Origin of the sequence: Nitrosomonas sp. GH22, assembly GCF_009833115.1 — a bacterium.
GTDB classification, from domain to species: Bacteria; Pseudomonadota; Gammaproteobacteria; order Burkholderiales; family Nitrosomonadaceae; genus Nitrosomonas; species Nitrosomonas eutropha.
The window spans coordinates 1-57,671 of the sequence record NZ_QRCA01000021.1 but is presented as its reverse complement, the minus strand read 5'-3'; the positions used below and the strand labels follow the sequence as shown (position 1 = coordinate 57,671).

The window sequence follows — 57,671 nt, the reverse complement described above, 5'->3', positions numbered from 1 at the left end:
ACAAACCTTGAAAAATGCGGAACGCTATAGCATCCCCGAGTTGCAGGCATTTGAGAACAAGACACTAACTGCGCGTGAACAGGCATTGGCACAGGAAAAGAAACTGTACGAGCAGTTACTGGAACAACTGGCAGATTTCATCATTCCCTTACAGGAAATTGCCCGCTCTGTTGCTGAACTGGATGTTCTGTGTGCTTTTGCTGAACGTGCAGATTTGTTTGGTTATACCAAACCGGTATTTACTGATGATCCTGCTTTGGATATCGAAGCTGGGCGGCATCCGGTAGTGGAAAATCAAATAGAACAATACATTGCCAATGATATACAGCTGGGTGCTGTCACGCGGGAAGGACGGCAGATGCTGATCATCACCGGCCCAAACATGGGCGGGAAATCTACCTACATGCGACAAACAGCGCTAATTATTCTGCTGGCGCATTGCGGTAGCTTTGTTCCAGCCGGGAGCGCCCGTATTGGCCCCATTGATCAGATTTTTACCCGGATTGGTGCAGCTGACGATCTGGCAGGGGGACGTTCCACCTTCATGGTAGAAATGACGGAAGCCGCCAGTATTTTACGCAATGCAACCGCACAAAGCCTGGTGTTGGTGGATGAAATTGGCCGGGGAACTTCAACTTTTGACGGGCTTGCATTGGCTTTTGCCATCGCCCGCCACTTGCTGACTCAGAATCAGAGCTATACCTTGTTTGCCACGCACTACTTTGAACTGACCCGACTAGCAGAAGAATTTCCGCAGGCAATTAATGTACATGTCACCGCAGTGGAGCACAAGAGACGTATTGTCTTTCTTCACCGGATAGAGGAAGGATCTGCCAGCCGGAGTTATGGGCTGCATGTTGCCGCACTGGCAGGTGTACCGGATAAAGTTATCCGAAATGCCGGAAAGATTCTGGCACAACTGGAGCAGGAAGCACTCAGCAAGAGTCCTCAGCAGACATTATTTGAAACAATTGAGGAAAACGAGGAAGCTGCTCCTGCTTCCGTGCATCCGGTACTCGATTACCTTGAGCAACTTCACCCGGATGAGCTGACTCCCCGGGAGGCACTGGAACAGCTTTACCTCATTAAATCAATGGCCAATCGGATAAAATAATTAACAGGATGGTGAAAAATGCTGGTGAGATCGTCTAATGTTCATGGCCGTGCGGCCCGTGTACATGCCCGTGAGATAATTCTTCTTCCGTTGCCGGGCGTACTTCCGTAACTGTGCATTCAAACTGAAATGCCATACCAGCGTAGGGATGATTACCATCCACTACCACGACATCATCAGTGATCTCTCTCACTGTATAGATATAAAAATCATCAGAATCTTCCTCACCCCCCTCAAACTGCATCCCGACCGTGATTTCTTCCGGGAACGCACTACGTGGCTCAACGCGCATCAGTTCCTCATCATATTCTCCAAAAGCATCATCCGGTTCCATTTGCAGGGATAAGGTCACCCCGGTTTCTTTTTCATGCAGCGCTTCTTCCACTACTGGAAATATTCCATCATAACCACCATGCAAGTAGCTGATGGGTTCATCAGTTTCTTCCATCAGATTTCCTTCCTGATCGGTCATTTTATAGTGGAGTGATACCACCGTATTTTTTACTATGCGCATGCTTCCTCTGCCTGAATCAGGCTTCCTTGTAGTTGGTTACCTCGAAAAACCTATAAATTCTGAAGAGATTTGTATGTAACACATTGAGTTTACGATCAATGGATTTTCAAAAACAGGGTTTTTCGAGGTAACCAGTTGATAAAATTTGTTTAAAATCACACCGTTGATTTCTCGGCACACGGCGCGAAACTTTTGCGATGAGTAGCTGTTATTCCATGCAAACGAATTGCGTCCAAGTGCACTCTGGTGGGATAGCCTTTATGTCGATCAAAACCATAAATCGGGTAAATCTCGTGTAGCCGTAACATTTCTGCATCCCTCGCAGTTTTGGCAAGAATTGAGGCTGCCGAAATCTCAGCTACCAGACTATCTCCTCTAATAACTGCCTGCACTTCATAATCCAGTTGTGGTACATGGGTGCCATCTACCAGAATTAGTGCATTAGACACCGGCATTAATTCAATGACTGCTCTTCGCATTGCGAGCATGCTGGCTTGTAAAATATTCAGCCGATCAATCTCCTCCACTGAGGCTGAAGCAATTGCCCATGCGCGAGCATGCTGTTTTATTTGTTCGGCCAAACTGGCCCGCCGTTTTTCACTTAACCGTTTGGAATCCGCCAGTCCATTGATAACGTAACAAGAATCCAGCACAACACACGCAGCATAGACCGGACCAGCTAGCGGCCCCCTACCAGCTTCATCCACCCCGTAGATAGCTTTTCCTTCCGGATGGATCCATTCTCGAACGACGACACCAGAAGTCTTGATTTCTAACCTCCCTGCTAACCGAATCAGATGGCCCGAGCAGTACACATCAGCTGAGCTTCGGTGACAAGCTGGCCATCCACTTCTGCACAGGCTGAATATTTCCAAATTCCTTTCAGCTGACGGGTGATTTCAACCTTTAATACCAGCTGATCACCCGCGATAACCGGCTTTTTGAATCGTACTCCGTCGATACCCACGAAGTAATACACCTGTCCGGCATCTTTTTCCATATTTTCTGATCGAATCGTCAGCAAGGCAGCTGCCTGCGCCAGTGCTTCAACAATCAATACTCCCGGCATCACCGGATGATGCGGAAAATGTCCGGAAAAATAAGGTTCATTGATAGAAACATTCTTGTATGCGTGAATCCGCTTGCCCAACTCAAGTGAAACCACCCGATCAACCAGAATCAGTGGATAACGATGCGGCAAGTATTTCAGTATTTCATGGATATCCATCACAGCCATTCTATCTCTCTGTTATACAAATTTTTATATATTTATTGTTTCCTGGAAGTCGGTTCCTGTGCGTTTAATGCCTTGATCACCTGGTCAGTAATATCAATACGCGCACTTCGGTAGACTGAATCTTGCAGCTGCAGGATCAGATCATAATCCTGTTGCTCCGCGAGCTCTTTGATCACCTTGTTGGTACGTTCCAGAATCAGGCTGTACTCTTCATTTTGGCGCAAACTCAAATCTTCCCGCATCTGCTGCTGTGTACGTTGGTAACGTCGGCTGAGTCCAGCCAGTTCCCGCTCCTTCAAGCGCCGTTCCTCTTCATTGACAAAGTCAATATTTTTTTCCAGCTCCTGCTGTAAAGCTCTGATCTGCACGGAAAGCTCCCTGATACGTGCATCACGCGCCTGAAATTCATTTTCTATCTTTTTCTGCGCAGCTACGGCGGGCATTGATTCCCGCAACACTCTCTCGGTATTGACAACGCCGATCTTGATCTCCCCAGCAAACAGATAAGGTGACAAAATCAGCACTGCCAAAAAAATGAATATTTTTACAAACCGAACAGCAGTTATCTGGCTGTATCTATTCAATGAATCTTTCATTTTCTTTCAATACAATTTTTCAGATTCAGAAAGTCTGTCCAAACTGGAACTGGAAACGTTGCAATTTGTCGCCTGGTTTATCATTAAGTGGCTGGGCGACACTGAACTTCAGCGGCCCCATGGGAGAAATCCAGGTTGCAGCTAACCCGGCAGAATAACGAAAATCATCAAACCCCAGTCCGGAAAATGAATTAATAATTGTACCGCCATCGGCAAATGCACTCAGGCGAACTGATTTGTCATCCTTCATAAATGGTACCGGGAATAATACCTCAACGTTACCGACTATACGTTTGCTGCCACCCAGAGCCAGATTATTATTGTCACGAGGCCCCAACGTATTGATGTTGTACCCTCTAACCGAATTAAAGCCGCCTGCAAAAAAATTCTTGAAGAAAGGTAGCGGTTTACCGGAATATCCATCGCCCACTCCCACTTCACCATTCAGCATCAGGGTAAATAGCCTGGAAACGGGAAAAAACCATCTCTGCTCATAACTGACCTTGTAGTAATTCAGGTCTCCGAACGGCATACCAAATTCGCCAAATAATCGCTGCATCAATCCGGAGGTTGTCCAAATCGCACTGTCACGACGATCACGTGCCCAACTCAAGGTAAGCGGGAGATTATTGGAAGTCTTGCCAAACTGATCGACGAAATCCCTGAAACGTTGCGGGCTGTCATTGCGCAAATCAATTTTGGTGTGTTCATAACCCAGTCCCAATGAAACCATGTCATTTTCCGCGACGGGGATACCAAAGCGAATGTTGGCACCAGTCGTATCGGTATTGAACACCCCCACACTGCTCAGAGAGCGGGTATTGATGTCACGTCTGAACGCTTCCAGACCGAGACTGACTCCATTAATCGTATAATACGGATTACTGAATGAAGCCGAGATGATCTTGTTAACGCTCCCGGTATTCACCTGCAGACTAAGAAAATTACCCGTCCCCAGAATATTGTTCTGGGCAATTGATCCATTCAGGATAATCCCTTCGCGATCAGAATAGCCGGCGCCAAACATGATTGCTCCAGTTGGCTTCTCAACTACATTGACATTGATATCCACCTGATCCGGTACATCGGCAACCGGGGGAGTTTCAACGTTAACGCTAGTAAAAAAATCCAGCCTGTCCACCCGTTGGCGGGAGCGATTGATCTGTTCAGTAGAATGCCAGCCCCCTTCCATTTGTCGGAATTCACGCCGTATCACTTCATCCCGGGTACGTTCATTACCGCTGATATTGATGCGTCTGACATAAACCCGGCGCCCTGGGTCGATAAAAAAAGTAAAGGCTGTCTTGCGAGTTTCCTTGTCCAGCTCCGGTGATGCATTGACATTGGCAAAGGCGTAACCATCATTCCCCAGCCTGTCACTGATTAGCTTGATAGATTCAGTCAGCTTCTCGCGGGCGAATACTCCACCCGGTTCAAGCTTGATCAACTTGCGTAACTCTTCTTCCGGCACAAGCAACTCGCCGGCCAGCTTTATATCGGACACCGTATATTGAGGACCTTCCGTTACATTGACCGTAATGTAAATATCTTTCATATCCGGCGTAATCGAAACTTGCGTAGATTCGATATTAAACTCCAGATACCCCCGATCAAGATAATAGGAACGTAGTGTTTCAAGATCAGCCGATAATTTTTGCTTTGAATACTGATCATCCTTCGTAAACCATGTCATAAAACCCGGTGTTTTGAGACTGAACAGACCGGTCAGATCATCTTCAGGAAAAACATGATTGCCGACGATGTTGATTTGCTTGATCCGAGCTGTTTTTCCTTCCTTGATATCAAAATTGATACCGATACGGTTTCGTTCCAGCGGCGTGGTTGTGGTCGTAATTTTGACGGCATACTTACCCCGGCTGATGTACTGACGCTTCAATTCCTGTTCAGCCTTTTCAAGCAGCGAACGACTGAAAATACGAGATTCTGATAAGCCTGCCTGCTTCAGCCCTTCCTTGAGTTTATCCTTGTCAAATTCCTTTGCGCCATTGATTGTGATCTGCGCGATTGCAGGGCGTTCCTGAACCTGCACAATCAACAGCTCTCCTTCGGATTTCAGTTTGACATCACTGAAAAAACCGGTTGCATACAATGCTTTGATCGCCGCACTGGCTTTTTTACTGTCGAGTACATCGCCGACTTTAACAGGCAGATAACTGAATATTGTTCCAGCCTCGGTACGCTGAATACCCTCCACCCGGATATCCTTGACCACGAATGAATCATTTGCCGCACAGCCTATTGAATACAGGAAAAAAAATAATGCATAAAACCTGAATTTCATGTCTATTCAGAAGCCAGGCGAAGTAGATCGTTATATATTGCAAACAGCATCAGTGTAATTAGCAAAGCCATACCAATCTGATTACCGATAGACATTACTCTTTCAGATAATGGTATACCTCGCACCACCTCGATCAAGTAATACATCAAGTGTCCGCCATCCAGAACCGGAATCGGCAGAAGATTCAACACACCAAGACTGATACTGATCAGGGCCAGGAATCCCAGGTAGGCAGTAAACCCTATTTGTGCCGACTGGCCGGCATAGTTTGCAATGGTAATCGGCCCGCTGATATTCTTCAGAGAAACATCACCAGTGACCATTTTCCCAAGCATGCGCACGGTAAAATAAGACATTTCCCAAGTCTTGGTAGCTGCTTTAACCAAAGCTGCCATCGGAGGATAGCTGGTTTTCACCAGCAGATTTTCCAGTATCTCATGATGGATTTCAGGCGTAATTCCAGCCTTGCCAATTTCAGCGTGACCCTCGGATACGGTTTCCGGTTGTAATGACATAGCAAGCTCCCGGTCATCCCGCATCACCTCAACCGAGAGTGTGTGCCCGGGATTTGAACGCACCATATCGACAACATCTTCCCAGGCGGAGACTTCCTTTCCATTAATCGCCACAACTCTGTCGCCAGTCTTGAGACCCGCGCGTTCTGCCGCCCCGCCAACCATCACCTGATCAATAACTGGGGCAACAATTGGCCGATAAACACTCAAACCCAGTCGATTCAGAAAATCACTTTCAAGATCTTCTGCGCCAAGACTGCTCATATCGAGTTTAAGCTGACGAGAAATTCCACTTTCGCCTGTTACTGTTATCCTGACATCAGGATTCTTGTCTACTGCATTGTCCAGCAGTAGCAGTCGGGCTTCCTGCCAGGTGGTAATTGCCTGGTCGCCGATCCCGGTAATGGTATCCCCGTTTCTGAAACCTGCTGAAGCCGCAAGTGTCGCGGGTTCAATTTCCCCCAGGATTGGCTTTACACCACTGACACCGAGTATAAAAAGTAACCAGTACAGCAGAATAGCCAATAAGAAGTTCGCCACAGGGCCTGCAACCACGATAGCGAAACGCTTGGAAACAGGTTGTCGGTTAAATGCACGTGGAAGTTCGTCAGCGGGAACCCGCCCTTCCCGTTCATCCAGCATCTTGACATATCCCCCCAGAGGGATCGCAGCGACCACCCATTCCGTCTGATCATTACCAAGGCGTTTTTTAAACAAGGGCTGGCCAAATCCGAGAGAAAAGCGCAGCACCTTGACTCCACACCAACGAGCGACCAGATAATGGCCAAATTCGTGAAAAGTGATCAGTAGACCCAGTGCAATTACGAATGCAAAAATAGTTGAGAGCAGTGTCATATTAAAGATCTGCAAAAATTATCCATTCCACTGCTCGGCACGAAATAACGGAGCTCCGGACTGTCCTCTTTGCCAAGCCTGAGTATCCAACCACTTGCGAGCTGTCTCACGCGCCCGTAAATCAGCAGCAAGCACATCTTCCAGGTCTGTAATTTCCTGCCTGTCTATTGATTCCATTACATGCTCGATGATCGCAGGGATTACCGTGAAAGGTATTTTACCAGCCAGAAAAACTTCAACCGCAACTTCATTGGCGGCATTCAGTACGGCGGGCATATTACCTCCCTTTGAAAGGGCTTCATATGCAAGCCTGAGACAGGGGAATCGCTCGAAATCCGGAGCCTCAAAATTCAATTGTGCAATTTTGAAAATATCCATGGATTGCACACCACTTTCTATTCTCTCGGGATAACCCAACGCATGCGCTATCGGTGTGCGCATATCCGGATTACCGAGTTGGGCAAGCACCGAGCCATCAATATATTCAACCATAGAATGAATGACGCTTTGCGGATGAACAACCACCTGGATTTTTTCGGGTTCCACATTAAACAGCCAGTGCGCCTCAATGACTTCCAGCCCTTTATTCATCATGGTAGCTGAATCAACCGATATTTTTCTGCCCATTACCCAATTGGGATGAGCACAAGCTTGCTCCGGCGTAACGGTTGACAGGGTCTGCAAATCTGCTTTATGGAAAGGTCCTCCCGAGGCAGTAAGCAATATCCGGCGCACCCCAGAACTAATCAGATCTCCATTGTAATGTTGTGGCAATGACTGAAAAATCGCATTGTGTTCGCTGTCTATCGGTAATAACGTTGCATGATATTGTCTGATCGTATCCATAAAGATACGTCCAGCCATCACCAGCGTCTCCTTGTTAGCCAGAAGAATATGTTTGCCCGCCTGCGCAGCCGAGAGTGTCGGACGAATACCTGCCGCGCCAACAATCGCTGCCATAACCGTATCGATTTCTGGTAAAGATGCTACTTTTTCCAGTGATTCGATACCTGAAAGCACCATGGTACCCAAGCCTGCCACACGCAATTTAGCTTCCAGTTGCTCGGCACTCTGAGCGTTGAGCATCACAGCGTACGACGGGTAAAATCGTTTGCACTGCTCAAACATTTTTTCAACATTCTTGTCGGCAGTCAGGGCAACCGCCTGAAACCGGTCGGGATGTCTGGCTACCACGTCCAATGTGCTTTCCCCAATGCTGCCGGTCGAGCCCAAGATGGTCAGATGACGGATTGGAGTCATAATTCAGTCGAATAAAATAAGATGGCCGATAGCGCAGCAACAGGTAAAACTGGGATCAACGCATCAATACGATCCAGTATACCGCCGTGACCTGGCAGAATATTGCCACTATCCTTAACGCCTGCCTGCCGTTTCAACAGTGATTCAAACAGATCACCCACTATTCCCAGCACCGCGAGCACAAGCAATAAAGGAACCAGCAAGCTAATCAGCTTGTTTTCTCTATCTACTATGCAAAACCAGATCAATGCATAGATCAATACGCCAACTAGCGCAGCAGCCACTCCCTCCCACGTCTTTCCAGGACTGATCTGCGGGGCAAGTTTATGCTTGCCATAGGTACGCCCGATAAAATAAGCAACGCTGTCAGATACCCACACTACTCCCATGAATCCAAGTAACAATAATGGATCCATCGCACGAAGCTGATATAGTGACAGACACGCCGGCAGCAATACCAGCCAGCCGGTTAACATGAATACCCACACATTGCGGATGGGTTGGATTGTTACCAATTGGTAAGGTACCGCTAACAGCCAGAAGATGGCAGATGCAATATAAAACCAGATCATCGATGAATCTGCCGGATTTCTGGCTACCGCCATGCTGGTCAGGAATAATAGCTCCCCTCCCAGCAAGGTGGTAAAAATCATATAAAGAACAGTCTGGCCAATTGAGAAACGCCCCAGACGGCACCACTCTCTGGCTGCTGTAACAGTCAATCCCAGGAGTAATACTGCCCAGAAAATATCCGGTAGATAAAATAATGCCGCCAGAAAGGCGGTCAATAATATGAGTGCGGTAAAGAGTCGGGTGCTAAGCATGAACGGGTGAGTCCCGTTAATTGAACAATGATGGTTAAACTTTATTTTCGTTCAAGATCGTATCCTTGATTTCCTGCCGACTTGCAAGCTGCTCACTTGTTTGACCAAATCTGCGCTCACGTTTCTGATAGGAAAGGATAGCCTTGTCAAGAGTTGATACATTGAAATCTGGCCACAAGGTATCGGTAAAATATAGTTCGGTATACGCAAGTTGCCAGAGCAGAAAATTACTGATCCGACATTCTCCTCCGGTGCGAATGAATAAATCTGGCTCGGGAGCATCCGCCATAGTCAGGTATCTAGAAAGATCAGATTCATTAAAATCCATAGTTGAATCAGAGCGTTGGGCGATCATTTTGCGTACAGCTTGCATGATATCCCAGCGTCCTCCGTAATTTGCAGCCACCGTAAAATGCAAACGAGTATTTCCGGCAGTAAGCATCTCACCATGCCGAACACATTCGATTACTCTGGGATCAAATTTCGAAAGATCACCAATCACCCGGAATCGGACTCCATTTTCATGCAAGCTGGTAACCTCCCGTTCAAGCGCAGCGAGAAACAGTTGCATCAGCAGCTTGACCTCTTCCGCAGGTCTTCGCCAGTTTTCACTACTGAACGCAAAAACTGTCAGATACGGAACGCCTCTTTCAATGCAGGCTTTAATCGTACCTCGTACCGCCTCAACACCCTGAGTATGTCCTGCTATTCGTGGCAGATAACGCTGCTTTGCCCACCGGCCATTACCATCCATGATAATAGCGATATGCTTGGGTATCATCCCGGTTTCCGGGATTCCACGAGTTGAACTCAATATTGAAGGCATATATCAGACAGCCATCAATTCTGCTTCTTTGGCTTGCAGCAGCTTGTCTACCTCGGCAATATATCGGTCTGTCAGTTTCTGGATATCATCCTGCGCACGGCGATCTTCATCTTCCGCGATCAACTTGTCCTTCAACAATTCTTTCAACTGGGTATTAGCATCACGCCGAATATTCCTCATCGCGATACGAGCTGTTTCCGCTTCCGTTCTAACAATCTTGGTCAAGTCCTTGCGTCTTTCTTCTGTCAAGGGAGGCATAGGCACCCTCACCATTTCACCCGCAGTCATCGGATTCAAGCCCATATCAGAATCTCGTATCGCTTTTTCAATGGCTGAAAATGCTTTTTTATCCCATGGAATAACGCCTATAGTCCGCGCATCAGCCAGAGTTACATTCGCAAGCTGTCTGATCGGTGTAGGTGTTCCATAGTAGTCAACTGTTATATGATCCAGCAGCCCTGTATGTGGACGTCCACTTCTTACTTTGCTGAAATCAACTTTAAGTGCATCCAGGCTTTTTTGCATTTTCTGCTCAGTAGCCTTTTTTATATCAGCAATCATATTTAAGTAGATATTGACATTAAAAAGCGATTACAACAATGCACATGTGCTCTGCCATATACCGCGAGGAATAACGATATTTTAGATAATGTCCAAAAATTCAAATAATTACCAAAGTCCCTTCATCTTCACCCATGATAACTCGTTTGAGTGCTCCGGTCTTAAAAATACTGAATACATTGATGGGAAGTTTCTGATCACGGCACAAGGTCAGTGCAGTAGCATCCATTACCTGAAGGTTTTTATTAATTGCCTCATCAAAAGTCAGGTTACGAAAACGTTGTGCATCTTTATTTTCAAAAGGGTCACTGGTATAAATCCCATCAACTTTGGTCGCCTTGAGAACTATGTTGGCATTCATTTCCATACCACGCAAGGCAGCTGCTGTATCCGTAGTAAAAAAAGGATTACCAGTCCCCGCAGCAAATATGACCACTTTACGTTCATTTAAATAACGTAAAGCCTTGCCACGAATATAAGGTTCCACGACCTGATCTATCCGCAAAGCTGATTGTACCCGTGAGACGACGCCATTCCGCCTCATCGCATCGTGTAATGCTAAAGCATTCATGGTGGTAGCAAGCATTCCCATATAGTCAGCTGTTACGCGATCCATGCCATCTCCCGCGGATTTCATGCCACGAAAAATATTACCCCCACCTACCACAATCGCAACCTCAACGCCTAACTGCAACACTCCGGCAATCTCGACAACGATACGCTCAACCACTGTACGATCAATGCCATACTGCGCATCACCCATAAGAGCCTCGCCCGACAACTTCAATAAAATACGTTTATAGACGGCTGGCATATATGCTCGTGTAATGGAGATTTATCGTAAAGTCTTCCTGAAAATTGATCACGCCGCTATTCATACACCATCAACAGCCACTCCAGATTCTGTTGAGATTCACCTGAAATGATGACAGTAGATAGGGAAATGGCTGACAAGAAGTTGCGGTCGGTCTTGTTATTGCACAAAATACGCCTGAAAGAAAGATCGTGTTCCATTTGCTAAATTCGACTGACAAATCGCGCCAGGAACTGCCTGTGCGTATTATCCATACACGGTCTCTACCAACTGACGATTGTTCGTATCGCCGCGTCCGGATCGTCTGCCTGGCCTAAACAACAGGGGTCCATCTTTACTCACTGCGCCTCTGTTCATACGTGAATTGAGCCCCAATAATCCATTAGAAACCTATAGAAAATATACAGAATTTACGCCTGATGAACAGGCTCAGGTTGTAGCACAACCCACCTACACCAGATACTGAATCTCAACAGATCCTAGCTTATAGTGATAAGTTATCATTTACCTCTGCCACATGCCCGGTCAAACCAATCGCTGGAAAACATTCTTATTTTGACTGACTTACCTGCGCCATAACCTCAGCTGCAAAATCATCAGATTTCCTTTCGATTCCCTCACCTACAACGTACAGTGTAAAATTGCTGACTTCAGCAGATTTTGTTTTTAACAGCTTCTCAACAGTCTGCTCGGGATCTTTAACAAAAGGCTGGCCTAACAATGTAACTTCTGCCAAATATTTGGTAACTCGCCCTTCCACCATTTTCTCAATTATATTAGCCGGTTTGCCACTTTCTGCTGCCTGGGCAGTAAATATCTGACGCTCATGCTCAAGTAAATCAACGGGGACTTGTGCACTTGATACGCAAACAGGCTTGCTGGCCGCAATATGCATGGCTATATCTTTACCCAAGGCTTCGTCTCCCCCCGAATAATCAACCATTACACCGATCCTGCTCCCGTGTAGATACATCGCGAGACGACCTTCGGCATGGTAACTGATCCCACGACGAATACTAATATTTTCGCCCAGCTTCATAATCAAAGCCTTGCGAACAGATTCAACCGTTTCTCCACCAGCCAGAGGCATTTCAGCCAATAATGCTGTATCTGAAACACTTTGACTCACCATCAGCTTCGCCAGATCGCCGGCAAAATTGATGAAATCTTCATTCTTGGCAACAAAGTCGGTTTCACAGTTAACCTCTATCAGCGCTCCCTGTTTGCCATCAACGGTAATAAATCCGCTAATAACTCCTTCTGCAGCAATACGAGCAGCCGCTTTACTCGCTTTGGCTCCACTTCTGATCCGCAATAAATCCTCAGCGGCTTTCATATCTCCACCAGCCTCGGATAAGGCTTTTTTACATTCCATCATGCCCAAGCCGGTAAGCTCGCGCAATTCTTTAACCATGCTTGCAGTAATCTCTGCCATACTGACTCCGGATCCGGTTAATACAAAAACTTTGAATAATCTATTTCAATAAGAGGTGGTAACGGAGATCATTTATGCATCTGCAGACAGATCTTGACCAGACAGAACTTCACTATCAGTTTTACCCATCTCGACAATTTCCTGGATGGCTTGGTTGCGCCCCTCCAGAATGGCATCCGCCATGGCGCGCGCATAAAGTCGTATCGCTTGGCTGGAGTCATCATTTCCCGGTATCACATATTGAATACCGGCCGGGTTATGATTGGTATCTACTACACCCACGACCGGAATACCCAGTTTATTCGCCTCGATAATCGTGCCTTTCTGATACCCCACATCAATCACAAACATGGCATCCGGCAGCCCTTTCATCTCCTTGATGCCGCCAAGACTGGCGTTCAATTTTTCTAATTCACGCTGAAAATCAAGAGCCTCTTTCTTTACCAGCTTGTTTAATGTTCCGTCTTGCACCATTTTTTCCATATCTTGCAAACGCTTGATCGATTGCCTGATCGTCTTGAAATTGGTCAGCATCCCTCCCAACCAGCGCTGATTAACATAAGGAGCGCCACACCGGATTGCTTCTTCTTTAACAATATCACGTGCCTGACGCTTGGTTCCCACGAAAAGAATTGTTTCTTTGTTCGCTGCTAACCTGCGGGCATAATCCAGCGCATCTCTGAACATGACAAGCGTATGCTCAAGATTAACGATATGAATTTTATTACGCTGGCCAAAAATATATGGCGCCATTTTCGGGTTCCAGAAACGGGTTTGATGACCAAAATGAACACCCGCTTCCAACATTTGCCGCATAGTAACTGACATGCATTCTCCCTAGGGTTAACCGCTACTTATCGACGTACTTCCTTAATGAAGGCACCCTATTTTGATAAGTGCGAATTGTAAATTATGTTATAAAAAGTTAATAAAACAAGAAATTTCCTCGGCGCAGAAAATCACCTCTGGCACCGCACGCCATTATAACATGGCAGATCCTGTGCTCAAGAAAACTCATTTTTCAAATCGGATGAAACCGAAATCAGTCCGCTGAATTACCAATTCTGAGGTTCAACTTATCAACGTCATGTAATGTGATATGTTTGATATTAACCGTGATAAGCCCTTCCTCCTGCAGCTTGGAGAATGATCGGCTGACTGTTTCCAGCTTGAGCCCCAGATAACTGCCAATATCTTCCCTTGTTGCTCTCAAAATAAAATCCGTTGGCGAATACCCCCGTCTGGCCAGGCGGGTAGATAGGTTAAGCAAAAAAGCAGCCAGCCGTTCTTCTGCCCGCATGCTGCCCAGTAGCATCATAACCCCTCTGTCCTGCACAATTTCACGGCTCATAATCTTGTGAAGCTGACTCATCAATGAAGGAATATTTTGCCCGATTTCCTCAAGTTTTTTGAAAGGCACTTCACAGACTTCACTATCAACCAGCGCAACCGTGTCACAAGTATGCTTCTCCGGACTGATCGCATCCAGTCCCAGCAGCTCGCCTGTCATATAAAAGCCAGTCACCTGCTGGCGCCCATCCACCTTCAGCACACAAGTTTTAAAGGAGCCGTTTTTTACTGCGTAGAGTGACTTGAAATCAGATCCGGCATGCGACAAATACTCGCCTCTCCGCACCTTGAATTTATAATTAATCAGATTACCAAGATACTCTATTTCCTCATCAGTCAACCCCACCGGCAGACACAACTCTCGAAAACTGCAAGTCATACAGTCGGATTTTTGCTGCAGGACAGTGGAATTACCAGGCATTGCGCAGTTATACAAAACGACTCCCACCTTAATTTAGAGAGGAATAAAAACCAGCACTGATTTATCTAGTCACACTATTTATCAGCACATACTCCGCCAGACTCTGCGCAGAATCCCCTGTCAAATTTGGAAAAGCGGGCATCCCGATTCCTTTGCCATTCTTCACTCTTTCCATGATAGCATCCGCATTAGCCATCTCGGGCCTCAATATCATTACGTTGCCGCTTACAGGCGTATGACACTGCACACAGGCTTCCTTAAAAATCTTTTCACCTGTCGCGCCTGATAATGGCATGTAGTCATTATTTCTAGTGCAACCACCCAACGCAAACAACACAAAACCAAGCAGCATCACAGGCAAAATAGTTTTCATTTTTCCAGTATCTATCAATAATAATATTTCTAAAAACAGTCAAGCTTACAGGCAACCGGTCAAGTCTAGCATACTTACCATTCCATCGGATTAATTCCTATAAAAACATATTAAAATCAATTGATTATCTCGAATATATCAAATATGAAAACAGCATAATCGTTGCGAACAAAAAGCTTGCAATGAATCAATGAATTTCAGCCACCCCGGAAGCCTGAGTTCATCATAGTATTCATCCTAAAAATTCACACGCACTCCCGCAAGACCAGAACGCCCGGGCAATGGCGCGCGATCCTTTAAAAAGGAGGTATGTCGCCGCGCCTCTTCATTTAACAAGTTGGAGCCTCGCACGAACAGGCTGCAATTCATCTCTCCCCAGTCAAACCCGTAATCCAGCTGAATATTCAGCATCGTATAGCCGGCAGTAGCTGTTTCCAGTGAAGCGGTATCAGTCTGTTTGTATACTTGCATCACATCAACCTTCCCTCGCCAGGGGCCATAGACATAATCGAGCGCCCCACCAAAACGAAGTGGCGTTATCCGTGGCAAATATCCCCCTGTGGACAGCCGCCCACGCACGTAGTCAGTCCACAATCGCAAATCCAGTTTGCCGTGACGATCGTTTAGCAGATGAATATTCGTCTCGAATTCCGCTCCTATGAAATTTGCATTACTCTGATCGTAATTCAGTAATAACAAGCCATCCTTATCCAACGCACCCTTGATATCAACACGATCCGGCAATCTGTCACCTGTCAAATCTGATTCCCGTAAAAATATAAAATCATTGATCCGTTTAGCAAACAGGTTAAGTGTCCAGTTTAAATTCCCGTTCTGTTTGCTCAGAGACAGATCAATACTACTGGTCTTTTCCGGCGAGAGCGTAGTTTTGCCCACTTCAAATGTATTTGTGGCCAGATGCGGCCCGTTGGAATACAGCTCTTCCAATGCCGGGGCGCGCAGCGCGTAGGAAAGACTCCCGCCCAGCGAATAATCCTCCTGAAATTTCCACGTTGCACCACTCGAAATACTGAATATGTTATGACTGACTGCGACAGCGTCATTTTTACGCTCTGTCCATTGATGTTCAAAGCGCCCACCCACTTCAACAATCCAGCGTCCGACATCCAGTTTTTCCAGCAAAAACATTCCCAGTGAATCCAAGCGAGAATCGGGAACAAAGGCTTCTTCACCAGCAGTAGCAAGATTGCGGTTCTGGTATTGTAATCCCAGCACGCCCTTCCAATTGTTTAAGGGCTGGTGCAGCATCTCAAGCCGACCATCCCACTCACGATTTAACAGCAATGTTCCGCTCCCATCATCTCCCGATTCCCGATGCGCATGATCGTTATAACCCCAGCGCAGTTTTATTTTCTGCAACCCGGGCAAAGGTCGATTTAATGCTCCCTTCATATCAAAACGCGTCTGTTTTTGTCTGATTCGCGCCCCTTCTTCATGGCCCGGCGCAACATCGTCATCATGCAAATCTTCGTCATGCCCGTGATCATGTCCGGGCACACCATAGTGATTAATAAAGCGACTAACCGCAATCCCTAAAAACCCCCGTTCATCAATATAAGACAAACCACTGGAAAAATTTTCTGTCCGGACATCACTGTTCTCAAGCACACCTTTTCTCGCACTGGGCTCTGGCTCAATCTGCGCGAAACCGGGTATCGAATAATTCCCGGTGTGCCGCTTCATTCCATCCAGATGCCAGGCAAAATGTCCGCCCCCCGTATTAAGTCGGAATGCTCCCGTAAAATCATCAGCAACCGAACTGTAATGCCCATACAGATCTCCCTCCGTTTTATCAGGAATATGATCTGGTATTCGTTGATTCACGACATTCACCACCCCACCACTGGCTCCGGAGCCATAAAGCAAAGCCGAAGGCCCGCGAAAAATTTCAACCTGATCGGCAAACAATGCCTCTACTGCCACGGCATGATCAGGGCTGACCGTGGAAACATCCATCGTACCGACACCATCCTCCAGCACCCGCACCCGCGCGCCACCCAGGCCGCGGATTATCGGGCGACCGACTGCCGGCCCGAAATCACTGCTGGACACACCCAACTCCTGAGAAACTGCCTCACCAATGTTACGTAAATCATGTGTTTGAATACGTTCTCGTTGCAAAATTGATACAGGCTTGGGTATATCTGCCTGAGTTCCACTTAAAGGATCAGCCGTCACCACGATAGGTTTAAGTGATATGGACTCAGTTGCTGCAGACCCAAATACCATACCATTGGACACCTCCGATACATCCCGGGCGCAAGCACAAAACGAAATCAACAGCCCTGCAAACATTATCAGAGCGGTTAAAGCCTTCGGCTTTCCTGAATCAAATTTGAATAAACGGAAAAGTTCGATTATGCTAGTACTCGTAAACAAAACGATGAACATAGGAGGTTTAAATGTTTAGATTTTCATTTTTAGCAATCGCATGCGCAGCCATCTTGGCGTTAAGTGCCTGCGAAGAGAAAAAAAGCCTTGACGGGCACTCAATGGAGAAACCACCTCCCTCAGCTTTCATGGAGCGTGATTCCGCCCCAGATCTCGATGCTATAGAGGAACCTGAAGGAATGGCTACCAGCTCATCTTCAGCCAAAGAAGAAAAGAGTCAACCTTAAAACTTCATAATTACAAACAGCTTACCAGCACTGTCAGCGTGGCCTGTATCATGTCATGCATAGCCTTCTTGTTTGAAAGATATGTCGCAAAATACAATGAAGGCTATGCAGGCAAAATAAAATCAGAACAAACAGCCTCTCTTGCAGGCATGCAAGATTAATCAGCCTTACCATCTATACATATACGCCATATTCTGACTCTGGCGCATATTTACCCGCCATCACAAGAAACAGCTCAATTATTTACTGGCAGCAACAAATGCTGTCCAAAAAGCACTCGTAAAAACAAGTTGCAACGCAGCCGTTAGTTCATCTGTGAGATGTATATACATAAAAGCTCCCAGTAAAAACACGACAATAGTTGCTACCCACAACACCTGTGCCCGTTAAGTAAGCTATTTTTATTATGGCTGTTTTGCTATGATGAGGAACCTTGTGATCACATATTCTTCGATGCTAAACATTGACTTGCACAGCCACTCAACCATATCCGATGGGATGTTATCACCCTCCCGATTATTGGCGCACGCTGCCTCGCGCGGTGTAAATATACTGGCATTAACAGATCATGACGATATTGCCGGGTTGAGTGAAGCCCGCCACTGTGCCCTGCAGGAAAATATCACATTAATCAACGGCGTTGAGATCTCTGTCACGTGGCACAGCCGAACTTTACACATCATAGGACTTGGAATCAACCCCGAGCATCCACCCCTGGCAGATGGACTAGAAGAAATCCGGGATGGCCGTATGGATCGGGCACAAGCAATTGCTGCACAACTGGATAAATACGGTATTCATGGCAGCCTTGAGGGGGCTCGCGCCCAGGCTGGTGAAAGCAGATTGATCGGTCGCACACACTTCGCCCGCTTCCTGGCTAGCCAGGGATACGCCAAGGACGTCAAATCCGTATTCAAGAAATTCCTGGTTAAAGGCAAGCCCGGTTATGTCTCACACGTATGGACCAGCCTGAGCGAAGCCATAGACTGGATCCGTGGCAGTGGAGGTCAGGCTGTTATTGCCCATCCAGCTCGCTACAAGCTGGGTAATAACTTGCTCGAACAATTACTCAGCGAATTTTGTGAGCTGGGAGGCACAGGAATAGAGGTTGTCTCTTCCAGCCATACGCCCGAACAAACTCGGCAATTTGCACAACTGGCTTCTCACATGAATCTATATGCGTCGTGCGGATCCGACTACCACGGCCCGGGAGAAAGTTACTTTGATCTGGGCCGGTTACCTGCATTACCGCCCGAATGTACCCCAATATGGTCAGAATGGAAAATTCCAGACATTCAGGAAAGTTAATACAGTAACCACAAATATAAGCAAGCCGGATAAACCAGATTATTATTCTCTGGAAAATTATCCTATTTCACTCGATCATGAAGCTGCTGTAATTTCCTTATATAACCGCTTAAAAAATAGCCATGGCTCAATTTTTTTCCATACACCCACAAACACCTCACTTAAGACTTATCCGCCAGGCAGCTGATATCGTTCGCGAAGGCGGCATAATTGTTTATCCGACCGATTCCTGTTATGCACTGGGTTGCCAGATCGGCAACAAGGAGGCAATGGATCGTATACGCACCATCCGAAAAGTGGGTCAGGATCATAATTTCACACTGGTGTGCCGGGATCTGGCGGAAATAGCAACGTATGCCAAAGTAGATAATGCGCAATATCGTCTGCTTAAAGCTACCACACCCGGCAGTTATACTTTTATTCTGACTGCGAGCCGCGAAGTCCCGCGCCGGCTTCAACATCCCAAGCGACATACAATCGGGCTACGCATCCCTGAGCACCCTGTCACACAGGCATTATTAGCCGAATTAAATGAACCTCTGCTGAGTTCAACACTTATCCTCCCAGAGGACGAGCTGCCACTAAATGATGCCGAAGAAATACGCCAGCGCCTGGAACATCAGGTCGAGTTAATCATGGATGCCGGCTCATGTGGCACCAACATGACTACGGTAATTGACCTGACGGAAGCAACCCCGAGAATCGCCCGCCTTGGAAAAGGAGATCTCTCACCCTTCGGAATCACAAATGGATGACATCATTCAAGGTATCGCTATTTACGCACTGCCTGTTATTTTTGCCATCACATTGCATGAGGCCGCCCACGGCTACGTTGCCCGGCATTTTGGTGATCTGACCGCAGAAAAAGCCGGGCGTATCAGCCTGAATCCGCTCAGGCACATCGATCCCTTTGGCACTATCCTGCTTCCCTTAATGATGTTCCTGGCCAGCAAACTGGTAATGGGTAACGGCCTGCTTTTTGGCTGGGCCAAACCGGTTCCTGTTAATTTCAACCAGTTACGACAGCCCAAAAAAAACATGCTGTGGGTAGCTGCCGCCGGCCCGGGCGCCAACCTGTTGATGGCTTTCTTCTGGGCAGCCATCATCAAATTCGGAATCAACGCACCTGACGGCATTTATGTCAAACCCATGATACTAATGGGTATTGCTGGTATCGAAATCAATGTGGTTTTGATGGTACTGAACCTCTTACCTCTGCCACCGCTTGATGGTGGGCGTATTGCAGTAAGTCTGCTGCCCAACAAGCTTGCCTGGAAATTTGCCCAAATTGAACCTTATGGTTTCGTAATTTTGCTGGTGCTACTCGTCAGCGGTGTCCTGGGTGTGGTGCTGTGGCCTCTAATTACAATCACCAAGCAGATGATCGTCATACTTTTTGGTCTTTATGTATAAATAGTATTTTTCTACGTTTCACCAGACACCCTTATATTTTTTCTTCGATTCCATGCTATCCGGAGCTCTGTAAAAATGTTTGTTGATCGCGTTCTCTCAGGCATGCGCCCTACAGGAAATCTACATCTGGGACATTACCATGGTGTATTGAAAAACTGGCTGGCCCTGCAACAGAAATATGAATGCCTCTTTTTTGTAGCTGATTGGCATGCATTGACGACTCATTACGACTCCCCTGAAATCATTGAGCAGCATAGCTGGAACATGGTGGTCGATTGGCTGGCAGCAGGGGTAGATCCTGCACAAGCAACCTTGTTCATTCAGTCGAAAGTCCCCGCACACGCCGAGTTATACTTATTATTATCAATGATTACCCCGCTTGGCTGGCTGGAACGTGTCCCTACTTACAAGGATCAGCAGGAAAAACTTGTTGCGAAGGATCTCAGCACCTACGGTTTTCTCGGGTATCCCCTCCTACAAAGCGCTGACATACTGGTTTACCGGGCCAATCTTGTTCCTGTAGGAGAAGACCAGGCGCCTCATTTGGAGTTTACGCGTGAGGTATCCCGCCGGTTTAACCATATCTTTGGTAAAGAACCGGATTTCGAGAACAAAGTAACGCAAGCCATCAAAAGAATGGGCTCTAAAAAAGGAAAGCTTTATGGTGAACTGCGTAACCGCTATCAGGAACAAGGTGACGAAAATGCGCTATCCGAAGCCAGATTACTGCTGAAGGGACAACAAAATCTCAGCATGGATGATCGCGAGCGGCTATCCGGCTATCTGGAAGGAAGAAGCAAGGTCATTTTGCCTGAGCCACAAACGCTATTGACCAAAGCGTCCAAAATGCCTGGTCTGGATGGCCAGAAGATGTCCAAATCGTATGGCAACACAATTGGTTTGCGCGAAGATGTGGACAGTATTGCTCGAAAAATTCGCACCATGCCGACTGATCCAGCACGCGTCCGCCGCAACGACCCTGGTAACCCGGAGAAATGCCCGGTATGGCAATTCCACCAGCTTTATTCATCAGAAGATGCCCGGAAATGGGTATGGCAAGGCTGCACAACCGCAGGGATCGGGTGCCTGGAATGTAAACAACCGATCATTCAATCAATACGGGAAGAACAGGCGCCTATTCTGGAACGTGCCAAAATGTATCAGGAAGACCCTGCTCAAGTAAAAAAAATTGTCGCCGAAGGATGTGAAAAAGCCAATCAACTGGCAGAAGAAACCATGCGGGATGTCAGAGCGGCACTGGGGATCGGGTATCCGTGATGAATGACATATCCAGACAAACCCTTGCAGACACCGGGAATATATTGGATAACGCTGCGCTGAACGACCCGATTGCAAGAGTACAAGGCATACCGCTACTGGAGATTCCACAAGATTTATACATTCCACCCGAGGCACTCCAGGTTTTTCTGGAAACCTTTGAAGGACCGCTTGATCTGCTGCTTTATCTGATCCGCAAGCATAACCTGGATATTCTTGATATCCCCATGGCCGAACTCACGCGGCAATATATCGCTTATGTTGAAACCATGCGTGCGGATCAGCTTGAGCTGGCGGCTGAGTATTTGCTCATGACTGCGTTACTGATCGATATCAAATCTCGCATGCTGCTACCGCACCCGGCCATCATTCAGGAAGAGGAAGCCGATCCCCGGGCAGAGCTGGTACAACGGCTCTTGGAATATGAACGCATCAAGCAAGCGGCTATCCACCTACATAACCTCCCGCTTGTCGGTAAAGATTTTATGTTGACCTCTGTCTGGACAGATTTCATTGCCGAAAGACAGTTCCCTGATGTCAATCCTCAGGATTTGTGTGATACCTGGCTTGCACTGACGGAACGCCTCAAACTTAACCGCAACCACACCATCCGATATGAAGCCATCTCTGTACGAGCATGCATGAGTGAAATTCTGAAAAATCTGCAGCCTCGAGGCAGTGCTTCCTTTACTGAATTATTCAGTAATATCTCCAATATTCATAAACTTGTAGCCAGTTTCCTTGCGTTGCTGGAGCTGGCCCGGGAAGCGCTGGTTGATATTGTTCAATCAGATCGCTTTGGAACAATTTATGTCCACACCTGCCATTCTGACCGAGCCAATTGAAGCGAACCTGGTTCTTTCGCTGAATGATCAGGTCGTCAGGGTTGTTGAAGCCGCATTGTTAACCACGTCTGAGCCTTTGACCATTAATGATCTCAAGAAACTCTTTGAGGGTAATATTGATAAAAAAATGCTGCATGAATCCCTGACAATCCTGGATGAGAAATGGTGTAACAGCGGAATAGAATTGGTTTTAGTTGCTGGAGGCTGGCGTTTCCAAAGCAAGCCTGAAATGCAAATTTTCCTGGATCGACTTAACCCACAAAGGCCACCCCGTTATTCGCGTGCAGTAATGGAAACATTAGCCATCATCGCCTACCGACAACCCGTCACCCGTGGAGATATTGAAGAAATCCGGGGGGTAGCGGTTTCTACACAAGTTATTAAAACCCTGGAATCACGCGGCTGGATTGAAACTATTGGGCAACGCGAGATACCGGGCAAGCCTTATCTTTATGCAACCACCCGGCATTTTCTTGATGATCTGAATTTGCAATCGCTGGAACAGCTGCCCTCCCTGGAAAATTTTAATTCCCTGAATATATCTGCAGAGGAAAAGTTAAACGATCAGAGAATAGATCAAGAGTCCGGCGAGTCCAGCATTCATGAGTCAATATAATTTTTTAACTTCTTGGAGACACGATGTATCAACATATCAAGGTACCGGCCATCGGCAGCAAAATTCAGGTAAAAAATGACTCTACCCTGATCGTACCAGATAACCCGATCATCCCTTTTATTGAGGGAGATGGTACAGGTATAGATATCACACCCGTCATGATCAAAGTGATCGATGGCGCAGTAAAAAAAGCATATGGTGATTCCCGGAAAATTTCCTGGATGGAAATTTACGCGGGTGAGAAATCGACTCGCGTCTATGGACAGGATGTCTGGCTGCCAGACGAAACCTTGCAAGCAGCAAAGGAATTTGTGGTATCCATCAAGGGGCCATTGACCACACCAGTAAGCGGTGGCATTCGGTCAATCAATGTAGCATTACGCCAACTGCTGGATCTGTATGTTTGTCTGCGCCCGGTACGGTATTTCCAAGGGGTTCCCAGCCCGGTCAAACAACCGGAGAAAGTAGATATGATCATATTTCGCGAAAACTCGGAAGATATCTATGCGGGCATCGAATGGGAAGCTGGAACAGCAGCTGTTGGAAAAGTAATTAATTTCCTGACAACAGAAATGGAAATCACCAAGATCCGATTTCCTCAATCTTCTGCGATCGGGATAAAACCGGTTTCAAAAGAAGGCAGCGAACGTTTGATCAGGAAAGCCATTCAGTATGCGATTGACCATAAACGGCGCTCTGTCACCTTGGTGCACAAAGGAAATATTATGAAATTCACAGAAGGGGCTTTCAAGAAATGGGGTTACGAACTAGCAGCAAAAGAATTTGGCGCAGAATTACTGGATGGCGGTCCGTGGATGAAACTGCGGTATGATGGTAATGAAATTACCATCAAGGATGTTATTGCTGATGCCTTCCTCCAGCAAATCTTGCTGCGTCCGGATGAATACGATGTTATCGCCACACTTAATTTAAATGGTGACTATATTTCTGACGCTCTGGCTGCACAGGTGGGTGGTATCGGAATCGCTCCCGGAGCAAATTTGAGCGACAGCATAGCGATATTTGAGGCGACACACGGCACAGCACCAAAGTACGCTGGCAAGGATCAAGTCAATCCAGGATCAATCATCCTGTCAGCAGAAATGATGCTCAGATACATTAACTGGCACGAAGCAGCCGATATCATTATCAGCTCAATGGAGAAAACGATACAAGACAAAATCATGACCTATGATCTGGCAAGACTTACACCGAATGCCAGGCAGGCCACTTCTTCAGAATTTGGGAGTGCAATGATACAAAGAATGTAATAGAACTTATTAGACTGATATTCTCTGTAACATTTACTTCAGTCAGCTTATTTCAGAAATCAACCCCCGGCCTGGCATTATAAAAACTTCAGGCCGGGGGAAAACTAACCCGAAAGGTCGGCTCTTACACCGTCAGAATCAGGGAGCTTGAATATTTGAAGCTTGCTTGCCTTTTGGTCCTTGCGTAACTTCAAAGCTTACTTTTTGGCCTTCCTTCAGGGTCTTGAAGCCTGACATATTGATTGCGGAAAAATGCGCGAATAAATCCTCGCTGCCGTCATCCGGTGTAATAAAACCAAATCCTTTAGAATCATTAAACCATTTTACTGTGCCTGTTGCCATTTCTACTTCCTATAAAAAACTGGGCCGGATACCCTGATACTATTTGAATTTCAAGACCGCAAACGGCTCTAACCAGTACTGCAGAAAACTTGAAGCCAAACGCCGGTTGCAGTTTTACGCAAAATATGTCCCAAGTCAAGCAAAGATATGATGTTGATGCTACAAATTTTCACTTATGAAATGAGACAAATAACTACCTGACTAATCACTCAAGGAAGGCAGGAACTTTGTCGTAATCGACCCAGATGATTCCGGGAAACAAGGTAGCTATAAGCACCGGAAAGATCGGGTTAGCGGTTAGAATACAGAAGTCAGTACTGATTAAATATTTTTCTTATAAAATACCAGACCCAGAACATCGAAAACGTAAGCCATGGCAGCAAATAACCGAAATCCTGAAAGTGTTATCGAAAAAGGCAAGACCAGATTGACCCCCCCGCCTTTATATAAGGTAATACTGATTAATGATGATTTTACCCCCATGGATTTCGTGGTAAAGGTGTTGCGCCATTTTTTCTTCATGGATGAAGAAATGGCAACCCGAATTATGTTGAAAATTCACACTGAAGGTGCAGGAATATGTGGAACTTATCCTGGCGATATTGCAGCCACAAAAGTACAACAGGTCAATGAATTCTCAAAACAAAATCAGCATCCACTCATGTGTGTGATGGAGAAGGAATAATATGATTGCGCAAGAATTGGAAGTAAGTTTGCATATGGCTTTCGTCGAGTCACGACAAAAACGTCACGAATTCATTACGGTTGAACACCTGCTACTGGCTCTGCTAGATAATCCCAGCGCTATAAAAGTGTTGCTTGCCTGTACAGTTGATATCGAGGATTTGCGCAAGTCCCTGCAGGATCATATTGCCCGCCATACACCAGTAGTAGAAGGATCTGGGGATGTTGACACCCAGCCTACTCTGGGCTTTCAGCGGGTCATCCAAAGAGCGATTCTCCATGTCCAATCCTCCGGCAAAAAAGAAGTCACCGGTGCTAACGTCCTGGTCGCAATTTTTGGCGAGAAAGATTCACACGCAGTTTATTTTTTACAGCAGAAAGGCGCAACACGACTGGATGTGGTGAATTATATTTCCCACAAGATAGACAAGACAGCACAGAACAGCGAATCTGAAAAAAATGAGGACAGTACTGACAGCGAGCAACGGGATTCAGGCAGCCCGCTGGAAAGCTACACCATCAATCTGAACAGCCAGGCAGCTGCTAACCGAATAGATCCTCTGATTGGACGTGAAAAAGAGGTTGAACGAGTCATTCAGACATTATGTCGTCGCCGCAAAAACAACCCGCTGCTGGTTGGTGAGGCTGGTGTAGGAAAAACTGCCATTGCCGAAGGGCTGGCCAGAAGAATTACTGAAAATCGAGTACCGGATGTACTTGCCAATCATCAGGTCTATGCCCTGGACATGGGGGCGTTACTGGCCGGAACAAAATATCGGGGCGATTTTGAACAGCGGCTGAAGGCGGTATTAAAACAGCTCACTGACAACCCCAAAGCAATTCTGTTCATCGACGAAATTCATACTCTGATCGGTGCTGGTGCTGCATCGGGCGGTACGCTGGATGCATCCAATCTGCTCAAACCCGCACTCAGCTCCGGACAGCTTAAATGTATCGGGGCCACTACCTACAACGAATATCGTGGCATTTTTGAGAAGGATCACGCCTTGTCTCGCCGCTTCCAGAAAATTGATATCTCTGAACCTGATATCAGCGAAACCGTGGAGATTCTGCGCGGGCTAAAATCCCGCTACGAAAAACATCATAATGTTAGATACACTGAAGTCGCGCTAACAGCAGCCGCAGAATTGTCCGCACGTTTCATTAATGATCGTCACTTACCAGACAAGGCAATTGATGTCATCGATGAAGCCGGCGCTGCCCAGCGAGTGCTCCCCAAATCCAGACAGCGGAAAATTATCGGCAAACAGGAAATCGAGCATGTTATTGCTGGAATAGCGCGGATACCGCCACAGAATGTTTCCAATGATGACCGCAATAAACTGAAAACACTGGATCGTGACCTCAAGGCCATCGTTTTCGGGCAGGATGCAGCAATTGATGCGCTCACTGCTGCCATTAAAATGGCACGCAGTGGACTGGGAAATACCGGCAAGCCTATTGGTTCCTTCCTGTTTTCCGGACCAACCGGCGTAGGAAAAACTGAAGTGGCACGTCAGCTTGCCTATATACTCGGAATCCCTCTGCATCGCTTTGATATGTCCGAATACATGGAACGCCATGCGGTTTCAAGACTGGTCGGTGCACCGCCGGGCTACGTTGGATTCGATCAGGGAGGCCTGCTGACTGAAACGATCATCAAACAACCACACGCTGTACTGCTATTTGATGAGATTGAAAAAGCACACCCTGATATCTTCAACGTCATGCTCCAGATCATGGATTATGGAACATTAACGGATAACAATGGGCGCAAGGCTGATTTTCGTAACGTGATCATCATCATGACGACTAACGCGGGTGCCGATACGCTCACCAAGACAGTAATTGGATTTACCAAACACGCAAAATCCGGAGATGAAATGATTGAAATCAAACGGCTGTTCACGCCCGAGTTTCGTAACCGGCTGGACGCTATTATCTCGTTTGCACCACTGGGAGAAGCCATTATATTGCGCGTTGTTGACAAGTTCCTGATAGAGCTCGAAGCACAACTGCAAGAAAAGAAAGTGGATGTTACATTCACCGACAACCTGCGCAGTCATCTTGCCAGCCATGGATTTGACCCGCTAATGGGTGCTCGCCCCATGGCTCGGCTTATTCAAGATATTATCCGCCGGGCACTTGCTGATGAATTGTTATTCGGGCAACTGGTTAACGGTGGCAAGGTAACCGTAGATATTGGTGAAGACGGCAAAGCTGTTCTCACATTTGAAAATAAGGAAAATGTAGCTGCACCCATCCCATCTTGAAAACCAAAAGAATAAAATGAACCTTCGGATACGCTTCCGTACATTCTTCATTGCACTTCTTATTTTCGTATACCCCCTGACTGCTGATGCAGACGCCACGTATAAGTGGCGTCTGGCCATGTCTTGGCCGGAAGGAACGCCGATACTGCACAATGCGGCCAGGCGTTTCGCTGAAAATGTCGAAAAAATGTCAGGGGGGCGGATGCACATTACTGTCGATGCACCTGGCCGACACAAATCTGCTCTGGGAATTTTTGATTTTGTGCGCATCGGTGCATACGAAATGGGCCACACTGCTTCCTACTACTATAAAGGCAAAGATCCGACCACCACATTCTTCACGACAACGCCGTTCGGCATGACCCCCACCGAGATGAACGCCTGGTATTACTACGGTGGCGGACTGGAATTGCTGCATAAGATCTATGCCCGGCACAACATTGTTGCTTTCCCGGCCGGAAACACGCACATTCAGATGGGAGGATGGTTTAGAAACGAAATTCACTCACTGAAAGATCTGCAAGGGCTAAAGATGCGCATTCCCGGACATGCCGGCGAGGTGGTAGAAAAAGTCGGCATGAAACCTGTCAACATCCCGCCTGGTGAACTCTATACAGCATTGGAACGCCGCACAATTGATGCCGTCGAATGGCTGGGTCCCGCCAATGATGAAAAAATGGGCTTTCAGCAAATAGCTCCCTACTATTACACTGGATGGCACGAACCGGGCGCTGAACTTCATCTTCTCATCAATAAGGAAAAGTTTGATGCGCTGCCTGAAGATCTGCGCACCATCATCGCAGTCGCTGCCAAGGAAGCCTCACTTGATATGCTGTCCGAGTCCTTTTACCGCAATGCCCTTGTCTGGGGAAGAATGCGTGAGGAACATGGCATTCATATTCGCACTTTTCCTGACGATGTACTCCAGGCTTTCAAAAAGGCCAACGATGAACTGCTGCAGCAGGTTGCTAACAAATCACCGGTTGCCCGTGAAGTCATTGAAAGTCAGCGAGTGTTCCTGACCAAGGCAAAAGAATGGAGCAAAATCACCGATCAAAACTATCTGGAGTTACGTTAATTCCGACTTTAAAAATACTTTCCCGGAATGAAACAGTCTGCTGCATGCAGCTATCAACTTGACTCTGATCATTTAATACACAACCTGATACCTATGGCGGATTTTCGACAGGAATTTATTGATTTTGCTCTTCGGTATAACGTCTTGCGTTTTGGCAATTTCAAAACCAAGGCAGGTCGCCCCTCTCCTTATTTCTTCAATGCCGGCTTGTTCAATGATGGCCAATCGCTGCAACAACTGGGGCAGTTCTACGCTCAGGCCATTCTTGCTTCTGAGATCCACTTTGATGCCCTGTTTGGCCCTGCCTATAAAGGCATTCCACTAGTCAGTACTGTTGTTATTGCCCTTGCCAAAGCTGGGTATAACCATCCTTTCAGCTTCAATCGCAAAGAAACCAAGGATCATGGCGAAGGTGGCAATATCGTAGGTGCTCCGCTGGTCGGGCGTATCTTGATTGTCGATGATGTCATATCGGCAGGCCTGTCTGTCAGTGAATCTGTCACCATGATTCGCGCAGCCAGCGCCACACCATGCGGCATCATGGTTGCGCTGGATCGTATGGAAAAAGGCAAAAATGAATGCTCCACTTTGCAAGAAATCAGAAACCAATACGACATCCCGGTCATTTCCCTGGTCACACTGGATGATATCGTCGCTTATTTACACACCCGGCACGATCTTACCTGCCATATTCCAGCAATAGAAACCTATCGCGCACGCTACGGCGCAAAAATATCGGTTAGCTCCGGACAGTAGCAGCAACAACGCTGCGGACAGGTACATATCACACGTCATTCCATCACTATTCTTAGCCTGGTTACATCTTTTGTTTAGCTGTTATTTTCCCCACTTCCGATCAAGTTAAAAATATTTGCTGGCTTTTCCAGGAAATCTGATTACAATACAAAACGGAGAGAACGATCAGTCTACTTTTATAGGGAATTCCAGTCATGATAAAAAACATTATTGGTCGTCTGATTCGAAAGAACACCACTGCCCCGACAATCCGTGAGCCAGGCAACGCGCTGTTTATCCCATCAAGACGCCGATTCTTGTGTACCTGCGGCTGTGGAATGTTCTATGTCACTGCTGCTGGCGCCGGATTGCTGGCTGCTGCGACGCGCACCGAAGCCGCTGCGGGCGGCACGGTCATTCGTGTCGGACATCTACCAGCAGGCTGCGTCTCTCATCTGCTGTTGGCAAAAGTAAGAGGAAAGTTTACCAAAGCAGGGTTGAATGTTGTTCTGACGCAATTCAACAGCCCCGGTGATGCCATGCAATCGCTGATCGCCAATAATCTTGAGATAATACACAGCCCGTGGACCATGACAGCAGCCGCCTACACCGCTGGCACTACCGACCTGCGCATTATTGGCGGCTCCGGTCAGGCTGGCATCGAGCTGGTTGCACGCAATGGCTCGGTCAGATCTGTGGAAGAATTTATCGATGCAGCAGGTAAAGGGCTGCGTGTGGGGACCTTGCGGCTGGATACGCTAGAGCTGGTTGGATACGGCACCATGTCACAACATGGTAAATCCTATGACGACTACCACATGACCTTCTTTCCGAGCATGATCGGCATGGGAGAAGCCATTGCCAACAAGGCGCTGGATGTCTGCACCTTGGCGCAACCTTATGCTGAGCATGTTGTCGCTGAACAAGGGGCAGTTTATTTGACTGATTCCAACTCAGTATGGGGACCTGAAGCGGCAGACTGTGTTGTCACCACCAGAACCCGCACTATTGATCGCCAGCAGGATGTGTTGAGAACCTACCTCCTGGTTCTGCAAGAATCTGCCCGAGCCTTTGCTGAGGATTATGAAACAGTACTGGATGATTTACAGCCTATCTATGGTGTACCACGACCGATATTATCCGTTGCGCTCAAACGCCAGTTCCCCAATCCGGTCATCAGCCAGACGGGGGTTAACGGCCTGCGTCAGGGAGCAAAATATCTGACCGAACTGGGTTATCTGAAGCCGGATGTCATTGATACCGTTCTGGATCTGCAATACCAGCCGGCCTGACGCCATGAAACCTCATGTTTCAGAAAAATCTGGTCACCAGCTCACGCTAACTGGCCGGGTTAGCCAACTGCTTTTTAAATCAAATTTCCTGTGGTTTTGTCTGGCCTGGTTGCTGATCATTCTATCCTGGGAGCTTGGTTCCTGGCTGGAATGGTTAAATCCGCAAATTCTGCCCCCTCCTAGTGAAACTATTCCGTATGCCTTTTCCGGCAACATCACCATCGGGTTCGGTCAGCAGAAAACCGGGTTGTTTGAGTCTACTACCATCACGCTGGGGCGCGTGGGTGCCGGTATGCTGATCGGCCTCCTGGTTTCATCCTGCCTCGCTATCATGGTGATTGAGCTGCCCATTTTGCGACGATTGATCTTGCCCCTTGTCCAGTCGCTTGCACCTATCGCACCGGTGGCCTGGATCCCTTTCACCATCGTTGTTATTGGTATTGGTGGCCCAGCCGCTGTATTCATCGTATTCATGGCAGTACTCGGAACCATGACGCTCTCGCTAATTGCCGCACTAGATAGCATCCCGGATGAATATCTGAAAATCGCCCATAATTTGGGTACCTCACGCATCCGTATGTGGTGGTATATACGGCTGCCCGCCATCATCCCCAGCACAATGACAGCCATTCGCATGTCGTTCTTCGGTGCCTGGATGGCTGTTCTGGCAGGAGAAATGGCTGGCCTCAACTCCGGCCTGGGGTACATGATCATCATGGCGCAGCAGATGTACAACATGAAATTAGTCATGGTCGGCATTCTCGCCATTGGCTTCATTGGTTTTGCCATTGATCGCCTGTTATTGCTGATCAATGCCAGACTATTGCAATGGGTGCAGTAAATCCATGAACACAATACCTTCTTCCTCATCCGGCGCTCGGCTAGAATTCAGTAACATCCGTAAATCCTTCAGCGATACTGTTTCTGTAGAAGCAGATAGGCTCATCATAGAACCGGGCAGTCTGACTGTACTCCTCGGCCGCAGTGGTTGCGGCAAAACAACCCTGCTCAACCTCGCTGCCGGACTGGATTTTCCAGATCAGGGCAACGTCAGCTACGATAATCAGGTACTGCAAGGCCCGGCCCCTTCGACTGCGCTAATTTTTCAGACTCATAATCTGTTTCCATGGATGACAGCGGAAGAGAATGTTGCTTTCCCGTTGCGTAACCAAGGTATGGTAAGGGTGGAAGCACTGGAACACGCAAAGCAATATCTCAAACAAGTTGGGTTGGAATCTTTTGCCGGCCACAAGCCTTCACAATTATCTGGCGGCATGCGTCAGCGTATCACCCTGGCGCGGACCATCGCCACCAAACCTCGGTTGCTACTACTGGACGAACCCTTCTCCGCACTGGATATGCAAACTCGCCGCATGATGCAACGCTACCTGCTGCGTGTCTGGAGTGATTCTGCCGCCACCATACTGATGATCACCCATGATCTGCACGAAGCACTCATGCTGGCAGATCGTATCGCGCTCATGGCCTCATCTCCCAATGGCCATATTGCAGAAATTCTGGATATTGAACTTGATCGTCCCCGCAATCCAGAAAACCAGTCCTTCCGCGTTATCCAGCAACAACTTGACCGCTTCCTGGAACACGAAACCCTCCTGGCAGAACATGCCCCCATCCTCGAAGCAACTGATCAGACAAACCATCTGTAAAACAGTAAAGGCATAAGATCGCCAGGGTTCTCCCCCTACGCTGCACTCACATCTCGACGAACAACCGAGTTAATATGTAACATCTGACATTGCAGCAGAAGGAGGATGAAGTATATGAAGACACCTCGTTTACTGATGCCCTACTTGAGAGATCTGCCCGCTGATCTGCTGCCACTGGTCGAACAGATTGCAAGCTTGGCAATGGATTTACGTTGGACATGGAGTCATGCCGGAGATGCAATGTGGAAGATCATGGATCCGCAGCTGTGGGAGCAAAGTGAAAATCCTTTCGTTGTTCTGCAAAATCTGTCGTATGAACGCTTGCAGACACTGAACCAAAACAAGGAATTCAGGCAATATCTTGATCACCTGGTCAAAGCACGCAACGATTACTGCAGTTATGGCGGATGGTTCGGTGAGGTGCATGGCGACGTCAAATTGCGAGGAGTTGCCTATTTCAGTATGGAATACGGTCTGGGCAAGGCCTTGCCACTATATGCCGGTGGCCTGGGTGTGCTGGCGGGTGACTATCTCAAGGCAGCCAGTGATCTGGCTATCCCGATAACTGCAATTGGCCTGCTGTATCAGGAAGGTTATTTTCGGCAGATGCTGGATACCAGCGGCTGGCAGCTGGAAATCTATCCATATAATGATTCCAGCAGCCTGCCTTTGCGCCCCCTCCTGGCCCATAACGGCACCTGGCTATCCATTCCAATCGAATTGCCCGGACGAACAGTACAACTGCATGTCTGGGTAGCACAGGTGGGGCGAATCAACCTGTATTTGCTCGACAGCAATAACCCTCTGAACAATGCACTTGATCGCGGCATTACCGGCAAGCTGTACGGTGGTGGGGAGGAAGTCAGACTGATACAGGAAATTGTGCTGGGGATTGGTGGCTGGCGGCTCATCGAAACATTGGAGCTGGCAATTGATATCTGTCACCTGAATGAAGGCCATGCTGCATTCGTTACACTGGAGCGTGCCCGCTGTTTTGCGCAGAAAAGACAGATAGATTTCCAGGAAGCGCTCTGGGCAACACGGCCTGGCAATCTGTTTACTACTCATACCCCGGTGGCAGCTGGTTTTGATACCTTTCCGCGCGAACTGGTCATGAAATACAGCCAGCCCTATGTCAAAGACCCGGGAATGCCATTGGAAGAGTTGATGGCGTTCGGGCGTAGCAACCGGCAAGATGAGAGCGAGCCTTTCAACATGGCTTATCTGGCAGCACGCACCTGCGGCAGGATCAACGGTGTCAGCCGACTCCATGGCCAGGTCAGCCGAAATATTTTTCAGAAACTGTACCCCCGCTGGCCCGAACGCGAAGTACCGGTTACGCATGTCACCAATGGCGTACATGTTCCATCGTGGGATTCTCCCTGGGCAGATAAAATCTGGACGCTTTTTTGTGGCAAAGGTCGCTGGCTGGGTTCAGAAGAAGCACTCGCCGCTGAAATACGCAAACTGGATGACACGACGCTCTGGACTTTGTGCGGCCAGGAGCGCGCCGATCTGATACGCTACGTCCGGCAGCGGATGCAGGTACTACTGGGACAAAGGGGAGCAGATATGGAAGCCGTCAATCAGGTTGACCGGATTCTGGATCCCAATGTGCTGACGCTTGGATTTGCACGGCGCTTCACTGCTTACAAACGCCCCAACCTGCTGTTGCACGACCGCGAACGCCTTGCCAGACTGCTGACACGAGTAGATCGGCCAGTGCAGCTGGTGGTAGCCGGTAAGGCTCACCCCGCTGATAATGAAGGCAAGCGCTTCATCCAGGAATGGGCACAGTTCTCCAGCCGCCCGGATGTGCGTAATCATGTTGTATTTCTCGAAGATTATGACATTGCACTGGCGCAGGAAATGGTGCAGGGAGTAGATGTCTGGATCAACACCCCGCGCCGGCCGTGGGAGGCCAGCGGCACCAGCGGCATGAAAGTACTAGCCAACGGCGGATTGAATCTTTCGGAACTAGACGGCTGGTGGGCCGAGGCCTACACTCCTGAAACCGGTTGGGCACTGGGTGATGGCCATGAACACCACGAACCGGGCTGGGATGCAGTAGAGGCAGAACAGCTTTATCACTTGCTGGAAAAAGAAATCGTACCGATGTTTTACGACCGCGATGCCAGCGGCATTCCCGGAACCTGGGTAGCCCGTATGCGCGCCAGCATGGCACATCTTGCTCCGCAGTTCAGCAGCAACCGCATGGTGCGTGAATATGTCGAGCAACTGTATCTTCCCGCAGCGGCCACCTTTCAGCATCGAACAACCCCTGGAAGCTCTGCCGCGCAGGAATTGCGCCAATGGGATGAACAACTGAAAAAAAGCTGGCACGAGATACACTGGGGAAACCTGATCATATCCAGAGATCAGGAAGACTGGGTATTTGAAGTGCCGGTTTATCTGGGAGGTGTATCACCTGAATTCGTACAGATTCAGCTCTATGCTGATCCGGTTGCTGAGGAGCCTCCTGTTTGCGAAACAATGCAGCGTGGTGACGAGATACCGGGAGCTATCAATGGATATCTGTATAAATCCCGGTTAAATACCGACCGTGTTCATACCGATTTCACGCCACGCTGCGTGCCGTATCATCCCGATGCCCATATCCCGATTGAAAGCCACCTGATTCATTGGTGGATCGGAATAATGGCTCCATAAAAGCATTAATCCCGGATTTTCATCAGATTCTGGCAACGCAAGGAACACTTTCAAAATTGACAAGGTTGCTCAACGTAACTACTTCGCAGGGAAGAGAGCTTCTCCATTGGGATAAAAAATACAGATTAATCACTACCACGCCACTATCACTCTCCCGGAATTACCCATTACAAATACCCCAGCGGCATAGCACGCCCCTCCCTGCCCAGAGTATGGAAATAGCCCGCGATTAGGTGATTATTTACGTGATCAAATCCTCTGGAGATTATCCATAATGCGCTGGTATTAATTAATATCCACGCAGGAGAAATCATGAGCGAAGCGACTGCAGCGGCCGGCACGGGCAATAAAAGTAAACTGATCCTATTCATCCTGATCGGATTACTGTTTACTGGGGCAGGCATCGGCGGGACTTGGTATTTTATGAAAAAACAGCATGAAGAGGCGGGATCAGAAGCTGTAGTCGAAAAGAAAAAACCGGCAGCTTTTGTCAAGATCGAATCTTTTACCGTCAACCTGCAGCCAGAAGAAAGGGAATCTCACTATCTGCAGGTGGAACTATCCCTCAAAGTAAACGAAACCGCAGTAATCACGGTTATCGAAAACAGCAAACCTGAAATCCGCAATCAGATTCTGTTGCTGCTATCCAGTAAAAAACCCTCTGAAATCAATACATTGGATGGAAAGCAGAAACTCAGCCAAGATATCATTCAGGCGATCCGATCAAAGATTGGATCTGAAGCCCTGCAAAATGACATTCTGGATGTTTTGTTCACCTCTTTCATTATTCAGTAAACCCTGCGCGCCATGGCCGAGAATTTTCTCACTCAGGATGAAGTTGATGCGCTACTGAATTTTGATAACAGTAACAAGCATCAGCAAGCAGCCCAGAAGGAAAACGGGGTTACCTATCCGGGCGGTATCCGTCCTTACGACATGGCCACCCAGGAGCGGATTGTGCGGGGACGCATGCCCGCTCTGGAAATTATCAATGCACGCTTTGCCAATTCTCTGCAGATTGGGCTCTACAATTTTTTACGCCGGGGGGTAGATATTTCCGCTGGCTCAATAAAAACCATCAAATACAGCGAATTCACCCGTTCGCTGGTCGTGCCTGCAAATATCAACATGGTCAGCATGAAACCATTGCGCGGCACTGCACTGATCACCATTGATCCGAACCTGATATTTCTGATCGTGGACAATATGTTCGGTGGAGATGGTCGTTTTCATACCCGAGTGGAAGGACGTGAGTTCACCCTGACCGAACAGGGCATTATCCGACGCTTGCTGGATGTTTTATTCGAAAACTACGAGAAAGCCTGGAAATCTGTCTACCCGGTCAGATTTGAATACATCCGTGCGGAAATGAATCCGCAATTTGCCAATATTGCGACACCAACCGATGTTGTTGTTGCAAGCTCGTTTGAGCTCAATCTGGGCGGTAATCGTGGAGAGTTCTACATCTGCACCCCCTACACCATGCTGGAGCCAATACGTGATCTGCTCAACAACAGCATGCAGGAAGATCATGCAGAAGTTGATAATAACTGGATCAAGTCGCTAACCAGACAGGTACAAGGCGCAGAAATAGAAATTATTGCTAATCTCGGCCATACCCGGGTGACGTTACACCAGATCCTCAACATGCAGGAAGGCGATGTCATCGCACTCGATATTCCGGACACAGTAGTTGCTATGGCAAATGGTGTACCGATCATGGATTGTCATTACGGCATTCTCAACGATCACTATGCACTTAAAGTCAAGACTGTACGAACCCCAACTGAAACTGACTGATAATTAAAATCAAACATCGGAGCAGAACATGAATGAACCGATATCAACCGAACCACAAACCGAACAGGATGACTGGGCCGCCGCCATGGCGGAACAACAGGCTGCTGAAACTTATTCGGTTATCGACGAAGCTAGCGAATCATCAGCCAGCGCATCGGCCCATATACCAGACGAGGATCTGACAAAGCCATCTTCTGTTTTCGAGCAGTTTTCCAGGAATAATGTGCTGAACGATACCCGCAACGATATCGATATGATTCTGGATATTCCGGTGCAACTGACAGTTGAGTTGGGTCGCACCCGAATCGCCATTAAAAATCTGCTGCAACTGGCACAAGGCTCCGTCATTGAGCTGGATGGCATGGCGGGCGAACCAATGGATGTGCTGGTCAATGGCTGCCTGATTGCCCAAGGTGAAGTCGTTGTCGTCAATGAAAAATTTGGCATTCGCCTGACAGACATCATCACTCCCAGTGAACGCATCCGCAAACTGAACCGCTAGCCCACCTCTGGATTGATTCCATACCCATGCCACGCATAATTGTCCAGATTGGCAGCATACTGTGGTTACCCCAACAGGTGCTTGCTGAATCCGTGCGAAATCAGGGCTTTACCCCGCCCTCCCCGGTAATTTCCAGCGAGAATATGCTGCAACTATCGGCAGGATTGTTCATTGTGCTAGCATTTATTGCACTAATTGCCTGGTTGTTCAAGAAAATAGGACTTAATCCTGCCAATCGGACAGGTCTGCTAAAAATTATCTCGTCCGCCAGTGTCGGCCAGAAAGAAAGAGTAGTGATTGCAGAGATTGATGATATCTGGCTAGTGCTAGGTGTCGCACCAGGTCAGGTCAACTTGTTGCACCAGATGCACAAAAAACCCTCTCCATCTACTGAAACAGCTGAGCCTCCCTCTGGCAACGGTTTTACAGAGAAGTTGCAGGCCAATCTGGGGCAAGACCATGAGCAATAAAAACCTGCTATGCAAACGAATCGTTATCCGGCAACACTCCATCGGTTGCATCATTCTGCTACTGGTAGTGGGTATCAGCCCGGTATTTGCCCAGAAAGCAGGACTTCCGGCCATCACCAGCACACCAGCGGCAGGGGGAGGTACTACCTATTCCCTCAGCCTGCAAACTCTGCTGCTGCTGACTTCGATGACATTTTTGCCTGCTACTGTCCTGATGATGTCCAGCTTCACTCGCATTATCATCGTTTTGTCATTGTTGCGACAGGCGCTGGGTACGCAGTCATCTCCTCCCAATCAGGTGCTGGTTGGTTTGGCACTGTTTTTGTCTTTCTTTATTATGTCGCCGGTCATTGACAAAATGTATACGGAAGCATATCTGCCTTTCTCTGAAGACAAGATCAGTATTATCGAAGCAATGGACAAGGCAAGCGATCCACTCAAGATCTTCATGCTACGCCAGACACGCGAAACAGATATTGCACTGTTCGCCCGGATTTCCGGGAGCGAGGAAATCGAAAGCCCGGATCAGGTACCAATGAAAATCCTGGTACCTGCCTACATCACCAGCGAGCTAAAGACAGCTTTTCAAATCGGATTTATCGTCTTTATCCCTTTTCTGATCATTGATATGGTTGTTGCCAGCACACTGATGGCAATGGGAATGATGATGCTGTCGCCAATGATTATCTCTCTACCGTTCAAGCTGATGCTGTTTGTACTGGTGGATGGCTGGCATCTGCTGATTGGTTCACTCACCCAGAGTTTCTATACCTGATAAGGAGATCGCCACATGAGCCCAGAACAGGCAATGACTATCGGCCGACAGGCGTTAGAAATTACATTCACAATCGCTGCACCTTTATTGCTGGCAGCGTTGGTGACAGGTCTGGCCATCAGTATCTTCCAGGCTGCCACACAGATCAATGAAATGACTTTGTCATTCATTCCTAAACTGCTGGCTATCTTCCTTACCCTAGCGCTGGCTGGCCCCTGGATGTTACAAATCATACTTGACTACATTGAAAGGCTTTACACCAGTATTCCCTGGATTATCAACGGTGGATAGACCGTTACAAATACACGGAACGGCAGCTCTCTGGTCACGTTTCTTCACAGCTTGAGAAATCACCTTTAACAGCGTTCAAAAACAGGTTATCGATCCATGTTCAGCATCACCACCGAGCAACTGAACGGCTGGCTGATTATCCTGATCTGGCCACTGGCCAGAATTCTCGCACTCATGACTGCCACCCCACTGCTAGGCAGTAGCAGTATCCCAATCCAGGTCAAACTGGGGCTGGCTGTACTACTGACTATTCTGATTGCCCCTCTGCTGCCCCCGCTACCTCAGATTGACCCAGGCTCCGGCGTGGGTCCCATTGTCTTGCTGCAACAGATTATTATCGGGCTGGCGATGGGTTTCTCCATACGCATTGTTTTTACTGCAGTAGAAATGGCGGGAGAAATTACGGGGTTGCAGATGGGGCTCGGTTTTGCAACTTTCTTTGATCCGCAGCAATCCGGCCAGGTTCAGCTGGTCGGCCGTTTCTACGGACTACTTGCTACACTCTTGTTTCTGGCCATCGATGGGCATTTGCAGGTTATTGCTGTGCTCGCACAGAGTTTCACCATCTTGCCAATCGGTGCAGATGGGATGAATGTTACTTCATTCACAACTCTTGTTAACTGGGGCGCTGAAATTTTCACATTGGGATTACATCTGGCCCTGCCAGTTCTGGCAGCTTTGCTGATCACCAATCTTGCACTGGGCATCCTGACACGCGCTGCGCCGCAATTGAATATTTTTGCAGTTGGATTTCCATTGACGCTGGGAATCGGCCTGCTGGTCATGTCATGGGCCTTGCCTTATTTTACTCCTGTGCTTACGCAAATGTTTCAGGAAAGCTTTTCCATCATGCGTTCACTCGCCGGTGGAAGTGTCAATGTAACCGGCATACCATAAACCCGGTTCCGGAAAGCTATTTACGCTATGGCTTATCTGTGGCGCTCACATTCTTTTAATTAACCAGGCTTTTCACCCCCTTTTTAGCCGATTGCCATGCCACAGTGATTGATAAGGTAAGCGCCGCTCCCACATTTTTCTCGATAAACGGTACCCGCCATGCTATTCAAATCTCATCTCAGATCGATTTTGAACATTTCACCACAACCAGAAAATGAGGCTGAATTAAACGTTGTCCCCATTCATACCGGCAAAATGCCATCCGGGAACGAACTCCCACAGATAAATGATCCTTTCGGGCAAGAAGATTGCGATTCTTCTTTTGATGACAGTAACGCCTCACGACTGGAGGCTGAAAATATCGCAATCCGCGAGGCCAAAGGTCGGATTGAAACCGAGGCCCGCGCACGTGTTACCGCAGAAGCACGTGCGCGGGTAGAAGCCAGTGCTAGACTGGTCGCCGAAGCACGCATCAAGGCCGAAACAGCAGCCACGGAAGAAGCCAGGGCACGCACCCGGGCAGAAACATTGGCAACACAGGAGGCTCAGGCACGCCAAGAGCTAGAGGCAAAGTTACGTCAGACTGTTGAAGACAGCCTTAGAGCAGAAAAAGCAATCGTTGCTGCTTTGCGTGCCAGAGTACAAACTGAAGCGGCCACAACCGAGAAAGCACGCAGGCGTACACAAGAAGAAGCGCTCGCCCTGGAAAAATCCAGAGAAAAGGAATTGGCAGAGCAAAAAGCAATAGAAGCAGCCATTGCACGCAGAAAAAACAGTGAGGAAGCACTGAAGATAGCGCTTGCCGCCTCGGCAGCAGAAGCAGAAGCAGCAACACTGGCACGCACCAGAGCTGAAGAGGATGAGAAAAAAATTGTGCTGGTAAATGCCAAAGCTGAAGCTGAACGTCAGACTATCGAGGAAATTCGATTGCGCACAGAGGCTGAAGCCAATCTGGCCTCACAAATACAAGAGAAATTACAGGCAGAAACCAGGGCACGGGAAGCTGAACAAGCCAAACTGGATGCTGAAAAAAAAGCGACTGAGGCAGCAGATACCCGACAAAAACTTGATCTTGCGGCAAAATCAGAGGCAGAGGGCCGCACTGCAACCGAACTGGCAGCCGCGGCTGCGGCACGCAGCAGGATAGAGGCTGAACGAAACGCTAAAACAATCGCGGAACAGCTTATCCAGAGCGAGCAGGAGGCTGAACAGGCTGCCTTGGAACGCACCCGGACCGACACCCTGCTGCTGGAAAAAGTACAAGCCCGCATCATTGCAGAAAATGAAGCACGAGTTGCTGTTGAGGCTCGCATACAGGCGAAAGAACAGGAAACAGCCATATTCAATGAAAAAACACAAGCTGATCTGGCTATTACGGACACAATTCGGGAACGTATTCAGGCACAGGAAGTGGCGATCAAACGATCCCGCGCTCGTGCTGCTACAGAAGCAGTCGCCAAGAAAACCGCCGAAGATAGAATCGCAGCAGAAACCCATGCAGCAAAACTGGCTGATGAACGAATTGCACTGGACAAACAGCTTGAAAAAGAAGCCAATGAGCTGGCAGAAATGGAAGCACGCCTGATCGAAAACAGGAAAAAACAGGCGGAAGCCGTTCAGCAAGCCAAGTCAGCAGCCAGAGTACGCATGGAAATGGAGCCAAAACTGACCGGACTCGCCATGACCATTGCACAGAACCAGATTATCGCCATGGCAAAAGCGGAAGAGCGGCTCCAGGCAGCTGAAACAACGGCTGCCACGGTACTGTATAAAATCCGGACAGAGGCTTCAGCCCTGATGGCAATACAAGCACGCATAGAGCAGGATGCACTGGCTGTCGAACGCGCCATTGCGCGAGAAGCGGTTGAAACCATGGCTGTAGAAGCCGCACGGGCACGTATTCAGGCAGACGAGGCTGCGATTGCACTGGCCTCTCGGAAAATACGGGAGGAAATTGAAACAACCAGAATTATTCAGTATTGTTCCGACGAAGAAATTTCACCCGATATAGTCGTAGATTATGAAGAGCATTCTACTCACCTCTCTTCTGATAACAGCGAAACCATGTTGGCAGATACTGAAGAAAGCACGGAAAAAGAAGCATCTGCTGAATTTATTGAGCCTGATGATTCAACAAATCGACTGGATTCGAACACATCCGGTAATTCACTTCAATTAGATACACTCGACAACTCAATAAAGCCTGGTGAAACAGCAGTACCATTCGATAAATCCAAAACTGCTGAAGTAGCATAACCTTGCAACTTAAATATCAAAATAGCAGCATGATACGCAATGTATCTAGCTGCAATTTTTCAGGGTCGGACTAACAACAATACTAAAGAATCAGGAAAGAATGACATGCTGAAAGCCTTATATTCAACTGTACTGCCGCTGACACTGGCAATTACCAATGTTACCGGATTTACCATGCACATGCAGGAAAAAACCACCACACTCCAGGATCAAAAGCAGGTCGGTGTTACGATCTACAATGAAAACCTGGCATTGATCAGGGATCTGCGACAAGTTTCTATGGAACAAGGTATAAACAGGCTGGTTTGGCGTGAAGTTTCAACCCGGATACGTCCACAAACAGTACTGCTGCGCACACCGGGGCAATCTTCCGAATCCCGGTTGCTGGAACAGAATTTTGATTTTGATCTGCTTACCCCGGAAAAACTGCTGGAAAGCTATCTCGGACGTACCGTCAATGTTATTTACACTAATCCTGTAACTGGAAAAGAAACAATAGAAGCCGCCACCGTACTCTCCACCCTTGGGGGAGTTATATTGAAATTCACAGATCGTATCGAAACCGGTACTACAGGACGAATCACCTTTCCGGATATCCCCGATCACCTGCATGATCGGCCCACCTTGTCACTGGTACTGGAGAATACTTCTCCAGGAAAACGTGAACTCGAATTATCCTACCTGACCTCCGGGCTTTCCTGGCAGGCTGACTATGTGGCTAAACTCAATGCCGATGATAGCCGGATTGATCTTAGTGGATTAATTACGCTGGCCAACCATAGTGGCATTGCGTATCCAGATGCCCATCTGCAGCTGGTGGCCGGGAATATCAATCAGGTTTCCTTCGAGCAACCCCAGACCAGAAAAATGATGGCTATGGTGGCTGATGCCGCCGAATATCAGGAGAGTAAGCAAGAATCCCTGTTTGAATACCATCTCTACACCATGCCTGCCTCCGCAACGCTGGCAGAAAACCAGACAAAACAGATTACGCTGATGACAGCTGCAGATATTCCGGTCAACAAGGAATTTCTACTGCGTGGTATTGAAGCCCATTACTTCAGCAGATATACCGGCGACGATAACAAACTGAGGCCGGATGTTTTTATCCAGTTTGAGAACAAGGGAAAAGAGCTGGACAAGCCGCTACCTGGAGGAACAGTGCATGTTTACAAAAATGATTCCCAGGGCAATGCGCAATTTCTGGGTGAAGATCGCATTAAGCACACCGCGAAAAATGAACTCGTTCGTGTGAAGCTGGGTAAAGCTTTCGACATTACAGCCACGAGAACCCAGACGGATTTTCAGCAGCTGGATACTCCTTCTCAACATTTCACTGAAACAGCCCACAAGATTGAAATTCACAACACACGCCAGGAAGCAGTCACCATTCGAGTACAAGAACCCATCCCCGGTGACTGGATAGTAATTTCAGAATCTTTTCCCCATACCAAGCCAGCCGCTAACCTGGCTGAATGGCAGATCATCATTCCCGACAATGAGAAAATTGTGCTGAGTTACCGGGTCCGGATTAAACATTGATAAATTCCGTCTGCTGTTTGCATTGTAGGCTGCAGATCTGATTACTCGTCTAAAGGTATTTATTACACCTGATTTCTGAATTGCAGCAGAAAGTTTCTGACCAGGTTGATTTGTTCTGTATCCATCAGCATGGGCGCATGACCGATACCAGACAGCTCAACGAACTTTACATTGGGCTGATGTAATTGCATTTCACTGACTGTTTCCGGTGTCAGAACCTCTGATTTTTCTCCCCGGAGCACCAGTATCGGAAGATCAAGCCGGTTCCAGTAGGGCCATAGATTGAGATCTCTCAAATTTGATGGACGAAAACCAGATGAGATGACAGGATCATAGCGGTAGCCAATTGTGCCATCCTCATATTCACGCGCACTGTACAGCGCCATATGATGCCATTGCATATCCGTAAGCGCATTATAGGGCAGTGCCGTATTGCGCATGTGTGTTTCCAGTTCACTCAGGCTCTGGAAACGGAGATCTTGCCCGATAGTCATGGCAAACACAGATAGGATAGCAGATGAAACAAACGGGCCAATATCACTCATTACCAGTGCCCTTAGCCGGTAAATGGTTGACAAACGCTGCCGGGCAGCCAGCAACATGCCAACCAGCCCCCCCATGGACACACCCACCCAGTAAAAGTGAAGACAATCATGGTGGCTTTGCCGGTAAATATGTTTGAGCACACATTCCATGTCCGACAAATAAGTCATCGCAGAATTGTAATCCTCTGCGTTTTCCAGCCAGTCACTGCGACCACGCCCCGCCAGATCAATGCAAATTACTCTGAAATCTTGCTCCAGGGCCTCCGCCAGAAAATCAAAATCCCTACAGTTGCGTGTCAGGCCATGTACACATACCACTACATGATGATTTTCCGGATTTCCCCAATCTGTATAGGCAAGCTGACGGCTGCCTCGTCCAGATTTTGCTTTTCCGTGTTGTGCTGGTACAGATAGATATTTCCACGATATATCCGAAGGGTTTTTCATAGGAAATTTTTCAGAATGATGCGTAATCATATCAAAACGAGTTTGCTGAACCGCAATCGCACAAATACCAATCAGTTTATACAACCGGACAATCAAAAAAGAACAGAGATAACTAGAGCAGCAGTCAATGCAGTACTTTCTGCAAATTTGATAACAAGAACTAAGAATAGCTGATCTGAGTAGCTCTATCCTCTGCTAACGGATACTGACTGTATGGTTTTAAAGTCAGCACCTTGGTTAACAGAAATAATGGAATAGTCGGTTTCCTAAATCAGTGCCTACGGAGAGCTTTTGCAATCCGCATTCTCAGCGCATTAAGTTTGATGAAGCCCGCTGCATCCGCCTGATGATAAGCCCCTCCGTCTTCCTCAAAAGTAGCAATCGTAGGATCGAATAGCGAATCTGTCCGGGAATCACGCCCGACCACCATCACGTTACCCTTATAGAGCTTGACCCGGACTTGGCCATTTACATGTGCCTGGGACTCATCAATAAGCACCTGTAATAATTTTCTTTCTGGGCTCCACCAGTAACCGTTATAAATCAGTGCCGCATAGCGCGGCATCAGATCATCCTTCAAATGTGCGACTTCCCGATCAAGAGTGATTGATTCGATTGCACGGTGGGCACGCAGCATAATTGTGCCACCAGGCGTTTCATAGCAGCCACGTGACTTCATTCCAACATAACGGTTTTCCACCAGATCAAGACGCCCGATGCCATGTTTACCGCCTAACTGGTTGAGTTTTATTAGTACGGCTGCAGGAGATAGCTTCTCACCGTTCAATGCAACAATATCTCCCCGCTCGTATTCCAGATCCAAATATTCAGGTTCGTTTGGCGCTGCTTCCGGTGAAATCGTCCAGCGCCACATGCTTTCTTCTGCTTCTACAGCAGGGTCTTCCAGTGCACGTCCTTCATAGGAAATATGCAAAAGATTGGCATCCATACTGTACGGTGATCCCTGCTTTTTCTTCATTTCAATCGGAATACCCTGTTTCTCGGCATACGCCAGCAGTTTTTCACGTGAAGTCAAATCCCATTCACGCCAAGGAGCGATAACACGGATATCCGGCTGCAAGGCGTAATACCCAAGCTCGAAACGTACTTGATCGTTGCCCTTCCCGGTTGCGCCGTGAGAGACCGCATCAGCGCCCGTTTGCTGTGCAATTTCAACTTGACGTTTGGCAATCAACGGGCGGGCGATACTAGTACCAAGCAGATATTCCCCTTCATAAACCGTATTGGCACGGAACATGGGAAAAACATAGTCGCGTACAAATTCTTCACGCAAATCTTCGATGAAAATTTCCTTGATACCAAACTGCAGGGCCTTGGCGCGTGCCGGCTCAATTTCCTCGCCCTGGCCGATATCCGCCGTAAAAGTAACCACCTCGCACTGATAGGTATCCTGGAGCCATTTCAGTATGACCGAGGTATCCAACCCCCCCGAAAATGCCAATACCGCTTTCTTAACTTTATCCATGTCTCTTTACAATCAAAAATTTACAGGTAATTAAAAGATTACCTGACACTAATCCTGCCCAGCAGCAAGTACTCCATCAACGCTTTTTGTGTGTGTAGCCGGTTCTCTGCTTCATCCCATACCACCGATTGGGGGCCATCAATGACTTCCGCATCCACCTCTTCGCCTCGGTGTGCTGGCAGACAATGCATGAACAAGGCTTCTTTTTTTGCACAGGCCATCATCTCAGCATCCACACAAAAATCTGCAAAATCATTTTTACGTGTATCCAACTCATCTTCGAAACCCATGCTGGTCCACACATCCGTTGTGACCAGATCAGCATCTTTCACTGCATCGTGCGGCGAGACAAACTGTTCATAGTGATCTGTGCCATACAAACCCGCCCGCTCGGGCTCCACTTCATAACCCGGTGGTGTAGAAACATGTACATTGAAGTCAAAAATTTCGGCAGCTTGCAGCCAGGTATTGCACACGTTATTGGAATCTCCAATCCAGGTTATGGTTTTGCCTGTGATACTTCCGCGATGTTCTATGAAGGTAAAGATATCTGCCAGAATCTGGCAAGGATGATATTCGTCCGTCAGGCCATTGATCACCGGCACCCGTGAATTCTCGGCAAAACGTTCAATAATCTGATGCTCGTGAGTACGAATGGTAATGATATCAACCATTCTTGAAATAACTCTGGCTGCATCCTCCACCGGTTCGCCACGGCCCAATTGGGTATCACGTGTTGAGAGATAGATAGCACTGCCACCCAACTGATGCATGCCTGCTTCAAATGAAAGGCGCGTGCGCGTGGAGTGTTTTTCAAAAATCATGGCCAACGTACGGTCAGTCAGCGGCCAGTAGCGGCGATATTGCTTGAATTCATTCTTGATCCAGCGCGTCCGGTCGAACAGGTATTCGAATTCCAACCGGTCAAAATCCTTGAACTGTAAAAAATGCCTGATCTGCATAAATGATTTCTACCAACAAAAACATCCGGAGATTTTTATATTTCTGGCTCTCTATCAGGTAGATGAAACAGAAATCACTTGAATCCGGAAAAATAAAAAAGGCGGGATAACCATGTAGCGAGAAAAAATCTTTCGAGTGCACTCTGGCGACAACCGTCGGCTCACACCCTTATCATTATTTCTCTCGATTCTCAAGAAACCAGGAAATAAGAGCGGATACCTCATGTACCACCTGTTCTGCCTCTGCCTTTTGCATATTCAATGCCGGCAGTAATCGTACTACTTTTTCAGATGTTACATTGATCAGCAAATGGCGTTTCAATGCTTCAGGCACAAGTTCACCACAGGGTATCGGCAGCTCAACCCCGATCATCATCCCCTGCCCGCGAATTTTCAGCACGTTTTGCCAGGCATGTAATCTCTGCTTGAATTCCTCTCGCATGAAATTACCGATAGTCACAGCATTAGCCATCAATCCTTCCTGCTCAATGATGTCAAGAGTGGTCAAGGCAGCTCTACATGCAAGTGGATTGCCACCGAAAGTAGATGCGTGATTACCAGGCTTGAATACTTCTGCTGCTTTCCCGCCTGCCAAGCAGGCGCCGATCGGCAGGCCGGATCCCAATCCTTTTGCCAGTGTCATGACATCCGGTACGATATCACTATGCTGAAAAGCAAACCACTTGCCCGTCCGTCCAAGGCCACACTGTACCTCATCAAGCATCAGCAACCAACCGTTCTGGTCGCAGATCTTGCGCAACCCTTGCAGATAATTTGCTTGTGGGAAATTAACTCCACCTTCGCCCTGATAGGTTTCCAGTAGCACCGCCACAATTTCCTTGTTGTTCGCTGCAACCTGGTTGACTGCTTCCAGATCATCATAGGGCACACGCACGAAACCCGTGAGTAGCGGCTCAAAACCCGCTTGAGTCTTGCGATTGCCCGTGGCAGTAAGTGTTGCCATGGTCCGGCCATGAAATGAGCGTTCCATAACAATAATCGTTGGCAGATCTATTCCCTGGTTATGGCCATAAAGCCGCGCCAGTTTAATGGCTGCCTCATTCGACTCTGCTCCGGAATTACAGAAAAAAGCCTTCTCCAGGCCTGACAGACTGGTCAATCTGTCTGCCAAACGCTCCTGATTCTGAATGTGGTAGAGATTAGAGGTGTGTATTAACGTAGCAGCCTGTTCACACAACGCTTTCGTCAGTACCGGATGGCAATGTCCAGCCCCGCAGACCGCAATTCCTGATAGCGCATCAAGGTAGCGATTACCTTGATCATCCCAAAGCCAAACGCCTTCTCCCCTGACAAAGGTAACGGGAAGCCGTGCATAAGTATTCATTAAATGAGACACAGAAAATACACCCTATTTTTGTTCTGAAACAACATGGTGGCTGGTGCCACCACTCCTGGGAACAGGTTCCCTCATTCAGAACCTCTGAATAAATTTATACGCAAAAACAACATAGACTTATTCAGAAGTTCCTTTACACTTTAGCGAAACAATATTCACTTATCTATCAAGTCATTTCAAGCAGTTTTTCTGTTAGATATTCTGGCCGAAGTCAGCCATCTATACCTCGTCAGATCACTTTTTTTGCCAGGAGCCGTTCTCTTGCTGATACCACCAGCCTGGTTTGGCCCACTTTATCCATCGTTGGGCAAATGTTGAACGAATATTGCTTTCCCATTCCGGATGATTGTTAGCCAGTGCTATTTCCCGATAAAGTGCATTACGATCTTGGTTCTCGGCTGTCACAAGCGTATTAACCGATTGCCGTCCTGATAAAGGTACAACACTGGCATCACGCAACACGATCAGACCGTCACGGGTCAAACCTACTGCACCACTATCATAAAATGGTATCAATTGACCGTGACGCTGTTTTATATTTTGTTTTAACTGGGTAACTGCTGGTGAACTGGCTTTAAAATCCACCGCACTCGCAAAGCTGATACACAGAAAGAAACCCAGTGATATCAGTGTTATATACCGAATTAACTGTCTATGCACAAGATTCACATCCTCAGAAGATCTTTCATGGCCTGGTCTTGTCGGGTTTATTGTCAATTTTATTGTTGCGAGTATCATTACCCGATTTTTCTCTGGGTTGTTCCCTGCCGTCAGCCTCATCATCAGCTTGCCAAACCTCATCGATAATTTTGTCGGCCACTTTCTCCGCGGCTGCTGCCGGAAAGTAAATATTGATAGTTACGCAAGCTGCTACCACAAAGCCAGCGGCCATCAGCAAAATCAGGTTGGAATTACGATTTGTCATTATCATTTAGTGAATCACCGGGTTGCCACTTTCAATGGCGCGCTCCAGACGCTTGAGCAGTTCAGGCCAGTCCACCTCTGAATTATAGCCGGTAATGGTAATTGCAGGTATTCCACTGCCCTTGACCAGCACATATCCCTTGTCATCACGAGAAGCCGACTCAATCCCGCTCATATAACAAATATGTCCACGTAACTTACAACCCCAGCCAATTTCAGTATAGCGAAATTGTTCAAACATACTGAGAAAACTTTTCTGGATAGCTGTCACTGCAGATTCGCCACCTAATGCAATAATATTCTTGATCGCTGCCTGACTGATCCGACGTTTGTAATCCCCCGCGCTACTGGTAAGTTTTGCATCAAATCTTACCGGTTCCCAGTTAACCAGCTCAAGATCGTTCACCTCAACATCAACCCGTCCCTGTATATTTCCAAACGAATAGGCACGGGTCAACAAATCAAGATCGATGTGATACATGGCCACATCCGCTGCCAGATGAGGGGTCAAACTAAGTGGCTTGGTCAGCACCAAATTCCTGGCTACCGCGACACCGTCGAATATCCCTGAAACAAGCTCGCCTTCCATTGTTATAGTTGAATTGGTATAGCTCATTTTCGGCATAGTACCCGACAGCGTTCCAAACATTGGTTGAATCTGCAGGAATTCAGTCAGTTTTTCCATAGAGATCGGAAAAAGCCGCCCGTTTAACTGCCATTGCCAGCCGGACGTCTGCAAAGAAGCTATGAAATTTTCTATCAGCAGTCTTCCATCCAGTATCGGCACCTCTGCACGAGGAATATTGAGCTGCATCCCGTTTGTCTCGATTGGAATATGTGTTGTACCCAGCGGAATCCTCAAGATCTGGGCATTACTGAACCGGATTAATCCATCCAGCGCCTCGTTTCGATTCCATGGTACATAGGCGTCCAATCCTTCAACTGCAAACCGCTCGCGAGCATCGGTTAATGATACATTCTGCAAATCAATGATTAGTGACTGGTTTGCATTATCCTGGTAATGCCAGGCAATATTTACCTTGCCGGCAGCCTCTGTTTCTGCCAGTGCCGTCTCCTCAGCCAGGGGTCGAATAATACTACCAAACAAAGTGGATAACTCCAGGCTCTCGGCCGACAATCTAGCCTGCTGTAATGCTTGATCCGGAATGCTGGCAATAGCAGAAAAATCTGCTTTACCTATACCCGTCAAACTGAGTTCACCTTGTGATAGGTTAATATGATCACCTTTTATTATCCCTTTGGCGGTTAATTGGTGCCCTTCTCCAGAAAAATAAAATGGCTGCCAAAAGACCTCTCCTTCCGGCCAGGTGATCTTGCCTCGCCATTGCCAAACATCCTGTTTTCTTCGCACATCCAGGTCAAGCAACAGATTGATCCGTTCACCCACGTGCAACCCGCTCGAATCACTGAAAGATAATTTATTGATGCTCAGCTGTGTGGATAACGCTGACATTGAAGTCTTACTTCCATTCAGGTAGATACTTCCATTAAGTTTTGCCTGATGTATCTGTAGTGAATCTTCTTCTTGAGGCAACAGATCGGCCAAAAATTTCCCCTCTCCATTTACTATCTTCAACACACTTCGCCACTTTTCTGCCTGCCAGTCGATCATCAGCTGCCATTTCTCTCCCGAATTTTTTTTCGGGAATGGATGAACTTCAAGTACAAGCTGTTTATGTTGCAAGGAAAGCTGGAAAGTTATCGATGAAGATAGCTTGCCAAGCTCCAATGTCCCCATTTCACAGCCAATTAATTCGCGATTAATACGGATCTGATTACATCTCAAACGAAGATCATGCCATCTCCAATTTCCTGCGAGCAACTCACCCACACTGATTTCAAGAACGGGCGATAAGATGCCAGTCAGCTTGATGCTGGCTGAGTGAATATTAAAGGCAGGATGCCGGATATTCTCCAGTACAAAATTAAAATAAGGGACCGCAGCATTAGCCGGAGAATAACAACCTGCGTAAAGTAGAAAAAATAGCCAGAGGCGTGTAGCAAGCTCGCAGATACAAATCGGAAAACTGACACGACGAAACCAGAGATACCTCGGCTCCATGCTCTTCAGGAAGGAAAAACTCCGGTTGACAGGTAACGATCCCCACGGTCACACACAATAAAAACAATCACCGCGTTTCTTACTTGAGCAGAAAGTTTCAGCACTGCTGCCAGTGCCCCCCCGGAAGAAATGCCAGCGAATACTCCCTCTTCAGATGCCAATCGACGCGCCATGATCTCGGCCTCTTGCTGGGATACCAGCAAAATACGATCAACAAGTTCCGACTGATAAATTTTAGGCAAATAAGCTTCCGGCCATTTACGGATTCCGGGAATCTGGGCACCTTCTTGCGGCTGTACACCTACAATTTCCACCTTCCGCTCTTTTTCTCGGAAGTAGCGGGCACACCCCATGATTGTGCCAGTCGTTCCCATACTGCTTACAAAATGAGTAATCTTGCCCGTAGTATCCTGCCAGATCTCGGGAGCAGTACCTTCGTAATGTGCCAACGGATTATCGGGATTGGAAAACTGATCAAGAATAAAACCCTTGCCAGCCTCGCACAATTGTCCGGCGACATCCCGTGCTTCCTCCATATTTTCTGTCAGAATAATTTTGGCACCGTACGCAGCCATCACTTGACGACGCTCCAGACTCTGATTTTCCGGCATGACCAGAATCATGTGATAGCCTAGTATTGCTGCCGACATAGCCAATGCAATCCCGGTATTGCCGCTAGTTGCCTCAATCAACGTATCTCCCGGCTGAATATCTCCACGCTGCTGAGCTCGTATGATCATGGAGTAGGCTGGCCGATCTTTGACTGACCCCGCCGGATTATTACCTTCCAGTTTTGCCAAAATAATATTGCTGGTTTTCCCTGGGATACGTTTAAGCTGGACCAAGGGGGTATGTCCGATGAAATGTTCGATAGTTTTATACATGACCAGATATGTGCTGCCACAAATAAATCAGGATTATCTCATACACATACAAAAAACCCCTTGTGAAAGGAATTCACAAGGGGTTCAGTCAAGGATTAGCCTGAAAAAAATAGCATGCTAGCACTGTTTCGTCACAGGCTTTCAAACAATTTCTTCGCCTCATCTTTCTGAGAAAAAGGTTTATCGCTACTCAGTAGTTTCTCAAGCTCCTGGCGCGCTTCAACCGTATTGCCAGATTTATATAGTCCGACTGCGTAATGATAGTGGATTTCAGCAGCTTCCGGAACAGCTGCAACAGCCTGTTGCAGCAAGGAAACCCCTCGTTTGGCATCCCCTTGCTCAACCAGAATCCATCCAAGTGTATCCAGGATCGCTGGACTATCCGGGGCCTGCTTGTATGCCTTCTCGGCATAATCGAGCGCGGTGGCAAAATCTTTTTTCTGCTGGTATATCCAGGCTAGATTATTCAGTGTGGCAGCATGATCAGGATGTTGCTTCAGGATGGTTTTGTATTCCCTGATAGCAGGATCATATTTTTTGCTGGCAAGGTAAACACCTGCAAGATACATACGAACGCCATCATCAGCCGGATTTTCCTTCAGCCATTGCGTGACACGTTGATCAGCCTGCTTTTCTTTCCCGCTTTGACTCAGAGCTGTATGCAATTTGATCAATAATTGACCGGTTTTCTGTTTAGTCAGCGCCTCTTCATAAGCCGTGGCAGCGGCAACTGCATTTTTCTGCCGCATTTGTAAATCACCCTCCAGCTCAAATCCAACCGGCAGCTTTTCATGTTGTTTTTGTATATCCCGCGCGATACTGAGTGCATCATCCACACGACCGTCTCCAACCGCCAGTTGAGCCTGCATTAGTTTAGCTTCCCAGAAATCCGGCTTAATAGCCAACGCCTTTTTCAATGAATCAGCCGTTGCCCTGGTATTCTGCATAGAGGCATAGATCTGCGCTAGTTGAAGCTGGGCAGGGGCAGAATCTGGTAATCTGGCAGCCAGTTTCTGGAAATTTTCCAGTGCAGCATCCTTATCCCCAGTAGCCAGATAAGCACGAGCCAACAGCTCTATGGCGCTCAAATTATCCGGATGAATGCCTTGCAGTTTCTTGGCCAGCGCAAGCGATTTCCCAGGTTCATTGATGGCCAGATAATGCGCTCCCAGCTGCAAAGCTGGCGGCAGCTCATCCGGATTTTCCTGACTGGCTTTTTCCAGCCATTCAGTTGCTTTTTCTTTATTTCCTTGTGAGAGCGCGATACCTGCTAGCGCATTCATTGCCTGTACGTTTTTCTTATCCTGCTTCAGTACTTCTTCAAAACGCTGCTGTGCAGCTTCGGGATGTTTTTCCTGTAAATCAATTCTCGCCAGGTTGGAAATGGCGGGAAAATAGTCTGGCTGTATGGAAAGCGCCTGATTGAAGCTTGCACGCGCCTTGATCAGGTCTTTTTTACCCAGATAGACTCCACCTTCCAGATTATGTAGCAGCGGATTGTCAGGTTGCTCGGCAAGCTGCGATTTGACAACTTTCAGCGCTTTATCAAATTCACGCTGCTGCAGATGAGTCAAAACAAGCATAATACCTGCCCGGCCGGATTTATCATCCAGTTGGGTAGCGTGTTCCAGATCAGCAATGGCACTTTCATTTTCCCCCTGTCCCATTTTGCTCATAGCCATTGCGGTATATAATGCAGCGTTATCCGGAGATAATTCACCAGCCTTCTCAAAATACTCCGTGGCTTTCGTAAAATCCCGCGCCCGCATATAGGCCTCACCTGCCAGTGCAAACAATTGTGGATCCTGTTGTACTACCTTCAGCGCCGGGGTCAAGGTAGTAACCGCCTGTTTTGCCTGGTTATTCTTCAACTGAATCGACGCCATAAGCTTAATGGCATAAAGATTATTCGGAATCTTCTTCAAGTATTGATCAACATACTGCTCTGCTTGTGGAAGCGACCCCAATGCAAACTGGGTGGCCCCCGCAAGTAATACACTGGGAAGATGATCTGGTGCTGAACTCAACACCTGTTGCAAAGTTTCAAGAGCAACCACATGTTTACCCTGGCTAAAATCGAGTAATGCCTGTGTGTATGCAGCAGGCAGGCTACCGGGAGCAATCTTGCGAACGGCATCCAGATCTGCTTGGGCAGCTTTAAATTTTTTGGTACTGATTAATATGGTTGCCCGGTTAATATACGCCGCTAATGATTCCGGGTTCAGTTTTATAGCTTTGTCATAATCGGCCAGCGCTTCATCAATCTTGTTCTGCGCACGCAACAAATCTCCTCTGAACAATACTGTATCGCTGTTTTCTGGATTAAGTTTCACTGCTTCTTCGGAAAAATTCATAGCAGATTCAATATCGTTCCGGGCAAGCGAACACCTGGCCATACCCATCAGCGCACCTGCGAATCCTGGTTTATCCCGCAAAGCCTGCTCAAACAATGCTTTGGCTTCTTCGATTTTACCTAGCGCTAATGACGCATTGCCACGCAGGGTAAGTAATTCAGCAAAATTCCCTTCTTCGGATAATTTCTCAGTTTCATCCAGTACCTGTTGAAATTTCCCCATTCCCAGCCATGCCTGGCTCAATCCGGGCAACACCTTGACTGGATCCATGCCGAGATCAAGTGCCTTATTCAATTCTTTTTCTGCCGACTGAATATTCCCTTCCTTGTTATAGAGCGTTCCCAGCAAATAACGGACTTCAGGGTCATTTGGATTTTGTTGCAGGGCATTCTTCAACTGAATAATAGCTGCCTTGTCATTGCCCTGTTGCTGATACTGTTTAGCTTCGGCTACCAGAGCTTGCGCATCCATAGGCTTCCCACAGGCAGAAAGCACCAGAATAACGGCCATCATAGGAGCAAGAATTGTTGTCGATTTCATCTGGGTGATCGCTATACCAGAACAGCTCATATTTACCTCTTTTGGTAATTAAGTTAAATACATAAATTCACAAAACACCGACTGAAACAAAATTCAGAATAGCAGTTTTTATATCCAAATATCATTTAACGGGATGGTAATAGTTATAACACAGTCAACTTATAGGCAAATTTGTGAAATCAATTGGGATTGCATGTTTTAACACTGTAATGATCGATGTACCAATGAATTACCGAGATACCAGACACCTCGGTCAACAGGAATACGCAATCTGAATCCGCCCACGCACCATAATCCGACAGACTCGACCCTCAAATCAGCCAAATCTATTAATTAATTTATTCGATCCATCCCTGCTTTACTGATATAAAAAGCACAGCCAGTACCGGATACGATGACATCACCCCACATCAGATTCTTGACAACAGGGTCTAAATATAACATTATGCACAGCTCTTCGAGCGTATCCGGATACCACTATTCGTAGAGGTTACGAAACAAAAAGAGATATTTATCGTAAAAATGCGCCCGTAGCTCAGTTGGATAGAGTACTTGGCTACGAACCAAGGGGTCGTGGGTTCGAATCCTGCCGGGCGCGCCAGTAAATTAATATTATTTATCGGCGCGATAAGATATAGTCAGCTTTATATGCTGTTTTGATTTTTTTGAGGCCAAGTAGCTCAGTCGGTAGAGCAGAGGACTGAAAATCCTTGTGTCGGTGGTTCGATTCCGCCCTTGGCCACCATCATTTTGGTCAACCCATTCTTCAATTGACCCTCTCGTTTTCTACATTTAACAGATCTCCACACGATTCTTACTAACCTCCATATTTCCTGAGATTTCCCAGGATCTTTCGTCGCATCCCCAATACTCCATTAGGAGTAAATCCTACGCATTTAGGCAGATTTCCAATAGCATCCTATTAGAGTAACCCATTGATTCACAATGAGGTCAATCTCTAATAGATTATATTTACCAGTCCCATATCAGCTACCACAACTTCACTTCACCCATCGCTTGAAGATGCAACGTATCAATATTTGACGCAGACAAAGCCAGCCTGACAGACGCACCAACAGATACTTCGAGCCTCTGACACTCATCTGATCGACGCTCAAACAATCCCATCCCACAAGCACCTCATGATATTTGCAGAAAACAATCTCTCATTAGCTATAACCCTGCAAATACCAGTTTGTTTCAACAAATCATACAAAATCTACATAAGTATTGGTTATTAACAATTACTTTGACTGAGCCATGTGTCTCTGATGCACCCAGTTAAAGTTAGCAAGGATAGTGTCGATATTGATTTCTTGGCAGGAGAATCACAACCTGTCCAAAAAACATAAGTCAAATAACCAAAAGATTTTATTTTGTTAATTTTCATATGGAGACTCAGAAGATGAAAAAAATTTTTTTGATTCTTGTAATATTTTTCGGGTTAAATTTATCCGTATTAGCTGGAGTAGACATCAATACAGCAAGTCAAATTGATCTTGAGTCGGTAAAAGGTTTGGGGCCGGCCAAAGCAAAAGCGATAATTGAATATCGAGAAAAACACGGTATGTTCAAGTCAGTAGGAGATCTAACCAATGTGAAGGGTATAGGTGTCGGGACGCTCAGACAATTAGGTGATCAGGTGAGTGTTCAAGAGGAAACTGCTTCAAATGAAGCTGAGGCGCATTAATTTAAAAATAGTGTCTTAGACATTATGTTTTAACCTGATGGTTAAGATTTATCGGGTAGTCAGCGCAGTATGATATAAGCTGCCCGATAAATCCATACAGTCAATAATTTCTGTGCCGGTTTAATTTACACAGATACCTTTAAAAAGTGAAATACGCACTTAAATCCAGCTTAAATGATTTTTCAGACAATTTTACTACAACACTATGGAATTTTCTCATCTACTGCTTGAAGTCACGCCAGCACCACATAAAAGTATCATCGATGAAAGGCTTCTTAAGATCGACTCCCACTTCGCGTAGAAACAAAATTATTTGATCCTGGATAGAGACGGCTCTCTAGTAGGCAAATAGAATTATCTAAATAATACCGGCTCCACCTGGTTTTTGGGAGAGATTACGACATGGGTATAACCAATCTGCATCATAACAACATCACATCAATAGCCATGTGACTTTCAACTACACATTTTTATCCACAGTATCCAAAATGATAACTTACTATCCAGAACCGTTATTACTATTCAATATTTGCCGATTCATGTTCATATCCAGATCCCTAGATACAAACACAAATCAGCCACAGCAAACTAATTAATCAGTATTTTCTATGTATTTTTTTCTTTTTGATTTTTTGAAGAGAAGAAGAAGTATCCACCGCCTATGACAATGATCAACAAGGGCCAGAAATACATATTCATCTTAAATTTGCCTCCTGTGCCCACAGCGAAAGGGAAGCGTGATACATGCTCTATTCCAT

Annotated in this window: 54 protein-coding genes and 2 tRNA genes (1 of these 56 running past the window's edge); 29 read left to right on the top strand and 27 right to left on the bottom strand. The window is 47.2% G+C overall.

Annotation, left to right across the window (positions count from 1 at the left end; all coding sequences use genetic code 11):
* Positions 1 to 1,114 carry the end of a DNA mismatch repair protein MutS gene (gene mutS / locus ABF86_RS07855; protein ID WP_074455720.1) on the top strand. It extends 1,475 nt beyond the left edge of the window, so 1,114 of the gene's 2,589 nt are visible here — the last part of the coding sequence; its start codon lies off the left edge, out of view; the stop codon is at positions 1,112 to 1,114.
* Between the two features lie 34 nt (positions 1,115 to 1,148).
* Here mutS and ABF86_RS07850 read toward each other — a convergent pair whose 3' ends face one another.
* From ABF86_RS07850 to ABF86_RS07770, 17 genes are all read right to left on the bottom strand, one after another.
* Positions 1,149 to 1,628: a peptidylprolyl isomerase gene (locus ABF86_RS07850; protein WP_074455700.1), complete on the bottom strand. Its 480-nt coding sequence runs from the start codon at positions 1,626 to 1,628 to the stop codon at positions 1,149 to 1,151.
* 155 nt (positions 1,629 to 1,783) lie between these two features.
* Positions 1,784 to 2,398: a ribonuclease HII gene (gene rnhB, locus ABF86_RS07845; protein WP_074455721.1), complete on the bottom strand. Its 615-nt coding sequence runs from the start codon at positions 2,396 to 2,398 to the stop codon at positions 1,784 to 1,786.
* 23 nt (positions 2,399 to 2,421) lie between these two features.
* On the bottom strand, positions 2,422 to 2,865 hold the full coding sequence (fabZ, locus tag ABF86_RS07840; RefSeq protein ID WP_011635045.1) for a 3-hydroxyacyl-ACP dehydratase FabZ: 444 nt from the start codon (positions 2,863 to 2,865) through the stop codon (positions 2,422 to 2,424).
* 32 nt (positions 2,866 to 2,897) lie between these two features.
* Positions 2,898 to 3,461: an OmpH family outer membrane protein gene (locus ABF86_RS07835; protein WP_074455701.1), complete on the bottom strand. Its 564-nt coding sequence runs from the start codon at positions 3,459 to 3,461 to the stop codon at positions 2,898 to 2,900.
* A 25-nt stretch (positions 3,462 to 3,486) separates the two neighbouring features.
* Complete coding sequence (gene bamA, locus ABF86_RS07830; protein WP_074455702.1) at positions 3,487 to 5,763, bottom strand: outer membrane protein assembly factor BamA; 2,277 nt, start codon at positions 5,761 to 5,763, stop codon at positions 3,487 to 3,489.
* Positions 5,764 to 5,765: 2 nt separating this feature from the next.
* Positions 5,766 to 7,133 (bottom strand): RIP metalloprotease RseP, encoded by a 1,368-nt coding sequence (gene rseP / locus ABF86_RS07825; protein ID WP_074455703.1) that lies wholly within the window; start codon positions 7,131 to 7,133, stop codon positions 5,766 to 5,768.
* An 18-nt stretch (positions 7,134 to 7,151) separates the two neighbouring features.
* The gene (gene ispC, locus ABF86_RS07820) at positions 7,152 to 8,393 is read right to left on the bottom strand and encodes a 1-deoxy-D-xylulose-5-phosphate reductoisomerase (RefSeq protein ID WP_011635049.1); all 1,242 of its coding nucleotides are present in this window, start codon (positions 8,391 to 8,393) and stop codon (positions 7,152 to 7,154) included.
* Positions 8,390 to 9,217 (bottom strand): phosphatidate cytidylyltransferase, encoded by an 828-nt coding sequence (locus ABF86_RS07815; protein ID WP_011635050.1) that lies wholly within the window; start codon positions 9,215 to 9,217, stop codon positions 8,390 to 8,392. Before ABF86_RS07815 ends, ispC begins: the two co-directional genes overlap by 4 nt.
* Before the next feature lie 34 nt (positions 9,218 to 9,251).
* Positions 9,252 to 10,043, bottom strand: a complete 792-nt coding sequence (gene uppS, locus ABF86_RS07810; RefSeq protein ID WP_011635051.1) for a polyprenyl diphosphate synthase — start codon at positions 10,041 to 10,043, stop codon at positions 9,252 to 9,254.
* A gap of 3 nt (positions 10,044 to 10,046) precedes the next feature.
* On the bottom strand, positions 10,047 to 10,604 hold the full coding sequence (gene frr / locus ABF86_RS07805) for a ribosome recycling factor (protein ID WP_011635052.1): 558 nt from the start codon (positions 10,602 to 10,604) through the stop codon (positions 10,047 to 10,049).
* 100 nt (positions 10,605 to 10,704) lie between these two features.
* Positions 10,705 to 11,418 carry a UMP kinase gene (pyrH, locus tag ABF86_RS07800; RefSeq protein WP_011635053.1) on the bottom strand — a complete coding sequence of 238 codons (714 nt, stop codon included), beginning with the start codon at positions 11,416 to 11,418 and terminating at the stop codon, positions 10,705 to 10,707.
* Positions 11,419 to 11,474: 56 nt separating this feature from the next.
* On the bottom strand, positions 11,475 to 11,618 hold the full coding sequence (locus tag ABF86_RS07795; protein ID WP_160803517.1) for a hypothetical protein: 144 nt from the start codon (positions 11,616 to 11,618) through the stop codon (positions 11,475 to 11,477).
* A 350-nt stretch (positions 11,619 to 11,968) separates the two neighbouring features.
* Positions 11,969 to 12,853: a translation elongation factor Ts gene (gene tsf / locus ABF86_RS07790; RefSeq protein WP_011635054.1), complete on the bottom strand. Its 885-nt coding sequence runs from the start codon at positions 12,851 to 12,853 to the stop codon at positions 11,969 to 11,971.
* 72 nt (positions 12,854 to 12,925) lie between these two features.
* A complete protein-coding gene (gene rpsB, locus ABF86_RS07785; protein ID WP_074455704.1) occupies positions 12,926 to 13,681 on the bottom strand; it encodes a 30S ribosomal protein S2 in 756 nt (251 codons plus the stop codon).
* A gap of 214 nt (positions 13,682 to 13,895) precedes the next feature.
* The gene (locus ABF86_RS07780) at positions 13,896 to 14,582 is read right to left on the bottom strand and encodes a helix-turn-helix domain-containing protein (RefSeq protein ID WP_240142269.1); all 687 of its coding nucleotides are present in this window, start codon (positions 14,580 to 14,582) and stop codon (positions 13,896 to 13,898) included.
* Between the two features lie 103 nt (positions 14,583 to 14,685).
* Complete coding sequence (locus ABF86_RS07775) at positions 14,686 to 14,997, bottom strand: cytochrome c (protein WP_011635057.1); 312 nt, start codon at positions 14,995 to 14,997, stop codon at positions 14,686 to 14,688.
* Between the two features lie 237 nt (positions 14,998 to 15,234).
* A complete protein-coding gene (locus tag ABF86_RS07770; RefSeq protein ID WP_074455722.1) occupies positions 15,235 to 17,247 on the bottom strand; it encodes a TonB-dependent receptor in 2,013 nt (670 codons plus the stop codon).
* A 173-nt stretch (positions 17,248 to 17,420) separates the two neighbouring features.
* Between ABF86_RS07770 and ABF86_RS12440 the strand changes: the two genes are divergently transcribed.
* From ABF86_RS12440 to icd, 8 genes are all read left to right on the top strand, one after another.
* Positions 17,421 to 17,636 carry a hypothetical protein gene (locus tag ABF86_RS12440; protein ID WP_041353562.1) on the top strand — a complete coding sequence of 72 codons (216 nt, stop codon included), beginning with the start codon at positions 17,421 to 17,423 and terminating at the stop codon, positions 17,634 to 17,636.
* Between the two features lie 453 nt (positions 17,637 to 18,089).
* On the top strand, positions 18,090 to 18,944 hold the full coding sequence (locus ABF86_RS07765; protein WP_164502684.1) for a 3',5'-nucleoside bisphosphate phosphatase: 855 nt from the start codon (positions 18,090 to 18,092) through the stop codon (positions 18,942 to 18,944).
* A 122-nt stretch (positions 18,945 to 19,066) separates the two neighbouring features.
* Positions 19,067 to 19,699, top strand: a complete 633-nt coding sequence (locus tag ABF86_RS07760; protein ID WP_011635060.1) for an L-threonylcarbamoyladenylate synthase — start codon at positions 19,067 to 19,069, stop codon at positions 19,697 to 19,699.
* The gene (locus ABF86_RS07755; protein ID WP_011635061.1) at positions 19,692 to 20,357 is read left to right on the top strand and encodes a site-2 protease family protein; all 666 of its coding nucleotides are present in this window, start codon (positions 19,692 to 19,694) and stop codon (positions 20,355 to 20,357) included. The genes ABF86_RS07760 and ABF86_RS07755 overlap by 8 nt, the downstream gene beginning before the upstream one ends.
* A 75-nt stretch (positions 20,358 to 20,432) precedes the next feature.
* Positions 20,433 to 21,635, top strand: coding sequence for a tryptophan--tRNA ligase (locus tag ABF86_RS07750; protein ID WP_011635062.1), 1,203 nt, complete (start codon positions 20,433 to 20,435; stop codon positions 21,633 to 21,635).
* Positions 21,635 to 22,480 (top strand): segregation/condensation protein A, encoded by an 846-nt coding sequence (locus tag ABF86_RS07745; protein WP_011635063.1) that lies wholly within the window; start codon positions 21,635 to 21,637, stop codon positions 22,478 to 22,480. Before ABF86_RS07750 ends, ABF86_RS07745 begins: the two co-directional genes overlap by 1 nt.
* On the top strand, positions 22,446 to 23,096 hold the full coding sequence (gene scpB / locus ABF86_RS07740) for an SMC-Scp complex subunit ScpB (protein ID WP_011635064.1): 651 nt from the start codon (positions 22,446 to 22,448) through the stop codon (positions 23,094 to 23,096). The genes ABF86_RS07745 and scpB overlap by 35 nt, the downstream gene beginning before the upstream one ends.
* Positions 23,097 to 23,119: 23 nt before the next feature.
* The gene (gene icd, locus ABF86_RS07735) at positions 23,120 to 24,367 is read left to right on the top strand and encodes an NADP-dependent isocitrate dehydrogenase (protein WP_011635065.1); all 1,248 of its coding nucleotides are present in this window, start codon (positions 23,120 to 23,122) and stop codon (positions 24,365 to 24,367) included.
* 138 nt (positions 24,368 to 24,505) lie between these two features.
* Here icd and ABF86_RS07730 read toward each other — a convergent pair whose 3' ends face one another.
* Positions 24,506 to 24,709, bottom strand: a complete 204-nt coding sequence (locus ABF86_RS07730) for a cold-shock protein (protein ID WP_011635066.1) — start codon at positions 24,707 to 24,709, stop codon at positions 24,506 to 24,508.
* A 373-nt stretch (positions 24,710 to 25,082) separates the two neighbouring features.
* On the opposite strand from ABF86_RS07730, the gene clpS reads away from it, so the two are divergent.
* The 17 genes from clpS (at position 25,083) to ABF86_RS07645 (ending at position 43,641) form a co-directional block, all read left to right on the top strand.
* A complete protein-coding gene (gene clpS / locus ABF86_RS07725) occupies positions 25,083 to 25,394 on the top strand; it encodes an ATP-dependent Clp protease adapter ClpS (protein WP_011635067.1) in 312 nt (103 codons plus the stop codon).
* Between the two features lies 1 nt (position 25,395).
* Positions 25,396 to 27,666, top strand: coding sequence for an ATP-dependent Clp protease ATP-binding subunit ClpA (clpA, locus tag ABF86_RS07720; protein WP_011635068.1), 2,271 nt, complete (start codon positions 25,396 to 25,398; stop codon positions 27,664 to 27,666).
* Positions 27,667 to 27,682: 16 nt separating this feature from the next.
* Entirely contained in the window at positions 27,683 to 28,744 is a 1,062-nt protein-coding gene (locus ABF86_RS07715) for an ABC transporter substrate-binding protein (protein WP_011635069.1), read from the top strand.
* A 93-nt stretch (positions 28,745 to 28,837) separates the two neighbouring features.
* Positions 28,838 to 29,500 carry an orotate phosphoribosyltransferase gene (gene pyrE, locus ABF86_RS07710; protein WP_041353563.1) on the top strand — a complete coding sequence of 221 codons (663 nt, stop codon included), beginning with the start codon at positions 28,838 to 28,840 and terminating at the stop codon, positions 29,498 to 29,500.
* Between the two features lie 194 nt (positions 29,501 to 29,694).
* Complete coding sequence (locus ABF86_RS07705; protein WP_011635071.1) at positions 29,695 to 30,771, top strand: ABC transporter substrate-binding protein; 1,077 nt, start codon at positions 29,695 to 29,697, stop codon at positions 30,769 to 30,771.
* Positions 30,772 to 30,775: 4 nt separating this feature from the next.
* Positions 30,776 to 31,612, top strand: a complete 837-nt coding sequence (locus ABF86_RS07700; protein WP_011635072.1) for an ABC transporter permease — start codon at positions 30,776 to 30,778, stop codon at positions 31,610 to 31,612.
* A gap of 4 nt (positions 31,613 to 31,616) precedes the next feature.
* Positions 31,617 to 32,438 (top strand): ABC transporter ATP-binding protein, encoded by an 822-nt coding sequence (locus tag ABF86_RS07695; protein WP_011635073.1) that lies wholly within the window; start codon positions 31,617 to 31,619, stop codon positions 32,436 to 32,438.
* A 114-nt stretch (positions 32,439 to 32,552) separates the two neighbouring features.
* Positions 32,553 to 35,108, top strand: a complete 2,556-nt coding sequence (gene glgP, locus ABF86_RS07690; RefSeq protein WP_011635074.1) for an alpha-glucan family phosphorylase — start codon at positions 32,553 to 32,555, stop codon at positions 35,106 to 35,108.
* Positions 35,109 to 35,420: 312 nt separating this feature from the next.
* Entirely contained in the window at positions 35,421 to 35,903 is a 483-nt protein-coding gene (gene fliL, locus ABF86_RS07685) for a flagellar basal body-associated protein FliL (RefSeq protein ID WP_011635075.1), read from the top strand.
* Positions 35,904 to 35,915: 12 nt separating this feature from the next.
* Positions 35,916 to 36,908: a flagellar motor switch protein FliM gene (gene fliM / locus ABF86_RS07680; protein ID WP_011635076.1), complete on the top strand. Its 993-nt coding sequence runs from the start codon at positions 35,916 to 35,918 to the stop codon at positions 36,906 to 36,908.
* Between the two features lie 28 nt (positions 36,909 to 36,936).
* Positions 36,937 to 37,410 carry a flagellar motor switch protein FliN gene (gene fliN, locus ABF86_RS07675; protein ID WP_011635077.1) on the top strand — a complete coding sequence of 158 codons (474 nt, stop codon included), beginning with the start codon at positions 36,937 to 36,939 and terminating at the stop codon, positions 37,408 to 37,410.
* 26 nt (positions 37,411 to 37,436) lie between these two features.
* Positions 37,437 to 37,880: a flagellar biosynthetic protein FliO gene (gene fliO, locus ABF86_RS07670; RefSeq protein ID WP_011635078.1), complete on the top strand. Its 444-nt coding sequence runs from the start codon at positions 37,437 to 37,439 to the stop codon at positions 37,878 to 37,880.
* Positions 37,870 to 38,655: a flagellar type III secretion system pore protein FliP gene (gene fliP / locus ABF86_RS07665; RefSeq protein WP_011635079.1), complete on the top strand. Its 786-nt coding sequence runs from the start codon at positions 37,870 to 37,872 to the stop codon at positions 38,653 to 38,655. The genes fliO and fliP overlap by 11 nt, the downstream gene beginning before the upstream one ends.
* A gap of 15 nt (positions 38,656 to 38,670) precedes the next feature.
* Positions 38,671 to 38,946: a flagellar biosynthesis protein FliQ gene (gene fliQ, locus ABF86_RS07660; RefSeq protein WP_011635080.1), complete on the top strand. Its 276-nt coding sequence runs from the start codon at positions 38,671 to 38,673 to the stop codon at positions 38,944 to 38,946.
* Between the two features lie 96 nt (positions 38,947 to 39,042).
* The gene (gene fliR / locus ABF86_RS07655; protein ID WP_011635081.1) at positions 39,043 to 39,843 is read left to right on the top strand and encodes a flagellar biosynthetic protein FliR; all 801 of its coding nucleotides are present in this window, start codon (positions 39,043 to 39,045) and stop codon (positions 39,841 to 39,843) included.
* A gap of 189 nt (positions 39,844 to 40,032) precedes the next feature.
* Positions 40,033 to 42,099 (top strand): hypothetical protein, encoded by a 2,067-nt coding sequence (locus ABF86_RS07650; protein ID WP_240142268.1) that lies wholly within the window; start codon positions 40,033 to 40,035, stop codon positions 42,097 to 42,099.
* A gap of 105 nt (positions 42,100 to 42,204) precedes the next feature.
* Complete coding sequence (locus tag ABF86_RS07645) at positions 42,205 to 43,641, top strand: DUF4139 domain-containing protein (protein WP_011635083.1); 1,437 nt, start codon at positions 42,205 to 42,207, stop codon at positions 43,639 to 43,641.
* A 62-nt stretch (positions 43,642 to 43,703) separates the two neighbouring features.
* Here ABF86_RS07645 and ABF86_RS07640 read toward each other — a convergent pair whose 3' ends face one another.
* The 9 genes from ABF86_RS07640 to prsT form a co-directional block, all read right to left on the bottom strand.
* Complete coding sequence (locus tag ABF86_RS07640) at positions 43,704 to 44,633, bottom strand: alpha/beta hydrolase (protein WP_107818362.1); 930 nt, start codon at positions 44,631 to 44,633, stop codon at positions 43,704 to 43,706.
* Positions 44,634 to 44,904: 271 nt separating this feature from the next.
* Positions 44,905 to 46,119, bottom strand: coding sequence for an argininosuccinate synthase (locus ABF86_RS07635; protein WP_074685094.1), 1,215 nt, complete (start codon positions 46,117 to 46,119; stop codon positions 44,905 to 44,907).
* 38 nt (positions 46,120 to 46,157) lie between these two features.
* Entirely contained in the window at positions 46,158 to 47,081 is a 924-nt protein-coding gene (argF, locus tag ABF86_RS07630; protein WP_011635086.1) for an ornithine carbamoyltransferase, read from the bottom strand.
* 175 nt (positions 47,082 to 47,256) lie between these two features.
* Complete coding sequence (locus tag ABF86_RS07625; protein ID WP_011635087.1) at positions 47,257 to 48,438, bottom strand: aspartate aminotransferase family protein; 1,182 nt, start codon at positions 48,436 to 48,438, stop codon at positions 47,257 to 47,259.
* Positions 48,439 to 48,672: 234 nt separating this feature from the next.
* Positions 48,673 to 49,098: a YdbL family protein gene (locus ABF86_RS07620; RefSeq protein ID WP_011635088.1), complete on the bottom strand. Its 426-nt coding sequence runs from the start codon at positions 49,096 to 49,098 to the stop codon at positions 48,673 to 48,675.
* A gap of 25 nt (positions 49,099 to 49,123) precedes the next feature.
* The gene (locus ABF86_RS07615) at positions 49,124 to 49,363 is read right to left on the bottom strand and encodes a hypothetical protein (protein ID WP_107818364.1); all 240 of its coding nucleotides are present in this window, start codon (positions 49,361 to 49,363) and stop codon (positions 49,124 to 49,126) included.
* 6 nt (positions 49,364 to 49,369) lie between these two features.
* On the bottom strand, positions 49,370 to 51,445 hold the full coding sequence (locus ABF86_RS07610) for a hypothetical protein (protein ID WP_074455712.1): 2,076 nt from the start codon (positions 51,443 to 51,445) through the stop codon (positions 49,370 to 49,372).
* 5 nt (positions 51,446 to 51,450) lie between these two features.
* Positions 51,451 to 52,329: a cysteine synthase CysM gene (cysM, locus tag ABF86_RS07605; protein ID WP_074455713.1), complete on the bottom strand. Its 879-nt coding sequence runs from the start codon at positions 52,327 to 52,329 to the stop codon at positions 51,451 to 51,453.
* Positions 52,330 to 52,460: 131 nt separating this feature from the next.
* Positions 52,461 to 55,253 carry an XrtA/PEP-CTERM system TPR-repeat protein PrsT gene (gene prsT, locus ABF86_RS07600; protein WP_074685096.1) on the bottom strand — a complete coding sequence of 931 codons (2,793 nt, stop codon included), beginning with the start codon at positions 55,251 to 55,253 and terminating at the stop codon, positions 52,461 to 52,463.
* Positions 55,254 to 55,747: 494 nt separating this feature from the next.
* Between prsT and ABF86_RS07595 the strand changes: the two genes are divergently transcribed.
* The 3 genes from ABF86_RS07595 to ABF86_RS07585 all read left to right on the top strand — a co-directional run bounded on the left by ABF86_RS07595 (position 55,748) and on the right by ABF86_RS07585 (position 56,913).
* Positions 55,748 to 55,824 (top strand) — tRNA-Arg (locus ABF86_RS07595).
* A 68-nt stretch (positions 55,825 to 55,892) separates the two neighbouring features.
* A tRNA-Phe gene (locus tag ABF86_RS07590) sits at positions 55,893 to 55,968 on the top strand.
* A gap of 660 nt (positions 55,969 to 56,628) precedes the next feature.
* Positions 56,629 to 56,913 carry a ComEA family DNA-binding protein gene (locus ABF86_RS07585; protein ID WP_011635093.1) on the top strand — a complete coding sequence of 95 codons (285 nt, stop codon included), beginning with the start codon at positions 56,629 to 56,631 and terminating at the stop codon, positions 56,911 to 56,913.
* The last annotated feature ends 758 nt before the right edge of the window (positions 56,914 to 57,671 follow it).

Bases quoted from the DNA above. Each gene is read 5' to 3' on its own strand.
- ABF86_RS07850 (WP_074455700.1), bottom strand. From the start codon at position 1,628: ATGCGCATAGTAAAAAATACGGTGGTATCACTCCACTATAAAATGACC.
- fabZ (WP_011635045.1), bottom strand. From the start codon at position 2,865: ATGGCTGTGATGGATATCCATGAAATACTGAAATACTTGCCGCATCGT.
- ABF86_RS07835 (WP_074455701.1), bottom strand. From the start codon at position 3,461: ATGAAAGATTCATTGAATAGATACAGCCAGATAACTGCTGTTCGGTTT.
- bamA (WP_074455702.1), bottom strand. From the start codon at position 5,763: ATGAAATTCAGGTTTTATGCATTATTTTTTTTCCTGTATTCAATAGGC.
- rseP (WP_074455703.1), bottom strand. From the start codon at position 7,133: ATGACACTGCTCTCAACTATTTTTGCATTCGTAATTGCACTGGGTCTA.
- ispC (WP_011635049.1), bottom strand. From the start codon at position 8,393: ATGACTCCAATCCGTCATCTGACCATCTTGGGCTCGACCGGCAGCATT.
- ABF86_RS07815 (WP_011635050.1), bottom strand. From the start codon at position 9,217: ATGCTTAGCACCCGACTCTTTACCGCACTCATATTATTGACCGCCTTT.
- uppS (WP_011635051.1), bottom strand. From the start codon at position 10,043: ATGCCTTCAATATTGAGTTCAACTCGTGGAATCCCGGAAACCGGGATG.
- frr (WP_011635052.1), bottom strand. From the start codon at position 10,604: ATGATTGCTGATATAAAAAAGGCTACTGAGCAGAAAATGCAAAAAAGC.
- pyrH (WP_011635053.1), bottom strand. From the start codon at position 11,418: ATGCCAGCCGTCTATAAACGTATTTTATTGAAGTTGTCGGGCGAGGCT.
- ABF86_RS07795 (WP_160803517.1), bottom strand. From the start codon at position 11,618: ATGGAACACGATCTTTCTTTCAGGCGTATTTTGTGCAATAACAAGACC.
- tsf (WP_011635054.1), bottom strand. From the start codon at position 12,853: ATGGCAGAGATTACTGCAAGCATGGTTAAAGAATTGCGCGAGCTTACC.
- rpsB (WP_074455704.1), bottom strand. From the start codon at position 13,681: ATGTCAGTTACTATGCGGCAAATGTTGGAAGCGGGTGTTCATTTTGGT.
- ABF86_RS07780 (WP_240142269.1), bottom strand. From the start codon at position 14,582: ATGACTTGCAGTTTTCGAGAGTTGTGTCTGCCGGTGGGGTTGACTGAT.
- ABF86_RS07775 (WP_011635057.1), bottom strand. From the start codon at position 14,997: ATGAAAACTATTTTGCCTGTGATGCTGCTTGGTTTTGTGTTGTTTGCG.
- ABF86_RS07770 (WP_074455722.1), bottom strand. From the start codon at position 17,247: ATGGTATTTGGGTCTGCAGCAACTGAGTCCATATCACTTAAACCTATC.
- ABF86_RS12440 (WP_041353562.1), top strand. From the start codon at position 17,421: ATGTTTAGATTTTCATTTTTAGCAATCGCATGCGCAGCCATCTTGGCG.
- ABF86_RS07765 (WP_164502684.1), top strand. From the start codon at position 18,090: ATGCTAAACATTGACTTGCACAGCCACTCAACCATATCCGATGGGATG.
- ABF86_RS07760 (WP_011635060.1), top strand. From the start codon at position 19,067: ATGGCTCAATTTTTTTCCATACACCCACAAACACCTCACTTAAGACTT.
- ABF86_RS07755 (WP_011635061.1), top strand. From the start codon at position 19,692: ATGGATGACATCATTCAAGGTATCGCTATTTACGCACTGCCTGTTATT.
- ABF86_RS07750 (WP_011635062.1), top strand. From the start codon at position 20,433: ATGTTTGTTGATCGCGTTCTCTCAGGCATGCGCCCTACAGGAAATCTA.
- ABF86_RS07745 (WP_011635063.1), top strand. From the start codon at position 21,635: ATGAATGACATATCCAGACAAACCCTTGCAGACACCGGGAATATATTG.
- scpB (WP_011635064.1), top strand. From the start codon at position 22,446: ATGTCCACACCTGCCATTCTGACCGAGCCAATTGAAGCGAACCTGGTT.
- icd (WP_011635065.1), top strand. From the start codon at position 23,120: ATGTATCAACATATCAAGGTACCGGCCATCGGCAGCAAAATTCAGGTA.
- ABF86_RS07730 (WP_011635066.1), bottom strand. From the start codon at position 24,709: ATGGCAACAGGCACAGTAAAATGGTTTAATGATTCTAAAGGATTTGGT.
- clpS (WP_011635067.1), top strand. From the start codon at position 25,083: ATGGCAGCAAATAACCGAAATCCTGAAAGTGTTATCGAAAAAGGCAAG.
- clpA (WP_011635068.1), top strand. From the start codon at position 25,396: ATGATTGCGCAAGAATTGGAAGTAAGTTTGCATATGGCTTTCGTCGAG.
- ABF86_RS07715 (WP_011635069.1), top strand. From the start codon at position 27,683: ATGAACCTTCGGATACGCTTCCGTACATTCTTCATTGCACTTCTTATT.
- pyrE (WP_041353563.1), top strand. From the start codon at position 28,838: ATGGCGGATTTTCGACAGGAATTTATTGATTTTGCTCTTCGGTATAAC.
- ABF86_RS07705 (WP_011635071.1), top strand. From the start codon at position 29,695: ATGATAAAAAACATTATTGGTCGTCTGATTCGAAAGAACACCACTGCC.
- ABF86_RS07700 (WP_011635072.1), top strand. From the start codon at position 30,776: ATGAAACCTCATGTTTCAGAAAAATCTGGTCACCAGCTCACGCTAACT.
- ABF86_RS07695 (WP_011635073.1), top strand. From the start codon at position 31,617: ATGAACACAATACCTTCTTCCTCATCCGGCGCTCGGCTAGAATTCAGT.
- glgP (WP_011635074.1), top strand. From the start codon at position 32,553: ATGAAGACACCTCGTTTACTGATGCCCTACTTGAGAGATCTGCCCGCT.
- fliL (WP_011635075.1), top strand. From the start codon at position 35,421: ATGAGCGAAGCGACTGCAGCGGCCGGCACGGGCAATAAAAGTAAACTG.
- fliM (WP_011635076.1), top strand. From the start codon at position 35,916: ATGGCCGAGAATTTTCTCACTCAGGATGAAGTTGATGCGCTACTGAAT.
- fliN (WP_011635077.1), top strand. From the start codon at position 36,937: ATGAATGAACCGATATCAACCGAACCACAAACCGAACAGGATGACTGG.
- fliO (WP_011635078.1), top strand. From the start codon at position 37,437: ATGCCACGCATAATTGTCCAGATTGGCAGCATACTGTGGTTACCCCAA.
- fliP (WP_011635079.1), top strand. From the start codon at position 37,870: ATGAGCAATAAAAACCTGCTATGCAAACGAATCGTTATCCGGCAACAC.
- fliQ (WP_011635080.1), top strand. From the start codon at position 38,671: ATGAGCCCAGAACAGGCAATGACTATCGGCCGACAGGCGTTAGAAATT.
- fliR (WP_011635081.1), top strand. From the start codon at position 39,043: ATGTTCAGCATCACCACCGAGCAACTGAACGGCTGGCTGATTATCCTG.
- ABF86_RS07645 (WP_011635083.1), top strand. From the start codon at position 42,205: ATGCTGAAAGCCTTATATTCAACTGTACTGCCGCTGACACTGGCAATT.
- ABF86_RS07640 (WP_107818362.1), bottom strand. From the start codon at position 44,633: ATGAAAAACCCTTCGGATATATCGTGGAAATATCTATCTGTACCAGCA.
- ABF86_RS07635 (WP_074685094.1), bottom strand. From the start codon at position 46,119: ATGGATAAAGTTAAGAAAGCGGTATTGGCATTTTCGGGGGGGTTGGAT.
- argF (WP_011635086.1), bottom strand. From the start codon at position 47,081: ATGCAGATCAGGCATTTTTTACAGTTCAAGGATTTTGACCGGTTGGAA.
- ABF86_RS07615 (WP_107818364.1), bottom strand. From the start codon at position 49,363: ATGACAAATCGTAATTCCAACCTGATTTTGCTGATGGCCGCTGGCTTT.
- ABF86_RS07610 (WP_074455712.1), bottom strand. From the start codon at position 51,445: ATGGAGCCGAGGTATCTCTGGTTTCGTCGTGTCAGTTTTCCGATTTGT.
- cysM (WP_074455713.1), bottom strand. From the start codon at position 52,329: ATGTATAAAACTATCGAACATTTCATCGGACATACCCCCTTGGTCCAG.
- prsT (WP_074685096.1), bottom strand. From the start codon at position 55,253: ATGAGCTGTTCTGGTATAGCGATCACCCAGATGAAATCGACAACAATT.
- ABF86_RS07585 (WP_011635093.1), top strand. From the start codon at position 56,629: ATGAAAAAAATTTTTTTGATTCTTGTAATATTTTTCGGGTTAAATTTA.